Below are 57,671 nucleotides of genomic sequence, written 5' to 3'. Positions count from 1 at the left end.
AGGAACACAGCAGGATGAGACCGGATAAAGCAGTAAGGGTGCGGTAGGTCATGGATTCAAACATGTAGCGGAGAAAGGGTACTGCTATATAGATGGAGATGGTCATGTAGACCAGCCACAAAAACGGGCAGTCTTCCTGGATGGAACCGGTCAGGATCCGGTAAAAGGCATCTTTGACGGTGGCTGCGCACACCGGATGCAGTCTTCCGTTCTGCCATATATAAAAGAAAAAGTAAATGACAGATGTGAGCACGACTTTGGAGAAGCGCCTTTGGTAGAAGGCTCCGATCCCTTCTTTGGTTCCGCGGCCAAACAGCAGGGCACCGGTCAGCATGAGAAAGCAGGTGTTGCCCAGATAGAAGCAGGTACGAAGGACGGCTGCAGTCTTCAAAAGAAGCGGTGGAACTTCCTGGATCAAGGCGGTAGTTTCTTCATTGACCTCCATGGAAAGCACCGGCAGGGCAATGTCGATGCAGTGGATCATGAGAACGGAGAAAACCGCAAACAGGCGGATATAGTCGAAGCGGATGTCGTAGGCCGGGGTGGCGGCGGTAAAGCCGATGGCTGTGCTGACGGATGTTTTTCTGTCTCTCAGATGAAGAAACAGGGAAGAAAGCGCAAGAACCCAAAACGGGAGAACGTGGTTTGGACGGAGAATGCCGTAGGCTTTTTTGTCGCACCAGATCAGAAATACCAGGGCACAGACGGAGAGGATGCCCCAGAAGAGGCATCGGGTGAATTTGGTCTGGAGGCGGAATGTTTTTTGGTCAGTCATAGAAACTCCTTATCAGGCAGATGGGTTACGGAATCGTGTTACTATGCGATACAGCAAAGCCCGGGACAGCCGCGAAGCGGCCGTTCCGGGCTTTTTTAATGCTTATGAATGAATTACGAATGTGCAGCAGTCCAATTACTGATTTTGGAACTTTGCGAGGATGCGAGCAGTTTCTGCATTGATCATATCCTGGGTGACATTCGGATCGGACGGATCCCAAGTCTGCTCGAATGGAATCTCGTATGCGATCGTCGGGCGCTCAAACGGTCCAACAACGGAAGAGTTGTAAACCTGAACGGTGGTTCCCAGTGCACAGTGATCGTAAACCCACTTTGCATCGCCGCTGATCAGGCGGATACAGCCTGCGGAACGGGCGATTCCCATGTTGTTGTAGGTGCTTGCCCATACGGTCATCGGGTTTGCAGCATCGTAGATGATGGAGTGGATCAGGATCGGGAGTCCGGCACCAAGACGGGTTGCATACTGGGTGTAGACATCGTGGATCATGAGTCTCCAGCGGTATTTTTCCGGAGTTTTAAAAGTTCCAACCGGAGTATCATCACCTACGGAGGTCAGGAAAGATTTTACCGGGATGATATAACCATTTCCGCCATCCTGTGCGTAGATGGTCATGCAGTTTAATTCTTTGTTGATCTTGATCAGGTACGGACCGTTGCTGCCAAGGAGGGATTCGACATCACTCCACATCTTGCCGTCTTCCCCGAAGTAATACTTCAGACCGTCGATGTACTGCCAGCCGGTTACCGGAACGGAGTCCTTGAAGTAGTAGCGGTCATTGCCAAGCCAGCCCCAGCCGGTGTAATTGTCGCCGTTGCCATGGATGTAGCGCATCTGACCGTCTACATACTGGATGCCGTCTGCGTGGGCGGATACCAGGTGATTGGAGGTATTTAAGCCACTGTCGGTGTTCTTTGCGAAGTAAGCCAGACGGAAGCCGGTTAAATGGAGTCCGGTGTTCATGGTACCAACGGTTTCTCCGTTTTTGCCCCAGCCGGTCTCAGTGCCGTCGCTCAAGGTTGCGCAGTAATAAATGTCGTACTGGTCGTTGACCGGACCTGCGAAGCGGTACTGGATCGCTTCAACCGGATACCAGGCATTGCCGTCAAAGGAGGTCTGCTGACCGCCGACTGCCCATCCGGTCCATCCGGTGGTGGAGTTGTAGGTGCGGTAGCGGACATCGCCGAAAATGTTCTCCAGATAAGTACAGATGGCGGTGAAACCTGCGCTCTCGGTGGAAATCTGCTGGTCATTTAAGAAAGCGCCGGACCAGTTTTTGCTGTCGTTGTATAAGATTGCGGTGGTCAGACGCGGCTGGCGCAGCGGAACAGACAGCGGACTGGTATGATTTGCAGCTGCTTCTGCTTCTGCAGCAGCCTGCTCGGATTCCAGCTGGTTTGCCTGATCCTGGGTCAGGGCGTTGGTCTGGCCGCTTGTGGCATCCTGGGAATTGTCGGCAGCTGCACTGGTTTCCGGTGCGGAGGTCTGTGCATTCTCAGTCTGGGAAGGTGCCTCAGAACTGCCGGAAACCTGAGTCTGGGAAGCACCAGATCCCGGAGCTTCGGTGGAAAAAGTATGACCGCCGGATGTGTTTTCCGGGGAAGCTGCGGTGCTCCCCGGACCGGACACTTCGGTCTTTTTGGTAGTGTCAATCACGCCGCTTGTCGCTGCTGTGGCATCTGTTTCCGCAAAAGCGCTGGTAACAGATCCGGCCATCATCATGCCGGCCACAAGCAGGGCAAGTCCTGCTTTTGTATGTTTACGCATGGAAAAAAACCTCCTGAAAATAATAAATATTACCATTCATTGTTAATCTATCATAAAAGAGGTAAAAAGACCATATCTGATTTACAATTTATCGGCGATCATGTAAAATAAAAGAGATTGGCAATAAAATCGTAACAAAATTGTCATAGAAATGGAAAAACGTGGAAGTCCAGAGAGAAAAATTGGAAAAACAAGAGGAAAGAAAAGCAATGGAACAGAGAGCAGAAATGAGCAGCAGGGATATTATGCAGGAGCAGGATCCTGAAAAGACAGAGGAACGGGATGCTGGAAAGATGGAAAGAGGTCACGATATCATGGTCAGCATCTGCTGCATCACATACAATCAGGCCGCTTATATCCGTGACGCGCTGGAGGGCTTTGTAAACCAGGAAGCCAATTTCTCTTATGAAGTCCTGATCCACGACGATGCCTCGACCGATGGCACTGCCCAGATCATCCGGGAGTATGCGGACCGGTATCCCAATTTGATCTTTCCTATTTTGCAGACGGAAAATCAGTATTCCCAAGGACTGACCAATGTCAGCGGCACTTTTAATTTCCCGCGGGCCAGGGGCAGATACATTGCCATGTGCGAGGGCGATGATTACTGGACCGACACAAAAAAACTGCAGAAACAGGTGGCTTATCTGGAGGCAAATCCGGGCTGTTCGCTCTGCTTTCACAGTGCAAAGGTAGAAGTACAGGGAAAGGCATTGACAGAGCATGCCATGCGGCCTTACAAAGGCAGCCGCATGATCTCGCCGGAGGAGATCATCGACAAGACATCCGGCTATCCGACCGCTTCGTTGATGTTTTACCGGGAGATGATCGACGCACTGCCGGACTTTTACAATCATGCGCCGATTGCGGATATCCCGCTGCAGCTTCTTGCGGCAAACCGTGGCTGGGCGTGGTATATGGATGAGCCCATGTGCGTTTACCGTCTGGGCGGTGCCGCTTCCTGGACCACGCTCATGAAGCAGGGCAACTACGAGAAAAAGCAGCAGGATTACGCAGCTGCCATGACAGAGATGTACCGTGGCTTTGATGCATTCAGCGGCGGTCGTTTTCACAATACGGTGGAGCATGCCATAAAACGGCTCATTTTCCTGACGCAGGTAAATACAAAACATTTTGATGCTATATTAAATAAGGAAAACCGGGAGTTTTACCGGGAATTAAATGCAAGGACACGGTTCTTTATCCGGTTTGAAACTTTGGCACCAAAGCTGTATGCGTGGCTGCAGAGGCAGTTCCACAGAAAGAGATAGTTATGAACGAAACAGGAATGAAAAATAAGGTGGCAAGCGGACTGTTCTGGAAGCTTCTGGAAAATGGAGGTGCCCAGGGCATTCAGTTTGTGATCGCGATCCTTTTAGCGCGGCTTCTGACTCCGGCGGAGTACGGAGTTGTGGGGATCATCATGATCTTTATCACCATTGCAAATGTATTTGTCCAGAGCGGCTTTTCTACGGCTCTGGTGCAGAAAAAGCAGGCTGATGAGGTGGATTTCTCATCGGTCTGCTATTTTGAACTTGCGGCATCCGTACTTTTTTATCTGTTGCTGTATCTGGCGGCACCGGCGATTGCGCAGTTTTATGGCATTTCGGTATTAAAGCCTATTGTGCGGGTGCTTGGCATCGTGCTGTTTCCGGGTGCAGTCATCTCGGTGCAGACGGCGTATGTGTCCCGGAACATGGAGTTTCGCGGCTTATTCTTTTCGACACTGGCGGCTTCGGCCCTCTCTGGTGTGATCAGTATCGTGATGGCGCTTCGCGGACTTGGCGTGTGGGCTATGGTGGGACAGCAGATCAGCTATTACATCAGCCTGATGATCGTGCTGTTTCTGACGGTTTCCTGGAAGCCGGGGCTCTTTTTTGCCTTCGACCGGATCCGGACGATGTTTGCGTTTGGCTGGAAGCTTCTCTGTGCTTCCCTTCTGGACACGGTATTTAATAATCTGTATGGACTTTTAATCGGAAAGATATATAATGAAGAGTTGTTGGGCAGCTACAACCGGGGAGAGCAGTTTCCAAAGCTGATCGCCACCAATCTGGGTGCGGCGATCCAGGCGGTACTGCTTCCGGCGTTTTCTGCCAGTCAGGACGATACCGATAAGGTGCGGGAGATGGTGCGCCGGGCGATCCGCTTAAGTTCCTTTGCGGTCATCCCGATGCTGATGGGGCTTTTCGCCGTGGCGGACACGCTGGTTTTAGCACTTCTTGGAGAAAAATGGCTGATCTGCGTGCCATTTCTTCGCATTATGTGTGTCTCCTACTGTTTCTGGCCGATCCATATCACGAATCTGCAGGCCATCAATGCAGTGGGGCGCAGCGATATCTTTTTAAAGCTGGAGCTGGTGAAGAAGGCACTCAGCCTTCTGGCACTGGTGATCGGCATGCAGTTCAATGTGTTTATCATGGTGTGCATCAAAGCCTTTCAGGATTTTGTGTGTACCTTTGTCAATGCGGCACCGAATAAGAAGCTGCTTGGGTACGACATCGCCCATCAGTGGATGGATGTAGCTCCGCCGGCGGCGCTGTCGGTTGTGATGTGCGCGGCAGTTATGGCATTTGGCGCATGGCTTCCGGACATGTCAGTATGGCTGAAGCTGGGACTGCAGATCATTTGCGGTGCGGTTGTTTATATTGTGCTGGCTGCTGCCTTCCGTCTGGAGAGTTTTTGCTTTTTGATGGGAATGGTAAAAGAGAAGCTGCGCAATGTGTAAAGAACGAGAAGGAAAAGCTGCCAGGTACGCACAGCGGGTAAACCGCAGCAGGAAAACGCCGGGCAGTCCGGCACTCGAGGAGAAATAAAGTTATGAAAAAAACAGTGATCATTACGGCAATCGGTTCCTTTTCCGCGCAGGCGGCTATTTCGGCCTGCCATGCGGCGGGAATGCGCGTTGTTGGATGCGATATTTACCCGGCTAAGTGGGTGGTCAATTCGCAGGATGTGGATGTGTTTTATAAAGCGCCTTACGCGACAGACCGCGGAAACTACCGGAATTTTTTAAAGGAGCTTTGTAAAAAGGAGCAGGCAGATGTGCTGATCCCGCTCACGGATGTAGAAATTGATGTGCTCCAGGAGTGGAGAACAGAATTCCCGAAAGATTTTAAAGAATTAGGCGCAGAAGTGTGGATTTCCGATGTTGACGCGATCCGTTTATGCCGGAATAAGGAAAAGATGGAAGCATTTTTACGGGAGCGGAAGCTTTGCCGGACCATTCCAGGTGTGCGTTTGTCGGAAATGGAAGCATTACTGGATCGTGGTGATCTGCCGGCAGAATTTTGGAAGACCGAACATGAGGGACAGCTTTCCGGATTTGCGGCCTTACGTTTCCCGTTGGTTGCGAAGCCGTTTGATGGTCGCAGCAGTCAGGGACTGAAAATCCTGGAATCCGAGTCGGATCTTCGCTTCCTGTTAAACCATTGCAGCGAAGAACGAAAACAGCAGTATCTGGTGCAGCCGAAGATTGGCGGAACTGTCATCACCGTGGATGTGGTGCGGAATCCGGAAACAAACCAGACTTTCTGTCTGCCAAGACGGGAACTTCTGCGTACCTTAAATGGCGCGGGAACTTCTGTCTGTGTATTTCGCAGTGAGCTTTTAGAGCAGCAGTGCCGGGATATTGCCGAAGAGGTTGGAATCCGTGGCTGTGTAAATATGGAATTTATTGAGTCAGACAGGGATGCAGGCGAGTATTATTTTTTGGAATGCAATCCGCGGTTTGCGGGCGGCATCGCATTTTCCGGGGCGGCGGGCTACGATATGGTGAAAAATCATATCCGCTGCTTTACGGGAGAAAAGCTGGAAGAAATGGCTGTGACCGGGGAACAGTATATTGCGAGACGGTACGCAGAATATAACATGGACGGTGCAAACCGGGCGGCTGGAGAAAGCCAGGAAACCAGTGCAGTTCAGGGAAAGGAAGACGAAAACAGATGATAAAACGACACGAAGAGCCGGTTATGGTGACACGTTCCTCACTGCCGCCGCTGGAAGAATATGTGGAGATGTTAAAACCCATCTGGGACAGCGCCTGGCTGACCAACATGGGGGAATACCACGAAACCTTAAAGGAAAAACTGAAAACCTATCTAAAGACACCGAATCTGGAACTGTTTGTGAACGGCCATATGGCGCTGGAACTGACGCTGCAGGCCATGAAGCTGACCGGGGAGGTCATTACCACGCCGTTCAGCTTTGCTTCCACGACCCACGCCATTGTGCGCAATGGTCTGACTCCGGTCTTCTGCGATATCAATGAAGAGGATTATACGATCGATGTGGACAAACTGGAGAGCCTGATCACGGAAAAAACTTCTGCGATTGTTCCGGTTCATGTATACGGAAATCCCTGCGATGTGAAACGCATTCAGGAGATTGCGGACCGCCATGGACTGAAAGTTATTTACGATGCGGCACATACCTTTGGTGCGACGATCGATGGAGTCGGGATCGGTCAGTTTGGCGATGCATCCATGTTCAGCTTCCATGCGACGAAGGTATTCCACAGTATCGAAGGTGGTGCGGTCGCATTTCAGAATCCGGAATTAAAGGATCTGTTATACCAGCTGAAAAACTTCGGAATCACTGGCTATGAGCAGGTAGAATATGTGGGTGCAAACGGGAAGATGAATGAGTTCCAGGCCGCGATGGGTCTTTGCAATCTGCGCCATGTAGATGCGGATATTGAAAAGCGGAAAAAGTTGACGGAGCGTTACCGCGAACGGCTCGGCGGCGTGCAGGGTATCTGCCTGTGCAAAGAAAAAGAAGGGGTGCGCTATAATTACGCTTACATGCCGGTTGTATTTGAAGGCTACGGAGCAGAACGGGACGAGATTTTTGATGCATTGAAGGAGTACAATATCTATGCGCGGAAATATTTTTACCCGTGTATCAATGACTATGCCTGCTACCGGGACCAGTTTTCTTCGGATGATACACCGGTGGCAAAGCGGATCGCGTCGGAGGTTCTGACCCTGCCGTTATACCCGGATCTTTCCCTTGAAACGGTGGATGAGATCTGTGATATCATACTGAAATGTGGAGAAAAGAAACAATGAACAAGGTGCTCATCGTAATTCCTGCCTACAACGAAGAAGCGAATATTGAGATGGTGGTACGGGAACTGGAGGAAGGTTATCCGCAGTTTGACTATCTGGTGGTCAACGATGGCTCCAGGGACCGGACCGCGGCAATCTGTCGGGAACATGGCTTTAACCTGCTGGATCTTCCGGTCAACCTGGGACTGGCGGGCTGTTTTCAGGCAGGCATGAAATACGCCTATTACAAGGGCTACGAATATGCGATCCAGTTTGATGGAGACGGACAGCACCGTCCGGAATTCATCGAATCCATGCAGAAAAAGATGGAAGAAGGATACGAGATCGTCATTGGAAGCCGGTTTGTAAATGGGAAAAAGGACTGGTCCATGCGTATGGTGGGAAGCCGTCTGATCGAGGCGGCCATCCGACTGACCACAGGCGTGACTGTGGCAGACCCGACATCCGGCATGCGGATGTTCAACCGGGAGATGATCCGGGAATTTGCGTTGAATTTAAATTACGGACCGGAGCCGGACACCGTGTCTTACCTGCTCAAGCAAGGAGCAAAGGTGGCTGAAGTGCCGGTGCATATCGCAGAGCGTGCCGGTGGTGAGAGCTACTTAAAGCCGATGGTGGCGGTGCGTTATATGGCGCGGATGCTGCTCTCGATTTTGCTGATCCAGAATTTCCGGAGCAAAAAGCCGGTAAACGGAAAAGGGAGAAAATAATCATGAAACACTGGACGCACCTTCTCATGAAAACAAGGCTGAGCCTGGAAAAAGAAAATATGATCTGGAACATGACCGGAAGCTTCTTCTATGCCTTTGCCAGTATGGTACTTTCTTTTCTGGTGCTGCGCATAGCCGGAGAAGAGCAGGGCGGGATTTTTTCCTTTGGGTTCAGCACGGTCGGGCAGCAGATGTTTCTGCTGGCGTATTTTGGCATCCGGCCGTTTCACATTACGGACGGGGCGAACCAGTACCGGTTTGGGGATTATCTCCATCACCGGTATGGGACTTGTTTTCTGGCGCTGCTTCTGGGTGCCGGATATCTGGCTGTGACCGGGTATTCCTGGCAGAAGGTCCAGATCATTTTTCTGCTGATCGCTTATAAGGTGATCGATGGTTTTGCCGATGTGTACGAATCGGAATTCCAGCGGCAGGGATGTCTGTACCTGACCGGACGTTCCAATACCTTCCGTACCATCCTTTCGGTTGGCGTGTTTCTGGTGACGTTATGTTCCGGTGCGGGACTTTTTGCAGCCTGCGTAGCTGCGGTGCTGGGACAGATCGCTGGCGTTGCTTTGTTTGACATTGTGGTGTTAAAAGAACTGCCCAAGGTGGATTATAACTGGAGCGGAACACAGGCAAGGGCGCTCACGGCATCGGCCATTCTTTTGTTTGTGTCGGTGTTTCTGGATTTTTATATTTTTTCTGCAGCGAAGTATGCCATCGATGCCCATCTGGGCGATGCAGCCAGCGGCTATTTCAATGTGATCTTTATGCCGACCTCGGTTATCAATCTGGCGGCAGGCTTTGTGATCCGTCCATATCTGACCTATTTAACGGACTGCTGGAATGCGCATCGTTTTTCAGATTTTTCAAAAAAGCTGCTTACGATCATGGCAGTGATCGGCGGTCTGACGGTTCTGGCGGTCGGCGGGACCGTGGTGCTTGGAAAACCAGTGCTTGCGCTTCTGGAATGGCTGCTTGGTGCGGCATACAGCGGAAAGCTGACAGCACTCTGGCCCGCATTTGTCATGATTGTGCTGGGCGGCGGTTTTTATGCAGTTTTAAATCTTTATTATTATGCGCTGGTCATTCTGCGGAAGCAGAAGCTGATCTTTGGCATTTATGTGCTGCTCACGGTACTTGCGGCAGTTCTGGCCCCGAAAATGACGGTGGCATTTGGGATTCTGGGCGCGGCAGCAGCCTATCTGGTGCTGATGGTCATCATGGCAGCCGGATTTGTGGGTGGCGCCTGGATCGAAATCAAGAGGGAAATGAAGGAGGAGCGTCATGACGGTTGATGTATTGATCCCGGTGTACAAGCCGGACCGGCGGTTTGCCAGACTGCTTCAGATGCTGAAAAAGCAGACGGTAGTGCCAGACCGGATCATTATCATGAATACAGAAAAAGCGTACTGGAATGCGGACGGATACCGGGATATCCCCGGAATGGAAGTCCATCATCTGACAAAAAAAGAGTTTGACCACGGCGGTACCCGCAATCTGGCGGCATGGTACTCGGAATCGGACATCATGATCTTTATGACCGATGACGCAGTTCCGCAGGATGAATACCTGATCGAGAACCTGTTAAAGGGACTGGACCAGAAGGGACCGGACGGCGAAGCGGTGGCAGTGGCTTACGCAAGACAGCTTCCGGCCAAGGATTGCCGCACGATCGAGCGCTATACCCGTGCATTCAACTATCCGGATACGCCGATGGTAAAGACGAAAAAAGATGTCAGTACCATGGGAATCAAGACCTACTTTGCTTCCAATGTGTGCTGTGCGTACCGCAAGGACATTTTCCGCAAGTTGGAGGGCTTTGTGAACAGCACCATCTTTAATGAGGACATGATCTACGCGGCAGCGGCTATGGATGCCGGTTATGCAGTGGCTTATGTGCCGGAGGCCAAGGTAGTCCACTCGCACAATCTGACGCCGATGCAGCAGTTCCACCGCAATTTCGACCTGGCGGTATCCCAGGCGGAGCACCCGGAGGTGTTCGCAGATCTGAAGTCAGAGGGAGAGGGAATCCGCCTTGTGAAACAGACGGCAAAGTACCTGCTGCTGCACTTTAAGGGCTTTCTGATCCCGGAGCTGGTTGTCAGCAGCGGCTGCAAATATCTCGGCTACAAGCTGGGACGAAACTATGAAAAACTTCCGAAAAAGATGATCCTCTGGTGCAGCATGAGTCCGCTGTACTGGGAAAAGAAATGGAGGAGAAAAGCATGATGACCACAACCCTGCGCATTGCGCTGATCCTGGTGTCTCTTAGCACCTTTTCCATGATCATGCGCAAGATCCGCCAGTCCCGGATGCAGATCGAGAGCGCGATCTTCTGGATTGTGTTAGCCCTGGTGCTGGTGGTGTACAGTGTATTTCCGAAGGTGGCCGATGCCTGCGCCAGCCTGCTTGGAATCTATGCCACAACGAATTTTCTGTTTTTGTTCGCGATCTTTGTGCTGATCTTAAAGGTCTTTTTTATGAGCATCCACATCTCACAGCTGGAGAGTAAGATCAAAGAGCTGGTCCAGGCCATGGCACTTGAGGAGAAAAAGTATGAAGAAGAAAAACACTAGCCTGATTGCCGGCATTTTGTGCCTTGCGGCTGCAGCTGCCTGGCACAGTCTGGATGTTAAGACCGGGATCCAGGCGACCGGCGCCTCCTGGCAGATGGGACAGTATCTGCTGTTGTCGGCGCTGGTGGCAGCGTTTGCTGCCGTGTGTGGATATTTCCTGCTGGAAAAGAACATTCCATGGTCATTTCCGAAGCTGGCGGTGCTCATGGCAGGAGGCCTTGGCGTGTTGTATCTCTTTGTATTGCCGCCGCTTTCGGCGCCGGACGAGATCAGCCATTATGTCAGCGCTTACCGGCTTTCTTCCCAGCTGACCGGGCAGCCACAGCGCGACCGCTACGGCCGGGTGCTTTTACGGGCGCAGGATGCCTGGGTGGAGGATCTGGACGGGGATTTTATCTACGAACCCGATGAAGATGGAAATCTTCAGGTGACGGAGGAGAGCCGCGAGCAGGCGGTGAAGCTGGGCGAAACCCTGGATGAGTCCGCCTACGAATTATTTCATGCATTAGGAATCAATGGACAGTATGCGCCGGAGCGGACTGCTGAAATTCAGGCGCAGGGTGCTTACGTGAGTTCCACCTACCCGCCGGTCACCACTACGCCGCTTGCCTATGTGCCACAGGCAATCGGCATCAGCGCGGCAAGGCTTCTGGGGCTGAATACGGTCTGCCTTTTGTACTTTGGACGGTTGTGCAACCTGCTCTTTTTTATAGGAATGTTATATTTGGCGGTGAAGCGGATCCCGTTTGGGAAAGAAGTGCTTCTGGGCGTGGCACTTCTGCCGATGACGCTGCACCTTGCGGCTTCGTTCTCTTATGATGTCATGATCCTCGGCTGCATGTTCCTTTTAACAGCTGTCTGTCTGGACCTGGCTTTTGAAGCGGAACAGGTCCGCATCCGGGATGTGGTGCTGTTAGCAGTTCTGGCGGCGGTGGCAGGTCCGTGCAAGATGGTCTACGCGCCGATGCTTGGCCTGTGCCTGCTGGTTCCGGTCCGCAAATTTGGCGGTGCAAGAAACTGGTTTGCCAGTGCGTTTGTCGTGGCGGGTGCGTGGGCTGTGTCCATGTATCTGGTTAATAGCCAGGTCATCACCACTTACGCGACGGCGACGGAGGCTGACAGCTATGTGGCTTGGGCAGAAGAAGCCGGTTTCAGCATGAACCTTCTCATCCATAATCCGGTGCTTCTGGTGCGGATGTTTTACCAGACCATGGTGTGGAATGCGAAAGACATGCATATCACCATGATCGGAGGATGGCTTGGAAATCTGGACCAGGTGCTAGATGTGCCGTATCTGGTTGTGTGGATCCTTACGTTATGTCTGATCGGTCTGGCACTGAAGATTCCGGCCGAGCAGATCCGCATGAATCTGCGCCAGCGATTCTGGATTGGATTTCTCGCAGCAGCCTGTGTGGGACTTACTATGCTGTCTATGCTGATCGCGTGGACACCGATCAGCTCCCGGGTGATCCTGGGCGTGCAGGGCCGTTATTTCCTGCCGTTTTTGCCGGTGCTTCTGCTGGCTTTGAAAAATCATACGGTAGTTTTGACAAAGGATAAAAACCGTAGTATATTGTATCTGATGTGCTGTCTGAACGGTTATGCGCTGGTGCGTCTGTTCAGCATTGTGTGCATCCGTTTGTAAAACCTTAGAGAAATGAAAAGTGAGGAACAAGAATAATGGGAAAGATCAAAGTAACATCCTGTGATATCGAGGGACTTTATGTGATCGAGCCGACCGTATTTAAGGATGAGCGCGGCTATTTTGTAGAAACTTACAACCAGAATGACTTCAAGGAAGCCGGACTGAACATGGTATTTGTACAGGACAACCAGTCCATGTCCGTGAAGGGTGTACTGCGCGGCCTGCATTTCCAGAAACAGTATCCGCAGGGCAAGCTGGTGCGTGCCATCCGTGGTGCCGTATTCGATGTAGCAGTAGACCTGCGTGCAAACTCCAAAACCTACGGAAAGTGGTTTGGCGTGGAACTGACTGCCGAGAACAAAAAGCAGTTCTACATCCCGGAGGGCTTTGCACACGGCTTCTTAGTGCTGTCCGATGAGGCAGAGTTCGCCTACAAGTGCACCGATTTCTATCATCCGGGCGATGAGGGCGGTCTGGCTTACAACGATCCGGAGATCGGCATTGACTGGCCGTTCGAGGAAGGTGTGGAACTGATCATCTCTGAGAAAGATAAAAAGTGGAGTGGTCTGAAGGACACCTTCAAATTTAATGAGGAATAAAAATTTATGAATTATGTAATTTCTCTGATGAAAGAAATCGTCAGGAAACGAAAACTCATCTGGGATCTGGCGAAGGCTGATTTCCGAAAGCGCTTTGTCGGTTCGTACTTTGGCATCGTGTGGATGCTGGTGCAGCCGATCGTCACGGTGCTCATCTATTTCTTCATCTTCCAGGTGGGATTTAAGAGTGTGCCGCCGGTTCCGGGAGTGCCGTATGTGCTCTGGCTGATCCCGGGCATTGTGCCGTGGTTTTTCTACAGCGAGGCTTTAAACTGCGTGACAGGGTGTCTGCAGGAATACAGCTATCTGGTGAAGAAGGTTGTGTTCCAGGTTGAGATCCTTCCGATCATCAAGCTGATCTCCTGTATGCTGGTGCATGCCTTTTTCGCAGGGATCATGCTGGTCGTGTTCTTATGCTACGGCAGACTGCCGATGGCAACCTGGATCCAGATCTTGTATTACAGCTTCGCGGCAGCCATGCTGGCCCTGGCATTCGGTTACCTGACCTCTGCGGTCAATGTCTTCTTTAAAGACATGGCGCAGATCGTCAGCATCTGTCTGCAGTTTGGCATGTGGCTGACCCCGATCATGTACCAGGAGACCATGTTTGCGGACAAGGCTCCGTGGTTTGTGACGATCTTAAAGCTGAATCCGTTTTACTATGTGGTTGCCGGATACCGCGACAGCATGCTCACCGGAAACTGGTTCTGGGAACGCCCGAAGCTTGGCATTTATTTCTGGGTGGTAACGCTCGTCATCGGGCTTTTGGGACTCCGGGTGTTTAAACGGTTAAGACCGCATTTTTCTGACGTATTGTAAGGCTTGAAAAGAAAATGGTTTCTTGCGTTTTAAGCTGGCAGTTCCGGCAAAAAGAAAACGTATGACAGATAAGGGGGAATCATATGACCGAGTTAGAATTTCGCAACAAAGTCACATGGTTCTCTTTTGCGCTCAGTCTCTTAGTAATCTGGGTCCACTCCTACAATGCAGAGCTGTTTCTGGGCTATCAGGCAATGACCGGAACGGTTTATGTGCTGGAGCACCGGATCGGAGACTGGTTTGGGCAGATCGCGGTGCCGGGATTTTTTATGATCTCCGGGTACCAGTTTTACCGGGATTTCAGCTGGGACAAACTGAAAGGCAAATGGCAGAGGCGCGTAAAAAGCCTGCTTGTGCCGTATATTGTCTGGAATTTTCTTTACTATATCTGCTATGTGGTTGCCAGCCGCGTCCCGGCGCTGTCTGATGTCGTGGGAAAAGGAGTCGTGGAGCTGTCGCTTCAGGCGGCGGTGGAAGCTGTGGTTTCCCACACCTACAACAATGTGTTCTGGTATCTGTACCAGCTTATATGGCTGGTGGCGCTGGCACCGGTCCTTTATATGCTGCTAAAGCGTGTATGGAGCGGCTGTCTGCTGCTTGCCGCCTGCTGGATTCTGGTACGGTTTAGTCCATCTGGACTTTTGGTAAACCCGGATGCGCTGATCTATTACGGCACGGGTGCCATGCTGTCGCTGCACTGGAAGGCAGTGGCAGAGCAGTGTGAAAGCAGGATGTGCTTTTGGGCCGGAATGTTTAGTATGGCAGCAGCGGCGGCTGTCTATTATGTGGGACTCTGGCAGGCGCATATCCCGTCGTTTGTGTTGTGCCGTGTTCTGGCGGTGGCAGGGTTCTGGCTTGTGATTCCGGGAAAGCATCTCCCGGCGGCGAAGGAGTTTATGAAGCACAATTTTTTCCTGTATGCCGTTCATTTTGCTATTGTGCGGCTGATCAATAAGACAGCAGCCAGGCTTGGAATCATAGGGACAGCAAACTGGTATGGACCGTTCCTTTTGTTTTTGTTCATGCCGGTTCTGGTGCTTGTGATCAGCAGTGTGACCGGGGCATGGATGCGAAGGTACCTGCCGCGTGTATGGAGGTTGCTGACGGGAGACAGATGAATGGGCAGATAAATGGTTATTTTGGGGAATCCGGGGAAGCTGTCTGCGATTGTCTGTCACCATCACAACCCCTGTGAAGTGTGATGGATCTGTGATAAATAAATAGGAGGAGATGCGATGATAAAAAATATTGTATTCGACATGGGGAAAGTTCTGATTTACTACGAATCCATGCGGGCATGCCGCCATTTTATTGAAAATGAGGAAGACCAGAAAGCGGTCTGTACGGCTGTGTTCGATTCCCCGGAATGGATCCTGCTGGATATGGGAGTCATTTCTGAAGAAGAGGGACTCAAAAAAATGTGCGCGAGACTTCCAGAGCGTCTGCATGAAGCGGCGAAGCTGTGTTTTGACAACTGGGAGAAATACTGCATGTGGAAAAATAAAGATATGGAGGCACTGGTGCGGGAACTGAAAGCAAAAGGGTATGGCCTTTATGTCTGCTCCAATGCGTCTGTCCGGCTGCCGTCCTGCTACAAAGAGGTGATCCCGGCTGTCGAATGTTTCGATGGACTGCTCTTTTCTGCCGAGGTGAAATGCTTAAAACCGCAGAAAGAGATGTATGAGCATTTCTTCAACCGCTTCAGATTAAAGCCGGAGGAGTGTTATTTTATCGATGATCTGCCGATGAATATTGAGGGAGCAAAAGCCTGTGGTATGGATGGGCATTGCTTCGCAGATGGCAGCATGGAAAATCTGAGAAAGGATTTAGAGAAAGTATTATGAGTAAAATGAATTTGAATTTTGAAAAAACCAATGAGGAGCTGCTTGCATTCCTCGACAACAGCCCAAGTGCATTCCACGCAACGGCAAATATGTGTGAAATGCTGAAAAACGCTGGATTTACCAGTCTGTATGAAGGAGAAAAATGGAACCTGGAGGCAGGAAATGGTTACTATGTGACCAGAAACGATTCTGCCCTGATCGCATTCAAGATTCCGAAACAGGATTTCGCAGGCTTCCAGATCATGGCAAGCCACAGTGACTCTCCGGTCTTTAAGATCAAAGCCAATGCCGAGATCGTCGTGGAGAACCAGTATGTGAAGCTGAACGTGGAAAAATACGGCGGCATGATCTGCTCCACCTGGCTGGACCGTCCGCTTTCCGTGGCAGGCCGCGTGATCGTGCGTACTGCTGATGGCATTGCAACCAAGTTCGTCAACGTAGACCGTGACCTGATGATCATCCCGAATCTGGCGATTCACATGAACCGTCAGGTGAACGACGGGTATGCGTTCAATGCCCAGAAAGATATGCTTCCGCTGTTCTGCGAAGTTGCCGAAAAGCAGGTAAAGGGCTGCTTTACCGAGCTGATCGCAAATGAGGCCGGTGTAAAGGCAGAGGACATCCTGGATATGGATATGTTCTTATATAACCGCATGAAAGGTACCCTGCTCGGTGCAGATGGCGAGTTTATCGCAAGCCCGCATTTGGATGATCTGCAGTGTGCATTCGCATCCTTAAAGGGCTTTCTGGCAGCAGAGCCGAAGGACAGCGTAGCTGTTCACTGCGTATACGATAACGAGGAAGTGGGAAGCGGAACCAAACAGGGCGCAGAATCTACGTTCTTAAAGGATGTGTTAAACCGCATCAACACCGGCATGGGCCGCACCCAGGAAGAGTATTTAACCGCACTGGCATCCAGTTTCATGGTATCTGCAGACAATGCGCATGCCATCCATCCGAACCAGCCGGATAAGGCAGATCCGACCAGCCGCCCGTACATGAACCAGGGGATCGTCATCAAATACAGCGCAAACCAGAAGTACTGCACCGACGCAGTTTCTGCTGCTGTATTCAAGACCATCTGCGAGAAGGCAGAGGTTCCGTACCAGGTATTCTTAAACCGTTCCGACATCCTCGGCGGTTCCACTCTGGGCAATATTTCCGGAACCCAGGTTGCATTAAATACCGTAGATATCGGCCTGCCGCAGCTTGCCATGCACTCCAGCTATGAGACTGCTGGAAGCCGCGACACCGCATACCTGATTGAGGCAGCAAAGGTCCTTTATTCTGGAAGCTTTACCGGAAAAGGTGACGGGGCTTACCGTTTAGAATAAAAAAATTCCATGCACAGGAAACAAATTGCCATTTAGGGCAGAGCGCGTTATAATGGGCGCAAAGATTACTGTCTGCGTGGGAAGTGTAACGCGCAAAAATGGAAAATCAAAATCTTTGAGAAAAACAAAGGAGTTTCATATCATGACAAAGATCAGAACAAGATATGCACCGAGCCCGACCGGCCGCATGCATGTAGGTAACTTAAGAACTGCACTGTACGCATACCTCATCGCCAAGCATGAGGGCGGCGATTTCCTCTTACGTATCGAGGATACCGACCAGGAGCGCTTCGTTGAGGGCGCAACCGAGATCATTTACCGCACTCTGGCTGAGACCGGTCTGGTACACGACGAAGGTCCGGACAAAGACGGCGGCTGCGGTCCGTACGTGCAGAGTGAGCGCCAGAAAGCGGGCATCTACTTAGAGTATGCCAAAAAGCTGGTAGAAAAAGGCGAGGCTTATTACTGCTTCTGCACCCAGGAGCGCTTAAACTCCTTAAAGAAGACCGTAAACGGCGAGGAGATCATGACCTATGACAAGCACTGCCTGCACTTAAGCAAGGAAGAGGTAGAGGCAAACCTGGCAGCAGGCATGCCATATGTCATCCGTCAGAATAACCCGACCGAGGGCACCACAACCTTCCATGACGAGATCTACGGAGACATCACCGTAGACAACTCTGAGTTAGACGATATGGTCCTCATCAAATCCGATGGTTACCCGACCTACAACTTCGCAAACGTGGTAGACGACCATTTAATGGGAATCACCCATGTTGTGCGCGGCAACGAGTACCTGTCCTCCTCCCCGAAGTACAACCGTCTGTACGATGCGTTTGGCTGGGAGGTTCCGGTTTATGTACACTGCCCGCTGATCACCGATGAGTTCCATAAAAAGCTTTCCAAGAGAAGCGGTCACTCCTCCTTCGAGGACCTGATCGAGCAGGGCTTCGTATCTGAGGCGGTTGTAAACTACGTGGCACTGCTTGGCTGGTCCCCGACCGACAACCAGGAAATCTTCTCCCTGGAGGAGCTGGTAAAGGCATTTGATTACCACAACATCAGCAAGTCCCCGGCCGTATTCGATATCACAAAATTAAAATGGATGAACGGCGAGTACTTAAAAGCAATGGACGCAGACCGTTTCTACGAGCTGGCAGAGCCGTACTTAAAGGCTGTCATCAAGAAAGATCTCGATTTAAAGAAGATCGCAGGCATGGTAAAGACCCGTATCGAGATCTTCCCGGACATCGAGGCACAGGTAGACTTCTTCCAGGAGCTGCCGGAGTACGATGTGGCAATGTACACCCATAAGAAGATGAAGACCAACTCCGAGAATTCCCTCGAGGTATTAAACGATGTGCTGCCGATCCTTGAAGCACAGGAGGACTTCACCAACGACGCACTTTACGCAGCATTATCTGCTTATGTATCCGAGAAAGGCTACAAGACCGGCTTTGTCATGTGGCCGATTCGTACCGCTGTATCCGGCAAGCAGATGACCCCGGCCGGTGCGACCGAGATCATGGAAGTGCTTGGCAAGGAAGAGTCCCTGGCACGTATCCGCAAGGGCATTGAGATGCTTTCTGCAGTGAACGCATAGGAAGCTGCACATGGAGCCTGTCTGGGATGCTTTTGTGACAGAGAGATTTCAGACGGCCAGACGAAGAAAGGAACCGCATACATGGCGTTTCATGAATCACAGCTGCAGGCCATCCATCACCGGCAGGGCCCGATGATGGTGCTTGCAGGACCGGGATCCGGAAAAACCACGGTCATTACCCACCGGGTGAAATACCTGGTGGAAGAATGCAGGGTGGAGCTGGGCAGCATCCTGGTCATTACCTTTACAAAGGCCGCTGCGCAGGAAATGCGGCAGCGATTTGAGAAGCTGACGGAGGGGCGAAGACTCCCCGTCAGCTTCGGTACGTTTCACGCAGTATTTTTTGCAATCTTAAAGCGTGCGTACCGCTACGATGCCTCCAATATCGCGCGCGATGAACAGCGCACCGCTATCATCCGGGAACTGGTAGACCGCTACCAGATGGATGTGGAGGATGAGGCAGAATTCATCTCCCAGATTCTTTCAGAGATCAGCCTGGTAAAAGGCGAGATGATGAATCTGGACTATTATTATTCCAAAAACTGTTCGGAAGAGATGTTCAAGAAGCTGTACCAGGGCTACGAAAAAGCCATGGTCGAGAAAAGTCTTCTGGACTTTGACGATATGTTGGTGCTCTGCTACGAGCTGTTTACCCAGAGGAAAGACATTCTGGAGGCATGGCAGAGAAAATACCAGTATATCCTGATCGATGAATTTCAGGACATCAACCGGGTACAGTATGAGATCATCCGGATGCTGGCAGCACCGCAGAATAACCTGTTTATCGTAGGCGATGATGACCAGTCTATTTACCGTTTCCGCGGTGCAAAGCCAGAAATCATGCTCGGGTTTGAGAAAGATTATCCCCAGGCAAAACGGGTTCTTTTGGGGATAAACTACCGCTCCACTTCCAATATTGTGGATTACGCCGGTCGTCTGATCCGTCACAATAAAACCCGCTTCGAGAAAGAGATCCGCGCTGCAAGGGGAGCCGGGAAACCGGTCACGACGGTCGGATTCGCGGACGCCCCGACCGAGACCAGGACGATCATAAAAGAAATCCAGGATTATGTGCAGATGGGCTACCGCCTGTCGGATATTGCCGTGCTCTACCGCACCAGCATGGAGCCGAGACTCCTCATGGAACGGTTGATGGAATACAACATTCCGTTCCAGATGCGGGATGCACTGCCAAACATTTATGAGCATTGGATCACCCAGGACCTTCTGACCTACATCCGCATCGCGGCAGACCCGCTGGCGGAAAAACACCAGGCAAAGCGTGCCGATGCCCTGCGCATCATCAACCGGCCGAAGCGCTACATCAGCCGGGAAGCGCTGGATGGGCAGATCGTTTCCTGGAACCAGGTCAAATCCTGGTACCGGTCGAAAGACTGGATGGTGGAGCGCATCGAAGATCTGGAATATGACTTAAAGATACTCAAAAAGCTGGCACCGGTGGCTGCAGTCAATTATATCCGCAAAGCCATTGGCTACGACGAATACTTAAAAGATTATGCAGAGTACCGCCGCATGAAGCCGGAGGAACTCCTGGAACTGGCAGACCAGATCCAGGAAAGCGCATCCGGGTATAAGACCATGGATGCCTGGCTTCTTCATATGGAAGAATACGGCGAACAGCTCAAGCAGCAGGCGCAGAACCGGGAAACACGGGACCAGGACTGTGTGGTCCTTATGACCATGCACAGCGCCAAAGGACTGGAATTCCCAATCGTCTATATCATGGATGCAAACGAGCGGATAACCCCGCACCACAAAGCTGTCCTGGACGCGGATCTCGAAGAAGAACGACGCATGTTTTACGTAGCCATGACCCGTGCCAAAGACCGGCTCCATGTGTATTACACAAAAGAGCGGTATGGAAAGCCGCAGGAGCGGTCGCGGTTTATTGATGAATATTTATATCCGGATAGCGCGCCGCCAGGAGAATTCCGGCCAGGACCGGAAGTGAAAACGAAAGGAATGTTAGAATCCTGTAGGGCAACCAGTCAACAGAAAACGGCTGCAAAAACAGAACGACCGGCAATGCAGCAGAGTGCCGGAACAAAGCCGGTGTGGAATGGAAAGGTGGTCAGGTGATGCAGGACAAAAAGATGGAACAGCAGAAAATGAGTTCACAAAAACAGGAGCAGAAAGAAATGCGGCAGGGTCTTGTGCACATATACTGCGGTGACGGCAAAGGCAAGACCTCTGCAGCCGTGGGTCTGGCTGTTCGTGCGGCAGGCCGCGGCATGAAGGTTCTGGTAGTGCGTTTCTTAAAAACAGAAAACTCCGGGGAAGTGGAAGTGCTTCGGAGTATTCCAGGCATCACTGTCACCCACTGTGACCGTACCTTTGGCTTTGTGTTCCGCATGAACGAGGAACAGAAGGCAGAAGCCGCAGAGTATTACCAGAAACGGTTTGAGACAGCGGAAAAAGAAGCAGAAAGCGGAAACTATGACCTGCTGATCCTGGACGAGATCCTGGCATCCTGCAATTATGGCATGGTGCAGGAACAGTCTGTACTGGAATTTCTGCATACAAAACCAGCGGGGCTTGAGGTTGTCCTGACCGGACGGGACCCATCGGAGAAGTTTGTGGAGCAGGCGGATTATGTATCGGAGATCCACATGGTAAAACATCCTTACCAAAAGGGAATTCCGGCGAGGAAGGGTATTGAATTTTAAAACTGCCAGCCGAAAAAATATAACCGGAATCCGCAAAACATATTGCCTAAAACATTCCGGTCAGCTATAATGAACTGGCAACGTATTGGCAAGAAAAATCAGCGAGGTACATTTTTATGGCAAAGAACCAGAACGAAGAGATGGATTTAGAGCAGGAGGAGATGACTGTAACCCTCACCTTAGATGATGGCAGTGAAGTAGAGTGTGTTGTGCTCACCATCTTTGAGGCAGGCGACCGTGACTATATCGCACTGCTCCCGACCGAGGGCGCAGAGGCAGAAGAGGGCGAGGTATACTTATACCGTTACGAGGAAGACGAGGACGGTAATCCGAGCCTGGACAACATCGAGGATGACGACGAGTATGAAGTTGTAGCAGATGCTTTCGATGAGCTGCTGGATGACCAGGAGTTTGACGAGATCGTAGGCGAGGATGAACTCGACTAAACATAATAATATCGTGAACGTGACAGGGTCATGGAAGCTGCCGCAAGGCAACTTCCATGACCCTGTTATCTTTTGAAAATGCGTATGCACATGTAAAAATTTTCATAAAATGTAAAAAATGTCAGAAGACGGCAAGACGAGTCAGGATGCTGTCTGCATATTTACTTCCTTTCTCCGATTCATTATAATTTGTTTATCATTAAAATGATTTTGCGCGCAAATATAATGAAATGGAGGGTAAAATGAAAACATTTATACAAAAGCTGGGAAAATCTTTGATGGGGCCTTTGTCCATTATTGTAGCAGCTGGTTTATTATTGGGACTCGCTTCCACACTACAGAATCCGAATGTATTCGGAAATGTACTTCAGGATGTGGCATTTGTAAATAACTTTGTCAGCCTTGTAAATGCACTGGCAGGTGCACTGTTTGGTCTTCTTCCAATCCTGTTCTGCATGTCCGTGGCTCAGGGTATGTCAAGAGAAGACCGCGAAGTGGCAACGTTTGCATCGATCATAGGATTTGCGCTGTTCCATACCACGATCCGGTTTTTCTTAAGCCTGAAAGGAATCACGGCCGATACAGTTAGTATTGATTATCTGATGAGACAGGGGTATTCTTTACTTGAAGCGACGCAGCAGAATGCGGCTTATGATACTGTTATGGGTATCTTCACCTATCGCATGAGTATTTTTGGCGGTATCATTGTTGGTCTTTGGACGGCAATGATCCACAACCGTTTCCATGAGACACAGCTTCCGGTAGCATTCAGTTTCTTCAGCGGCAAGCGTTTCGTTCCGATCATGATGGTTGTGACGATCCCGTTCCTGGGACTGCTTATGTTCTTCGTATGGCCGGTATTTAATGTGATCATCAATGGATTTGGCAGTCTTCTTGCTTCTGCGGGAGCATTTGGTACGTTCATTTACGGATTCCTGGAACGTCTTCTGATCCCGACTGGCCTGCATCATATCCTGAATCAGCTGATCCGCTTTACTCCAATTGGAGGAACCGCTGAGATCGATGGCCAGCAGGTATCTGGTGCGCTGAATATCTTTAATACTCTGCTGATGCAGCAGAATCCGGATATGGATGTTATGCGTCAGGCAACACGCTTCCTGACACAGGGAACGCATCCGTTCATGGTATTTGGTCTTCCGGCAGCATGTTATGCCATGTATAAAACTGCATATCCGCAGAATCGTGAGAAAGCAAAAGGTATTTTACTGGCAGCTGGATTGACGAGCTTCTTTACCGGTATTACAGAGCCGATTGAGTTTTCCTTTATTTTCATCTCCCCGCTTTTATGGGTGTTCCATGCGTTTATGGCAGGTATGTCTTTCCTGATCAACACCTTCCTGAGTGTCTGCATCGGAAATGCAGGCGGCGGCTTGGTTGATCTTATGTTATTTGGCGTGCTGCGCGGACCTCAGACCAAATGGATCTTAAATGTAGGAGTAGGTCTGGTTTATGCTGTGATCTATTACAATGTATTTAAGTGGGCTATCGTGAAGTTCAATATTAAGACTCCGGGCCGTGAGGACGAGTCAGATGCGGTTGATTATAATGAAGAAATCACCGAGCTGGGATCAGCAATCATGGAAGCTCTGGGAGGCAAAGAAAATATTGTTGAAATTGATAACTGTATTTCCCGTCTCAGACTGGTGCTGAAAGATTCTGCAAAGGTCAATGAAAAAGCGTTAAAGGCAACCGGATCCCTCGGACTGATTCGTATTAATGAAGAAAATGTTCAGGTCGTATATGGAGCAAAGGTTGAGAAGGCAGCCGCAGAACTGAAACGTGCAGTAAAAAAGGCAGGGAGCAGTGCAGCTGGAAAGCACGCAGATTTTGAGGCTCCGGTAGCAGGAAGCCTGATTCCGATCACGGAAGTGAAGGATACTGCATTTTCCCAGAAGATGGTAGGCGATGGATTTGCCATCATTCCGGAGAGCAATACGGTATATGCACCGTGGAGCGGAACGGTTGCAGCCTGCTTTGAGACAAATCATGCAGTTGGAATCGTAACAGAAAACGGAGATGAAGTACTGATTCATATCGGCATTGATACGGTGAAGCTGAAAGGGGAAGGTTTCCGATCCTTTGTAAAGCAGGGACAGAAGGTAAAACAGGGAGAAAAACTGATCGAATTTGACCGGGAACTGATCCATTCACGAGGATTGGATCCGGTAGTGATTCTGATCTTCCCGAATAAGACTGTGAATGTAAATGCGGCGCATCAGAAGCTGAAAGAGCATCAGGAAATCAATGTAAAAATTTATTAAACGTTATACAGGGAGAAAAAATGAGAACAAATAAGGCGAGAATTCAGCATGATCTGGAGATATTGGCAACGTATACTTCTACACCGGGTCATGGTGTGACACGGTCTTCTTATTCGAAAGAAGATAAGATGGCCAAGGAATATCTCAAAGAAGAAATGCAGAAACTGGGGATTCAGATTTATGAGGACGGATTTGGCACACTGTTCGGAAGAAAAGAGGGAAAATTGAAGGATGCACCGGTTGTAATGTTCGGTTCCCATTATGATTCCGTGGTAAACGGAGGTGCCTTTGATGGTGCGGCAGGCAGTGTAGCTGCGCTGGAAGTTATGCGTGTTCTCCATGAGTGCGGTTTTGAGAATGACTATCCATTGGAGCTGATCTTAATGAATGCAGAGGAAGGGGCCACATTTGGTCCCTGCACCGGAGTTTCCAATTCGCGCGCGATGGTTGGTACTATGACTATGGAAGAGTTGGAGACCGTGAAGAACCGCTTTGGACAGACAAAGCTGGAAGCAATGAAGGAGTATGGCCTGATTCCGAATCTGGAATCAGCCAGACGTGCTCCGGGCTCGATCAAAAATTTTGTGGAAATGCATGTGGAGCAGGGACCGGTTCTGGATCGCGAAAATATTGAAATTGGTCTGATCAAATATCTGGCAGGAATCGGACGTTACACGATTCGTTTCCATGGGCAGACTGCAGATTCTACTGCGCCGATGGCTGAACGAAAAGACGCATTGGTTGCCGCAGCCTGCTTTATCACGATGTTTGATGAGCAGATCAGGGCTTTGGGACCGGATGTAACCGGCATGGTAGGCAAACTGGATATTACACCAAATTCCAACCAGTTTGTACCGGAACTGGTGGAAGGAAAGATCGAGATCCGGACATTTTCCAAAGAGTGTATCGAAAAGACGGATTTCCGGAAGATGATCCAGGATATTTTAGACCATGTTGCGCAAAAATATGGGATTTCCTGTGACTTGGAGGAAATACGCCGGATCAATTATCCAAACCCGACAGGCCCTAGTGTGATGTGCTGGGAGAATGTCAGGAAAATGGAAGCCATCTGTGATGAACTTGGCTACAGCCACTGCATTATCAACAACGGAACCGGACATGATTCCATGATCATGACCGATTTTACAGATACCAATATGATCTATGTTCCAAGCCGCAATGGAGGTGTTTCACACTGTCCGGAGGAGTGGACGGAATATGAAGATGTGAAGAAGGGTGCAGATGTTCTGCTGCATTTGATTATGGAACTGAGCAGAGAGGAAGAAAAATGAGAGGATCTGGAGAAATTTGCTATGGAACGGTGATGCCTCCAAAGCCGGATTGTACCGGAGTGCCGGTCCTGCTCAGTGATGCTGTCATGGAGAAACGGTGCAGAGCTGTGCTGGAACGAATGGAACAAGAAAATCTGGATTCTCTGGTTGTTTACGGGGATCTGGAGCATGGGCAAAATTTTGCCTATCTTACGGGATTTCTGCCAAGATTTGAGGAGGCACTGCTGGTTCTGAATAAAGGCGGGCATCATGCGATGATGATGGGAAACGAAAATCTGAATAAGGTATCCTGTGCTCGGATCAAAGCCCAGGCAATCCATGTCCCATTCTTTTCCCTGCCGAATCAGCCGATGGGCGGAGAGTGCAGTCTTACGGAATGTTTTCGGGAAGCCGGGCTGAAAGAAGAAAGCCGGATTGGAATTGTAGGCTGGAAATATTTTACCAGCCGGATTCTGGATAACAGACAGCTGTTTGATGTACCGTCTTATATTGTGGAAGCGGTTCGTGATGCCGCCGGGCCGGACGGAATCGTCGTGAATGCAGCAGATATTTTTATCGGAAAGAAAGGCGTGCGCTGTATCAATACGGCCAATGAACTGGCGCATTATGAATTTGGTGCAGCGCTGGCTTCGGACTGCATATTAAAGGCTATGGACCATCTGGACATTGGTGTGAAAGAAACAGAGCTTGGAGCAGATCTGCAGGCGTTGGGGCAGAAAAACAGCGTAGTGACGATTGCGGCGGCTGGAAAACGTTTTGAAAAAGCAAACCTGTACCCAATGGATAAGGATGTGAAGCTTGGAGATCCGGTCAGTCTGACGGTCGGATATCGCGGCGGGCTTTCCTCACGCTGTGGATATGCAGTTCACAGTGAGAACGAACTTCCGGAAGCGAATCGGAATTATCTGGATCGGGTCGTAAAACCGTATTATCATGCAATTGTGTCCTGGCTGGGAGAAATTCACTGCGGAATGAGCGGTGGAGAACTATATGATCGGATCGAACAGATATTGCCAAAAGAGGAGTATCGGTGGTCTCTTTGTCCGGGACACCTGACGGCAGATGAAGAATGGATGTCTTCTCCGGTCTATGAGGCAAGTGAGGAAATCCTGAAAAGTGGAATGATGCTGCAAACCGATATTATTCCATCGGTTCCCGGCTATGCGGGAACCAGTGTGGAAAGTACCATTGCACTGGCAGATGAAACGCTGCGCATGGAAATCCAAAAGGAAGAGCCACAGCTCTGGGAACGGATTGTGAAACGCAGAAGTTATCTGGAAAAGGTGCTTGGGATCCGAATGCATCCGGATGTACTGCCTATGTGTTCCACGGTTGCGTATCTGCGACCGTTCCTGCTGGAAAAAGGAAAAGCTATGTATGTGAAGCATCGTCAGGCTGATTCAGATAATTGATATACTGGTCATACAGCAGGTGGAGAACAAGGTGCAGGGTCAGGTAGGAAGAACGGTTGATGTTCATTTCTTTGTTCACGGCTGTACCCTGATAATAAAGGTTGTAAGCTGAAATCTCGGCCAGTTCATTGTTGGACATGGTTGTAACAGAAACCAGGGGAATCTTCATGAGACTGAGATTCAGGAGCGTTTCCCGGTATTTTTCGACATTGCCAGACCAGGACGCGACAAATAAAAGATCATTCGGACGCATGTATTTCTTCACGATCTTTAACTCAGTGTGAGTTGGGATAATCACAATATTTTTATTCACATTTAAGAAACAACGGGCCAGTTCCTGGAGCATCAGGCGCTGGCCTTGTCCTGTTCCATAAGCATAAATCCGGTCAGACTGATCGATGAGCCGGCAGATGTCCAGAACCTGACTGTTCTGGAGAAAAAGTTTGGTGGTTTGTGCAATATCCTGATTCAGAATTTCAATCAGGTTCAGAACTTCTGCGTTTTCTGCAGAATCGGAACGCAGAAAATATTTGAACTCACTGTAACCACTGAAATTCAATTTCTGGGCTGTGCGGAGGATCGTTGCCGTGGAAACGTTACAAAGTTTGGCAAGATCAGCAATGTTCATTTTCTTGCAGGACTCTAGATTAGCCTGCACGAATTGCAGGATGTGCTGGTCTACCGTATTCAGTTTTTCATAGTTTTCATTGATGACACGATCGAGCTGAATTCCCATAATATCCTCCAGACTTTGTAATATGAAAGATTATAACACAGGATATCGCAAATTGAAAGAAAATCGTCAGATAATTGCCCGGCAAATTCGTTGACAAATGCCATTGGAAAAAGGTATCATAAACTATAGCAGTAAGAGTGTTCTGACGGAAAAAGGAGAATGATCGTTATGAAGAAAAATATGTTTAAGGTTATGGCGCTGAGCCTGGCTATGGCTGCATTATCCAGCACGGCAGCATTTGCAGCAGGCTGGGGCAAGGTTGGCAGTGAGTGGTATTATTACCAGGAGGACGGAACCGTTGCAAGAAATACCTGGATCAATACACTGGTCAGCAACGATGAGTCCGGAGAATTGAGCTACCAGGTTGGCAGCAAGGATTTCGTGACCGAGGAGGGCAAGAGCATTGCCGCTTCCTACTGGGTACAGGGCAATGGTGTTATGGCAACCGGATGCTGGGTAGCGGACGGCGACACCTGGTACCGGGTAGATAACAAGGGCATGATCATGAAAGACCAGGTTTACACCGAGAACAAGGATATGTATTACCTCGATGCCGATGGAAAAATGCTGACCAATGGCTGGTATCAGAACGAGGAAGGCAAGTGGTACTACATGGGTGAGGATGGCAAGGCAGTCAAGAATGGCTGGAAGACCATCGACGATGCAGAGTATTACTTCTTAAAGAGCGGTACCATGGCAACGGACGTGAACATTCCGGGCGGCGGACACGTTGGTGCGGATGGCAAGCGCGACCGCTAAGGAAAGGATGGATGCAGGACGATGACAACGTTTATGAAAAAAGCAGCAGTGCTTTGCATGGCAGCAGTGCTGGCATTGTCTTCTGCATTCTGCAGCTTTGCGGAGAACGGCTGGAAACGCAGCGGAAGTGTATGGAATTATTATTATTCCAACGGGAAGATGGCAAAAAACACCTGGATCAAGAATGGCGATGTGCTCTTCTGGATCGAGGAAGATGGCACCATGGCTACCTCCAAGTGGCATGAACAGGATCATATCTGGTACTATCTGGATGCCAGCGGTGCCGCCGTAACCGGCTGGAAAGAGATTGATGACAAGTGGTATTACTTCCGGGAAGACCATGCCATGGCAACGGATGAGACCATTGGAAGCTATTATGTTGGCAAGGACGGAGCCTGGGACAGCCGCAAATGACCGAATGAGGGACAGATGGCAATGACTGCGGGGATGCAAAATCCACAAAACATGTTTTGCCATGTTCTGCAGACGGAACTATCTGAAAAATACTGGAATCGCCGGAGGGGATATGCCTTCCGGCGATATTTTTTACCTTTTTGATAACTGTAAGTTATGAAGACAATTCCTATCTCGTATGGATTTTTCTGTATAAATTCCAGTGTATCAGTTGAAAAATGACAATAAATGCGTTAATATGGGAAGAAATACGTTCCTTTTTGTTCTATAGGATCATTGCCTGAGAAATGAAAAGCTTTGAACAGGAACGAAAATACCACCGATTAAGAAAAAGGGAATGGATCAGAAAGAGGTAAGACACCATGAATTGTAATATCGTAACGATCCCTGGAGATGGAATCGGACCGGAGATTGTACGCGAAGCGTGCAAGGTCCTTGATAAAGTTGGCGAGGTATACGGACATACTTTCCAGTACACAAAAATCCTGATGGGCGGCTGCTCCATCGACGAATACGGAGTTCCGTTAACCGATGAGGCACTGGAGGCCGCAAAGAAGAGCGATGCAGTTTTACTTGGCGCTGTGGGCGGCAATGTAGGAAATTCAAAATGGTACGACGTGGCACCGAACTTAAGACCTGAGGCGGGGCTGCTTGCGATCCGCAAAGGCCTTAAGTTATTTGCGAATCTGCGTCCGGCTTACCTTTACAATGAGCTGGCAGATGCATGCCCGTTAAAGAAAGAGAACATCGGCGACGGTTTTGACATGATCATCGTCCGTGAACTGACCGGTGGTCTGTATTTCGGTGAGCGTCATACTGAGGAAGTAAACGGTGTGATGCAGGCAACCGATACCCTGACCTACAACGAAAACGAGATCCGCCGGATTGCCATCAAGGCATTTGACATCGCCATGAAGAGAAGAAAACACGTCATCAGCGTGGATAAGGCAAACGTGCTGGATTCTTCCAGACTCTGGAGAAAGGTAGTCGAGGAAGTTGCCAAGGATTACCCGGAAGTAAAGCTGGAGCATATGCTGGTCGATAACTGTGCTATGCAGCTTGTTATGAACCCGGCTCAGTTCGATGTGGTCCTGACGGAGAATATGTTTGGCGACATCCTTTCGGATGAGGCCAGCATGATCACAGGTTCCATCGGTATGCTGTCTTCTGCAAGCTTAAATGAGACCAAGTTCGGTATGTATGAGCCGAGCCACGGTTCCGCACCGGATATCGCAGGCAAAGACCTGGCAAACCCGATCGCAACCATTCTTTCCGCAGCGATGATGCTTCGTTATTCTTTCGATATGGATAAAGAAGCCGATGCGATCGAGGCAGCTGTGCAGCAGGTACTGACCGACGGTTACCGCACCGGCGACATTTACAGCGAGGGCTGCAAAAAAGTCGGAACCATCGAGATGGGCGACCTGATCGCGGCACGCATCCACTAACCAGTCCGAGAAACGTTACGGTTCACGCATGTTTGTCCGGCATCCGGACAGGAAAACAGAATTTTGTATAGAATTGCTACAATAGAAAACTGAAATGAATAGAAATCACATACCGGTATCTGCGCCTGCAGATGCCGGCACGCACATGAGGAGGAGTCAGAATATGAGAAGTGATAATGCAAAAGCAGGAATGCAGCAGGCCCCGGCACGCTCCCTGTTCCGCGCACTGGGATTAACCGATGAAGAGATGGAGCGCCCGTTAATCGGTATTGTAAGCTCTTACAATGAGATCGTGCCGGGTCATATGCACCTGGACAAGATCGTGGAAGCCGTAAAACAGGGTGTAGCCATGGCAGGCGGTACCCCGATCGTATTCCCGGCCATTGCAGTCTGCGATGGTATTGCCATGGGACATGTCGGAATGAAATATTCCCTGGTAACCCGTGACCTGATCGCTGATTCCACCGAGTGTATGGCATTGGCACATCAGTTTGATGCACTGGTCATGGTACCGAACTGCGATAAGAACGTACCGGGACTTTTGATGGCAGCAGCTCGCTTAAACATCCCTACCGTGTTCGTCAGTGGCGGTCCGATGTTAGCCGGTCACGTAAAAGGCGAGAAACGCAGCCTCTCCAGCATGTTCGAGGCAGTCGGATCCTACGCAGCAGGTCTTATGACTGAGGACGATGTCAAAGAATTCGAGTGTAAGGTTTGCCCGACCTGTGGTTCCTGTTCCGGTATGTACACGGCAAACAGCATGAACTGCCTGACTGAGGTTCTTGGTATGGGCTTAAAGGGCAACGGCACCATTCCGGCTGTTTATTCCGAGCGTCTGGTCCTTGCAAAGCATGCAGGTATGGCTGTTATGGATATGTTAAAGAAGAATATCCGCCCGAGAGACATCATGACCGAGGCAGCTTTCCGCAATGCCCTGACCATGGATATGGCTCTGGGCTGCAGCACCAACAGCATGCTGCATCTGCCGGCGATTGCGCATGAGGCAGGCGTTGAATTAAACGTAGACATCGCAAATGAGATCAGCGCAAAGACCCCGAACCTGTGCCACCTGGCACCGGCCGGACATACCTATATGGAAGACTTAAATGAGGCAGGCGGCATCTACGCCGTTATGAACGAGATCAGCAAGTTAGGACTCTTAAATCTGGACTGTATGACGGTAACCGGTAAGACGGTTGGCGAGAACATCAAAGACTGCGTCAACAAGAATCCGGAGATCATCCGTCCGGTAGACAACCCATATTCCAAGACCGGCGGTATCGCAGTGCTTCGCGGTAACCTGGCACCGGATTCCTGCGTGGTAAAACGTTCCGCAGTTGCACCGGAGATGCTGGTCCATGAGGGTCCTGCACGTGTATTTGACTGTGAGGACGATGCGATCGCAGCGATCAAAGGCGGCAAGATCGTGGCAGGCGATGTTGTTGTCATCCGTTATGAGGGACCGAAGGGCGGTCCGGGTATGAGAGAGATGTTAAACCCGACCTCCGCTATCGTTGGTATGGGCCTTGGCTCTACCGTAGCCCTGATCACGGACGGACGTTTCAGCGGTGCTTCCCGCGGCGCTTCTATCGGCCATGTAAGCCCGGAGGCAGCAGCAGGCGGCCCGATCGGTCTGGTAGAAGAGGGCGATATCATTTCCATCGATATCAATGCAAACACCATCAACATGAAGGTTTCCGATGAAGAACTGGCAAGACGCCGTGCAAACTGGACTCCGAAGAGCAAAGAGGTGACCGGTTACTTAAAGCGTTATGCAGCACTGGTAACCAGCGCAGACAAGGGCGCTATCTTAAAAGGAAACTAATTCATGTAACCCGTACCAGAGACAGATAAGGAGTGTTTTCACATGGCGGAGACCAGAGTACTTAATGGATCAGAAATCCTGATCGAATGTTTAAAAGAACAGGGTGTAAAGACCGTGTTCGGTTATCCGGGAGGGGCCATTTTAAATATCTACGATGCGCTTTACAAGCATCAGGATGAGATCACCCACATCCTGACCTCCCACGAGCAGGGCGCATCCCATGCAGCAGACGGTTACGCGAGAGCCACCGGAAAAGTCGGCGTATGTCTGGCTACTTCCGGTCCAGGCGCGACCAACCTGGTAACCGGTATCGCGACCGCATTCATGGATTCCATCCCGATAGTTGCGATCACCTGTAACGTTGGCGTGAGCCTGCTTGGCCGCGACAGCTTCCAGGAGATCGACATCACCGGTGTGACCATGCCGATCACCAAATATAATTTCATTGTAAAAGATATCACGAAGCTGGCAGACACGGTCCGCCGTGCGTTTACCATTGCACAGAGCGGAAGACCAGGTCCGGTCCTCATCGATATCACAAAAGATGTGACTGCGGCAGAGTATGAGTATACGCCGCAGGAACCGGCACCGATCGAGCGTCAGACCGATACCATCCGTGAGGAAGACATCGAGACGGCGCTGGAGATGATCCGCAACAGCAAGAAGCCGTTTATCTTTGTAGGCGGCGGCGCCGTGCTTTCCGGTGCATCGGATGAGTTAAAGGTGCTGGCTCACAAGATCCAGGCACCGGTTGCTGATTCCCTGATGGGCAAGGGCGCATTTGACGGAACCGATGAGCTTTACACCGGCATGGTAGGTATGCATGGAACCAAGACTTCCAACTTCGGCATCAGCGAGTGCGATCTGCTGATCGTGGCAGGTGCCCGTTTCAGTGACCGTGTGACCGGAAATGCATCCAAGTTCGCGAAGAACGCGAAGATTCTCCAGATCGATATCGACCCGGCTGAGATCAACAAGAACATCCATACCAATGCCAGCATCATCGGCGATTTAAAGGTTGTCCTGCGTAAGCTGAATGCCCGTCTGGATCCGATGAACCATGAGGAGTGGATCCAGCACGTAGAGCGGATGAAAGACATGTATCCGCTGCGTTACGATAAGAACCAGCTTACCGGTCCGTTCATCATGGAGACCATTGATGAGCTGACCAAAGGCGATGCTATCATCTGTACCGAGGTTGGCCAGCACCAGATGTGGGCTGCCCAGTACTACAAATACAGAAAGCCGAGAACCTTTCTCACATCCGGCGGTCTTGGCACCATGGGCTACGGCCTTGGCGCTTCCATCGGAGCGAAGATGGCGTGCGGCGACATGGGACATCCGGATACCCCGGTGTTCAACATTGCCGGAGACGGCTGCTTCCGCATGAACATGAATGAGATCGCAACAGCGACCCGCTACAACATCCCGGTTATCCAGGTTGTGGTAAACAACCATGTACTTGGAATGGTGCGTCAGTGGCAGAACCTGTTCTACGGAAAGCGCTATTCACATACCGTATTAAATGACGCAGTAGATTTTGTGAAGCTGGCTGAAGCCATGGGAGCAAAAGCATACCGTGTGACCAGACAGGAAGACTTAAAACCGGTTCTGGAAGAAGCCATCGCATTCAATGCACCGGTTCTGATCGAGTGCCAGATCAACTGCGATGACAAGGTTTACCCGATGGTATCCCCGGGAGCCCCGATCCAGGATGCGTTCGATGATACCGACCTGAAAATCAAATAAAGGTCGTTATTATATAATTATGAAAAATCGAATTTATGAAGAAGGAGGAAGAAACAATGGGAAGAGTCTACAATTTCTCAGCAGGACCGGCCGTATTACCGGAGGAAGTTCTGAAGGAAGCCGCAGAAGAAATGCTTGATTACAGAGGCACCGGAATGTCAGTGATGGAGATGAGCCATCGATCTAAAGCCTTTGAGACCATCATCGAAGAAGCGGAACAGGACCTTCGGGATCTGATGAACATTCCGGATAACTACAAAGTACTGTTCTTGCAGGGAGGCGCCCATCTGCAGTTCTCCGCCATTCCGCAGAACCTGATGAAAAACGGCGTAGCCGATTATATCATCACCGGTCAGTGGGCGAAGAAGGCATTCAAGGAAGCGCAGAAATACGGAAAGGCAGTGGCTGTTGCATCAAGTGAAGACAAGACCTTCAGCTACATTCCGGACTGCTCTGACCTGCCGATCGACGACGATGCGGACTATGTTTACATTTGTGAGAACAACACGATCTATGGCACCAAATACAAAACCCTGCCGAACACAAAGGGAAAAACGCTGGTGGCTGATATCTCTTCCTGCTTCCTCTCTGAGCCGGTAGATGTGACAAAGTATGGCTTGCTTTACGGCGGTGCTCAGAAAAATGTCGGTCCGGCCGGCGTTGTGATCGTGATCATCCGCGAGGATCTGATCACGGAGGATGTCCTTGCCGGAACCCCGACCATCTGCCAGTACAAGGTGCAGGCAGACGCAAAATCCCTTTACAATACCCCGCCATGCTACGGCATCTACATCTGCGGAAAGGTATTTAAGTGGTTAAAGAAGCGCGGCGGCCTGGAAGCCATGAAAGAGTATAACGAGAAAAAGGCAAAGATCCTTTACGATTTCCTGGATCAGAGCAAGCTGTTCCATGGAACCGTTGCAAAAGAGGACCGTTCCTTAATGAACGTTCCGTTCGTGACCGGCGACAAGGACCTGGATGCAGAATTTGTAAAAGAAGCAACCGCAGCAGGGTTTGTAAACTTAAAGGGACACAGAACCGTAGGAGGCATGCGTGCCAGCATCTACAATGCCATGCCGATGGAAGGCGTGGAGAAGCTGGTAGAGTTCATGAAACAGTTTGAGGAGGCGCATCAGGCATGAGAAAGATCCATTGCATCAACGCCATTTCCAAATATGGCACAGACCAGTTCACTGAGGACTATCAGCTGACCAACGAGGTAAATGAGGCAGAGGGCATTCTGGTCCGTAGCGCATCCCTTCATGAAATGCAGTTTTCCAATTCCCTGCTTGCCATTGCACGTGCAGGCGCAGGCGTAAACAACATTCCGTTAGAGGCCTGTGCACAGGAGGGCATCGTGGTCTTTAATACCCCGGGTGCCAATGCAAACGGGGTAAAAGAACTGGTGCTGGCAGGACTGTTTTTAGCATCCCGTGATATCGTCGGCGGCATTGAGTGGTGCAAGGCCAACAAAGAAGATGCAAACATTGCCAAGTCTGCCGAGAAAGCAAAGAAGGCTTTTGCAGGCTGCGAGATCAAGGGCAAAAAGCTGGGTGTGGTCGGTCTTGGCGCGATTGGTGCCGAGGTTGCGAACACGGCGATCGCCCTGGGCATGGAAGTTTACGGCTATGATCCGTACATTTCCGTCAATGCGGCATGGCGGCTGTCCCGCGATGTAAAACACACCACCAGTCTCGATACCATCTGCCAGGAGTGTGATTACATCACCCTGCATGTTCCGGCTGTGGACTCCACAAAGGGCATGATCAATAAGGCAGCGTTTGAGCAGATGAAAGACGGCGTTGTGATCTTAAACTTCGCCCGTGACATTCTGGTAAACGAGGATGACATGGCTGAAGGCTTAAAGTCCGGCAAAGTGAAAAAATACGTGACCGATTTTGCCAATCCGAAGTCTGTGAACCTGGAGAACACCATTGTAATCCCGCATCTTGGCGCTTCCACTGAGGAGTCTGAGGATAACTGTGCGAAGATGGCAGTTCAGGAAATCATGGATTATCTGGAAAACGGCAACATCCGCAATTCTGTGAACTATCCGGCGTGTGACATGGGCGTGAAGAAAACTGCCTGCCGTCTGGCTGTGCTGCATTTAAACATTCCGAACATGATCGGTCAGATCACCGGAGTGCTGGCTGCCGGAAAGATCAATATTTCCGACATGACCAACAAGAGCCGTGATAAATTTGCTTACACGCTGATGGATCTGGAACATGTACCGGATGACATCATGGTCCAGAAGCTCAATGCCATTGAGGGTGTATGCAGAGTCAGACTGATCTGATGAAGAAAACACTAAAATTTCATAGAGACTGCCGGGACAGGGAGGACAGCGCATTTGCGATGTTTGCCTGTTTCCCGTCAGAAAATTAGCGAAGAAGGCTGGGGATATCAAGAAGTCCCCAGCCTTGCTGGTTTCTGGGAAGTCCCAGGTCGACTGCCCGGTCCCTGAGGAAAAGTTTTACGTCCCGGTTGGACATCTCCGGATGCTGCTCCAGGAGAAGGGCAATGGCACCGGAAACAAAAGGTGTAGCCATGCTGGTACCGCTTTTTATGGCATAACCGCCGCCGGGACTGCAGCTGGTGATGGCGGCACCCGGGGCGACAATATCCGGTTTGCAGATGCAGGCGCGGGTAGGTCCTCTCCCGGAATAGTCAGACATGCGGTTTCCCATAACGTTGACTTCCTGGTGATCGTCAGAACAGCCAACCGTGATGACCTTGCGGCTGATGCCGGGCGTAGTGATGGTGCCGCTTTTTGGTCCCATATTGCCGGCGGCGACCACCACGACAAAACCGGAGTCCCAGAGTTCCTCCACGCCGCGGACCAGGGCAGAGTTTTCGCTCATGCTCCTGCCGGAAAAGGAACCGACCGAAACGTTGACGATCCGGATGTTGTAGCGCTCCCGCTGCTGCATTACGGTATGAAGTCCGGCAAGCACGTCGGAAACATAGCCGCCGCCCCGTTTGTCCAGTACTTTCACCGGAATCAGGTGGCAGCCCGGGGCGATTCCGCAAAAACGCCCGGCGCTTTCTTTTCCGTTCCCGCCGATGATGCCGCAGACATGGGTGCCGTGCCCGTTATCGTCGTAAGGGAGTTTTCGCCGGCGTACGATATCGAAAAAGGCAGCAATGCGTGACTTAAGATCCTCGTGCGGGAAGCATCCGGTGTCCAGCACAGCCACGCCGATGCCGCGCCCGGTAAGGCCGTCCGGGATGTGTGCAGAGGAAAAAGGAGAGGCTGTACGCATGGAAAACCTCAGTGCTCTTTTACTGTTAGGATATTCCGGTGATAAGGCAGTGGTGCGGCTGTCGATTTAAGAATATCTTCATAATCTATTTAAACATTATACAAACATTTTCGTAAGGCATATGTTATACTAAAATCAGAAAAAAGATAAACATCTGAACTCCTTAAAACTTTTTTGAAACGGATATGTAAGAAAAACCTGTGCAACCATCACGGCACAGGCTTTTTTCTTCTTCTATCCGTTTCTTTTTATTTGACAAGGTTTTTCGGGCATGCTATAGTGAAAGTGCAGTCCAAATGGGTAGTATTGCCCGTATTTCTAAAACATGTAACTGCTTTGCATTCTGTATGTCTGCAGTTACCAGGATTCCATGATCCGGCTTTTGTCAGCAGTCCGGAAAAATCAGAATTTTTAGATTCCCAGATTTCAAAATTCCCCAATTCCTATCCCTGAACGGTTCCCACAATTGCCGATGCTTCGCATTCCAAATCGGCAAAATCTGCTGCCAGAACTGTATCATACGGGATTTTCAGTTCAGAAAATCCCTGCCTGTGAATAGTAACCTAAATTCCCACATGAAAAGACAACAACTGGTTGACATTTGAGCCGGTTTATACTATGATTATAACATTGAAGAGAACATCTGTTCGCAACGGCAAAAAGCTTTGTGGATGCAGTGGTTCTATAGTTGGAGGATTATAACATGAATAAAGACGATAAATTAAAGGCACTGGATGCTGCCATTACCCAGATCGAGAAGTCTTACGGAAAAGGTTCTATCATGAAGCTGGGTGATTCCGGCGCCAACATGAACATTGAGACTGTCCCAACCGGTTCCATCAGTCTGGACATCGCACTGGGACTTGGCGGTGTACCGAAGGGGCGTGTCATCGAGATTTACGGACCAGAGTCCAGTGGTAAAACGACCGTAGCACTTCACATGGTGGCAGAAGTGCAGAAACGCGGCGGCATTGCCGGTTTCATCGATGCGGAGCATGCATTAGACCCGGTCTATGCAAAGAACATCGGCGTCGATATTGACAACCTTTACATTTCCCAGCCGGACAACGGCGAGCAGGCACTGGAGATCACCGAGACCATGGTGCGTTCCGGTGCAGTGGACATTGTCATTGTGGACTCTGTTGCAGCCCTGGTGCCGAAGGCCGAGATCGACGGCGAGATGGGTGATTCCCATGTGGGTCTGCAGGCACGTCTTATGTCCCAGGCCCTCAGAAAGCTGACTGGTATCATCAGCAAATCCAACTGCTGCGTTATTTTCATTAACCAGCTGCGTGAGAAGGTTGGTGTTATGTTCGGAAACCCGGAGACCACCACAGGCGGCCGTGCCCTGAAGTTCTATTCCTCTGTCCGCATGGATGTGCGCCGCGTAGAGTCCATCAAACAGGGCGGCGAGGTGATCGGCAACCATGTCCGTGTGAAGGTGGTTAAGAACAAGATCGCTCCGCCATTTAAAGAGGCAGAGTTTGATATCATGTTTGGTCAGGGCATCTCCAAGGAAGGCGACATTCTGGATCTTGCCGCGAAGGACGACATCATTGAAAAGAGCGGCGCATGGTATGCATATGACGGTGCCAAGATCGGTCAGGGACGTGAGAATGCCAAGACGTATCTGCGCAATCATCCGGCAGTCTGTGCTGAAGTAGAGAGCAAGGTCCGTGAGAAACACGGTCTTCCGGCAGATGAGACCGTAACTGCACTGGCTGCAAATGCAGCTGCAGAAGAAGCACAGGACGCACAGAATGCAGAAAACGATGGTGCTGGTCTGACCGACGCGGAGTAATTCCATGAAAGTCTGGAATTTACAGAATGGAATTGTGCAGGTGCAGGACCTGCATCCGGAAGAACTGCAGTATGGAAAAAAGGAGAAACCGGAGAAGAAAAGCAGAAACACAAACGGTTCCGGGAAAACAGTCCGGGAGTGCGCACTCGCACTTCTGGAATTTCGTGACCGCACAGAGCGGGAACTGCGCCAGAAGTTAAAAGAACGGGAATACAACCCGGAAGAAATCGAGGAGACGGTACTCTTTTTAAAAGAGTACCGTTATTTGGACGATGAGGCCTATGCCGGGCGTTACATCCGCTCCTGCGCATCCAGGAAAAGCCGCCGCCAGATCCGAGCTGATTTGGAGCGTAAGGGCGTATCCCGGGACATCATTGACCTTACCCTCCAGGAGGAAGAAGTAGACGAGGAAAGTCAGATCAGAAAGCTTCTTTTAAAGAAAGGTTATGAGCCGGGAAAGCGCATGGAGTTGGCGGATTACCGGAGACTTATGGGAGCTTTGGGACGCCGTGGATTCAGCAGCGAAGCCATCCGCAGGGTCACGGACCGTATGTCTGAAGAAGCAGAATAAGGAACAGGAACGACGCGAAGAACTTCCACAGAGTTATTGACATAATGCACAAAACAGTTTAAAATTGAAGTGTTGTATTGGTGTACAATGAAAACTAAATAAGGAGGTGCTCCTGTGTCAACAATAATAGCAGTTGTAATTACACTGTGTGTTGTGGCGCCTATTAGCTGGGCAGTTGCGACCGCGCACCGGAAAAGTGCTTACGAAAGCAAAATCGGAACCGCGGAAGAAAAAGCCAGGGAAATAATAGATGAAGCGTTAAAGACGGCAGAGACAAAGAAGCGAGAAGCTCTCCTGGAAGCGAAGGAAGAGTCCTTAAAGACTAAGAATGAGCTGGATAAAGAAACAAAGGAAAGAAGAGCTGAACTTCAGCGCTATGAACGACGTGTGCTGAGCAAAGAAGAGAACTTAGACAAAAAAGCAGAGAACATGGAACGGCGGGAAGCCGGACTTGCATCCCGTGAGGAAGCCTTAAACAAGCGTAACAGCGAAGTTGAGGCTCTGTACGAAAAAGGGATACAGGAACTGGAGCGAATTTCCGGTTTAACCTCCGAACAGGCAAAAGAGTATCTGCTCAGATCCGTTGAGGCAGAGGTCAAGCATGACACTGCCAAGATGATCAAAGATCTGGAGAACAAGGCAAAAGAAGAGGCTGACAAAAAGGCAAAGGAGTACGTGGTTACTGCAATTCAGAGATGTGCTGCAGACCATGTAGCGGAAACTACCGTGTCGGTAGTACAGCTTCCGAACGACGAAATGAAAGGCCGCATCATTGGCCGTGAGGGTCGCAATATCCGTACCCTTGAGACCATGACTGGTGTGGAACTTATCATCGACGATACCCCTGAGGCAGTCGTATTATCCGGATTTGATCCGGTACGGCGTGAAGTGGCAAGAATTGCCCTGGAACGTCTGATCGTGGATGGACGTATCCATCCGGCAAGAATCGAAGAGATGGTAGAAAAAGCGCAGCGTGAAGTAGAAGCGAACATGCGCGAGGATGGTGAGGCGGCAGCCCTTGAGGTTGGCATTCATGGAATCCATCCGGAACTGATCAAACTGCTTGGTAAGATGAAATTCAGAACCAGCTACGGTCAGAATGCATTGAAGCATTCCATCGAAGTTGCACAGCTGGCAGGTCTGCTTGCCGCAGAGGTTGGAGCAGATGTGCGTCTGGCAAAACGGGCTGGTTTATTACATGACATTGGAAAATCCATCGACCATGAGATGGAAGGCTCCCATGTACAGCTTGGTGCAGATCTTTGCAGAAAGTACAAAGAGTCTGCTACTGTCATCAATGCAGTAGAGTCCCATCATGGCGATGTTGAACCACAGGGTCTGATCCCTTGTCTGGTACAGGCTGCAGATACGATTTCCGCAGCAAGACCTGGCGCAAGAAGAGAGACTGTGGAGACATATACCAACAGATTAAAACAGCTTGAAGAAATTACCAACTCCTTCAAGGGAGTAGAAAAATCATTTGCAATCCAGGCTGGTCGTGAAGTTCGTATCATGGTTATCCCGGAGCAGGTAAGTGACGATGACATGGTTCTGATGGCACGTGAGATTTCCAAGCGCATCGAGGATGAGCTGGAATATCCGGGTCAGATCAAGGTTAATGTGATCCGCGAATCACGTGTAACAGATTACGCGAAGTAACAACAAACCAGCAACAAACCAGCAATGGGCAGCAACACAAAGCTTTAGCAGAAAAGTAAGACCGGTATTGGAAAATGCCGGTCTTTTTTCTTACATTTTTATGAGAAAACTTACGAATCTGCCAGACAGCTTGACATTAGAAATAAGATGTAATAGAGTGAAACTGTAATAATCCATTTGTGTCTGGAAGAAAACAGTGACTCACAAATACGATAGAAAACGCTGCAAAACAGTAAGGAAGCAGAGATGACGGACAGCAGGAAACAAGAGGTAACTGTGAGTCTGCCAAAACAGTTGCAAACAAAGATAGAAAGAGAGTGGGGAATATGATGAGTAAAAAGAAATGGCTCGGAATGCTTACGATGGCGGCATTGTTTGCCGGTCTGATGGCTATGCCGGTTATGGCAGCCAGCAGAAAAAAAATTAAATCCGTAAGTTTGAAGGTGGAAGCATCCATTACACCGGAGACCCGGATCGGCTCGGAAGACATCGATGTTGATGTAAAAGACAGCAGTAAGTATTCCTATGATACGTACGAAGTCAATAACACCGGTTTTGAGTGGGTAGCAACCGATGTTCCGGAAATTACGATTTATTTGCGTGCAGAAGATGGATATTATTTTTCCGTTACCAAACTGAGTGATATCAAACTGGATGGCGCAACTCTGGTAAAAGCATCGAAAGCAGATTCATCGGAAACATTAAAGGTGGTTGTAAAGTTGCCTTCCCTGTCTGAGTATGTGGCAGATTTTTCAGAGGAAGAGACAGTAAATCTGACAAACAATGGTTTTGCAACCTGGAACCCGATTTCCGGTGCAGGCAGCTATGAAATTATGGTCTACCGCGATGGCAACGCAGTTGGCGTAACCGCGCGTACCAGCACAGAGCCGAACTACAATTTAAAGAACGAGATAACCAGACCGGCCAGCTACCAGGTAAAGGTTCGTCCGGTCAATGGAGAGAATGCTTCCAACAAAGGTAAGTGGGTAGAATCCAACGTGGTTTCCTACAATGCGGACCAGGTTAAGGCAATCCGCGCAGGTGAGGCTGGCGGTCTCCCAGTTTCCGGTGAGTGGAAGAGTGACAACAATGGCTGGTGGTATCAGCACAGCGATGGCACCTACAGCAAGAATGCCTGGGAAGAGATTGACGGCAAGTGGTATGTATTTGATGAGAATGGATACATGAGAACCGGCTGGATCGACTGGAACGGTGAAAAATACTATTGTGACAATTCCGGTGCAATGCTGAAAAACACTACAACTCCGGATGGATATATTCTGGATTACGATGGACGGATCAAGAATCATTAAAAAATACGATAACAAAAACAGCCCAGACGTTAAGTCTACGGGCTGTTTTTGTTTGCCATTTTTTTACAGAACCCATTCCTCTAGAAAATGCGCTGCTCCATCTTCTTCATTATTTCCGGCTACAAATTTTGCTGCCTGTTTTACATCATCTTCCGCATTTTCCATTGCGGCTGAAATGCCTGCAGCCTGAAGCATGGAGATATCGTTTTCGTTATCCCCAATAGCCAGAACATTTTCCAATTGTATCCCCAGTTTTTTACAAAGTATATACAGTGCATTTCCTTTGGAAGCATTGGTGGAGTTTAGTTCTATAATGCCATCGCCGGTTCGCAGAAATATAATGCCTGGTATGGGGCTTCCTTTTTCCAGAAGTTTCTGTGCCAGTTCATCTGTTAAGATATAAGCCCCCATTTTCATCACGTTTACCCCGCTGGTCCTTAAAAACTCTCCCAGATTTTTCACAGTTCCTTCGCTGAATCTGATGTAAGGATATTTCTCCGAAAGCCCTGTTTTCTCCCAGCCTTCTGCCCGGAAAGTACCTTTGTCTGTATGGACATATACAGCCGCGGGAAATTGCTCCAGATAAGCAAGGGCTTGCAATGCTTTTTCTGTGGGAATACCTGTCTTGCTGATACTTTTTTCTTTTTGTACATCCATAAGCAAGGCACCATTGGAGCAGATGGCATATTTGATTCCTTTCACATTATTTAAGACAGCAGCTTTCATTCCATTTAAAGGTCTGCCAGATGCCGGCACCAGGAGTATGCCTTTTTCAACAATCTTTCTCAAAACATTTATTGTATAGTCTGATATGCTTTTGTCATTATGAAGAAGAGTTCCGTCCATGTCTACGGCCACCAGATAAATGGTTGGTTTCTTGTTGTGCATATTGATTTCCTCCGTTTGAATTTTTCTGTATGATTCATTAAGTATAGCATACTTAGCCTATATAACAGTGTCAATTCTAGTGTCGAAGCCATTCTCACCCATCAAACAATTCATCATTTTCCTCATCGATACTGACGAATCCCTTGTGAAACTGGCGAAATCGTTCAAAACATCTTCCTTTCAAAGCTATTTTTTGTATAATTGTATTTGCAGTCAGGTAGATATTAAAAACGCGTGAAAAGAATTCAAGTTAAATCAAGAAACAGGAGAATCATGTACATGCTCAGCACAAAAGAAGAACTTTATCTTTACCTGGAAAAAATAAGCAGGGGTTATGCTCTGAAGGATCTGAAATATTTTACGGCAAATCATATCAGCGAATCATTGAACATTTCCCGTAATCTGGCCAGTCAGTATCTGAACGAGTTAGTAAAAGAAGAGCGGGCCATTAAGGTCAACTCCCGCCCTGTTTATTTCTTTCATAAGAAAAATGTTGAACGCGAGGCCCAGGTCTCTCTGGAAACCTGCGTATTCTCCGGTATGGACGATTTTCAGCGGAAATGCCGAAGCGATGAAAAGAAAAGAGATTTTCAGAAAGCCATCGGTTATTACCTGAGTTTAAGTTCCTGCATCGAGCAGTGTAAAGCAGCTGTTAAATACCCGCCAAATGGTCTTCCGGCCTTGTTTAACGGAGCCGGCGGAACAGGAAAGGCTTTTCTTTCCAGTCTGATGTATGAATATGCTGTAAATGAACGGGTAATCGGAACTGCAGGCGCAGCTTCTCTCCCGCCTTACATCACAGTAGACTGCTCCGAATATGCCCAGAATGAAGAAAAATTTGCTCTTTCCCTTTGCGGCAGCGAAGATGGAAAAGGCTGGCTTGCAAAGGCAAACGGCGGCATCCTTTTCTTTGATGAAATTGACAGACTTCCATTTTCAGGACAGGAACTGATCTATTCCTACTTAATTTCGGGACAATATAAAGGATATCATGATGACGAACATGTTTTTGAGTCCAATGCAAGACTGGCATTTTCCACCACAAAAGCACCGGCGGAAGCACTTTATAAGCCACTTGCAAGGATGATTCCCATTGTGATCCCGGTCCCAACATTGCATGAACGCACAGCCGATGAAAAAGAGGAAATGTTAGTCTCCTTCTTAAAAGCAGAAGGGCGGCGCATGGGCGTAGATGTAAGCATCAGCCAGAACGCCTTCCACTGTATGCTGGAATTTTCCTACGAAAACAACATCGACGAATTAAAAACCTGCGTTACCAGCAGCTGTGCCGGAGCTTATCTGGAAAAAACCAGCGAAGGTATCGCTATCCACAGTTATCACCTTCCGGAATATATGCTCTCCTCCTTAAAACTGGAGGTTGAAGACAAAGACAAACGGATGATCCACTTAAACAGTTACAGCCGTGACACCTCTTTGGGGCAGACGGTACAGTATTTCCAGATCATGTTAGATGTCTTTGAAGATTACCGTCAGGATATGCTCAGTTTTGACGACCTGATGATGGAATTCCGGAAACAATTAAATGATTATTACGACTATCTGATCTACGGACAGAAGCTTGTAAACATCAAGATCTCCACTTACGAACAGCTGATCAATCAGATTTTTGAAAATGTAGGTGAAATGTATGGCATCAGCCTTTCCAAAAAATACAGCCACTTACTTGCCCGCCGCTTATATATACAGCTTCAGGGCGACCATCTGATCGACAACTGGATGAAACAAAACCATGACGAGATTGAAGAAATGTTTCAGGCTGTAAGCGCTGTTCTTGAAAAAGAATCAGTCATCTGTTCCAGGATCGTAAACCTGATCAAACTGAATCTGGACATTGAAGCAGACAGTTTAAACCAGCTGTTTTTGCTTTTAGATATAAAAAACCAGAACCAGAAGATCCAGGGACTTTCCGCAGCTGGTATTATCTTAAGCCACGGCTATGCAACAGCTTCCAGTATTGCAGATGCCGCTAACCAGATCATCGGGCGAAAGGTATTCGATGCCATTGATATGCCTCTTGACATGCAGATGAGTGACATCACCGGGCTGCTAGAAAAACACATTGAACGATTTATCACCTGTCAGGACGTAGTACTTCTGGTGGATATGGGTTCTTTAGAGCAGATCCACAGCCAGATGGGCGGCCTGCGAAATTTAAACATCGGCATCATCAACAATATTTCCACTGCCTTAGCTGTTGACATCGGCCTTGGCATCTGTGGGAACCAGAAGCTGGAAGACATCCTGAAACGGGCCAGCGAAAGCAATGTCTGCACCTACCGTATCATTCACAATGTACAGAAGGAAGACGCCGTGATCTTCAGCGGAGAAAACGGCATTGACACAACGGAAAAGCTAAAAGAGCTGATCTTAAAAGCTTCCGCCACTTCCATTCCTGTAAAATTTGTGGCTTATGATTATTACCGGCTGATGAAAAACGGCAGCCATGATGAGATTTTCCAGCAATACCATGTAAAATGCATCATCGGGCTTTTTAATCCGGAAATCGAAGGAATTCCTTTTATTTCTTTAGAGGATATTATTTCCATGAATTCCGCAGAAAAACTGACAAACATTTTTTCAGAGTACCTGGATGAAGAACAAATGGAAGTATTTAACCAGAACCTGGTAAAGAATTTCTCTCTGCAGAATGTAGTTGAATCCATTACCATTTTAAATCCTGACAAGCTTTTAGATGAAGTGGAACAGGCAGTGGGACGGCTTCAGAAGATCACAGGAAGAAAGATCGCAGGACGTATCATGATCGGGCTTTATGTCCACCTTTGCTGTCTGGTGGAACGACTGGTCACAAAAACGACCATTGATAATTACCAGGATCTGGAAGAATTTGAACAAAAACACGCCGAATTTATCAGGCAGGTAAGGGACAGCTTTCAGGATATCTCCCGGCATTACCGGGTGGCTCTGCCTGTAAGTGAGATTGCTTACATTTATGATTACATGCATTTGAATTCAAAAAATAAGCTTTCCGGGCAGGCAGAAAGCCCGGCCGTCCGTGAGGACGAATAGGAGGTAAATATGGGTATTGTACTTGCAAGAATTGATAACCGTCTTCTTCATGGTATCGTGGCTACACAGTGGGCCGGACGTTCCGGTGCACAGCGTATCATGATCATTGATGACACGGTTGCCAATAATGAACTGACCAAAGCCAGCATGAAGCTTGCCAGACCTACCGGAATGGCTATTTCCATCATTACCGAGGAAACAGCTTTAAATAACTTCAAAGCCGGAAAATACAATGACCACACTGTATTTGTACTGGTTAAAAGGCCGGGAACATTGGTAAAGCTGTCTGAAATCGGTGTAAAGATCCCGGAACTGGTCATTGGCGGAACTGTAAAACCTGAGGAAGGCGAAGAAGCTGTGAAGTTTTCCAAGAGAGCTTACGCAAAGCCGGATGACCTTGAGGCTTATAAGAAATTAAAGGCTGCGGGGACCAAACTCTATGCACAGTATGTACCTGCAGACGCAGAAATTTCTGTTGATGAATTTCTGAAATAACAAAGGGGGAAAATGTTATGCAATTGAGCATTTTACAAATTGTACTGCTTGTTCTGGTGGCTGCTGAGATCAACGTTGACCGCCGTGGATTATCACTGACCCATGCGAGACCTGTTATTGTAGGTTTTCTGTGCGGACTGATCTTAGGCGACATGAAAAGCGGTCTCTACATCGGTGGTACATTCACATTAATGGCTTTAGGTGTTGCTGCTGTTGGAGGTTCATCTATACCTGATTATGGTGTTGCAACTATTATTGCATGCGCATTTGCAAAGACAACCGGACAGGGGCCGGAAGTTGGTATGACGATCGGTCTTCCTGTTGGTATGCTGGGTGTACAGATGGATGTTTTATTCAAAATCTGCAACTCCTTCATTGCTCAGAAATCTCAGAAATATGCAAATGAAAAACAGTTCGGTAAAATGTATGCCATCCTTTACCTTTGCCCTGTTATGGTAGCTATATTTACCTCTCTTCCAACTGCTATAGCTTTAACAGCGGGAGCTCCTTTGGTTCAGGCTATCCTGGATGTGCTTCCTGCCTGGGTAACAGGTGGTCTGTCTGTGGCCGGAAAGCTGCTTCCAGGTCTTGGTATTGCCATGCTGCTCCATTTCATGCCGGCAAAGAAGTACTTCAACTACATTCTGATCGGTTTTGTGCTCAGCGCATACATGGGTGTACCGATCCTTGGTATCGCATTCCTTGGCGTAGCTTTAGCTTATAAGTTTTATATGGATGAAGAGGCAAGGGAAAATGTAGGATTTGCAGGAGGTCTTGAAGATGAATAATGAGAATGAAGTAATGGAAAAAGCTCCCGTTTTAACGAGAAAAGACTGTGTGAAAGGTGCCATCCGCTGGTCCTTAATAGCAACTACAACCTTTAACTACGATACGCAGCTTGCTCCGGCCGTTGTTTTCGGTATCGGACCTCTGCTGCGTAAAATCTACAAAGACGATGATGAATACGTTGAAGCATTAAACAACCATTACAAATACTTCAACACTATGCCATGGCTGGCAAATATCGTTCTTGGTGCTACTCTGGCGTTGGAAGACAAAGAGGGAATCTCTTCCCTGGATGCTGTACAGAATATCAAGGTCAGCTTAATGGGACCTTTAGCCGGTATCGGTGATACCTTATTCTGGACGCTGCTTCCTACTATCATGGGTTCCATTGCAGGATATATGGCTTTGGAAGGCAACCCCATCGGTGTTATCCTGTGGCTCATCATAAACCTTATCTTCATCGGCATCCGTACTCAGTTGATGTGGATCGGATACCGCGAAGGTACCAAACTGATCACAAAAGTAGGTGGAAAACTGGCTCGAATCACAGATGCTGCTTCTGTTCTGGGTCTTACAGTTGTAGGTGCGCTGTCCGCAACGGTTGTAACTGCAAAAACACCTCTGGCATTCCAGATGGGCGAAGTCAATTTAGCGGTTGCGGATCTGTTAGACAAGATCATGCCTTCCATGATCTCTGTAGCTACTGTCCTGGTACTGTATAAGCTTCTTGGAAAGAAGGGAATGAAGATCACTACTCTGATCCTGATCGTCATCATCTTCTCCATGCTCTGCTCTGCGCTGGGAATTCTGGCTTAATCATAACTTAAAAACATGCAACTGACGGTTCTGCCTCTCTTATTTGGCAGACAGAGCCGTCTTTCATTCAACTAAGGGGAGAATTATATGGTTGAAGTAAGTACAGCAAAACGTAATATTACACCTCTGTTTCCTATGTACATGCGCGGTTATTATATGAGAACGGGAAAATCTATTGGTGTTTTGGATGAACTTTACTGCAGGACCTTGGTCCTGCGCATTAACGGGGAGATTTTTATATGGTCCACCTGGGATCTGTGCCGGTTAGAAGAACCGATTTCAGATTATGCCCGTACGGTCCTTGCCGGAAAATACTCTGTTCCAAAGGAAAATATCATTATCGGAGTTATTCATACGCATTCCGGTCCTGATATTAGTTTTGAAGATGAAGGAGAAGACAGAAATCATCGCAAGGCCGTTTACAGAGAATATGTAATGAAACAGCTTTTTGACGCCGTAGATGAATGCTTTGAGCGTGGTTTCTTAGAGGTAACACCTTATATGGTAAAGGGAACGATAGAAGGTGTATACGGAAATCGAAACTATCGGGACAAACCAAGTGATAAAGATATCAACATAATCCTGTTCCGCAATGAAAATCATGTAGTAGCAGGTATGTTCCAGTTTACCTGTCATCCAACGGTCCTTGGCATCCACAATATGAAGATCAGTTCTGATCTTTTGGGAAATATTGGAAAAGCACTGGATGAAAAATACAATAGTATTTTCATTACCATGCAGGGCGCCTGCGGTGATATGGGCAATCGCCAGTACCGTCAGGGAAATAATGAAAAAGAGCTGTGGCGTGTCCGCGATGAAATCATGGAGCAGATTGATATTTTTGCGGAAACAGAAACTCCTATGGAGTTAAAGGTTGACGCCGTAAAGACTGCCGAATATACCGTTCACCAAGCCTATGACATCGATGCCATGAAGGTTCAATTGGCGGAAGATGAAAAGAAACTGGCTGCTGCTGTCACAGAGGATGATAAGAAACTTCTCTGGTCCGGTGTGCGACATTTGAAAAGAAAGATTGCAGCAGGCGGTGTTAATGCAACACTTCGCTCCGTTATCTTCCATCTGGGTGATCTGGAGATCATCACGATCCCGGGAGAGTTGTTCTCTACCTTCGGAATGGAGATCAAAAAGCATTTTCATGCTCCTATGCGTATTGTTTGGGGTTATGCAAATTACAGTGCAGGTTATATTGTAGAGAAAGATGAATATGGAAAAGGCTATGAAAGCAGGTCGACTCCATTTCCGCAAGGAGAAGCAGAACTTTACGTAGATCATCTGATCAAATCTCTGTAGAATCTGATCCCTGTCACGCTATCGCAATTACAACTATGAAACTATAAGGAGAAGCGTTATGAGAAGATATATTATCGCCTCCCATCATTTACTGGCCCACGGCCTGAAAGACACATTAAATTTTCTTACTTCCATGGACGGCATCATTGATATCAGTGCCTATATGGATAACACCGATCTTCCTACCCAGATCAAAGAATTATTTGATTCCTTTGACCCGGAGGATGAAGTGGTTATGATGACAGACATGTTAGGAGGCAGCGTAAATCAGCAGTTCTGTCCATATGTAAACGAACATCGACACCTGATTTGCGGTATCAATCTTCCATGTGCCTTAAGCCTGGTATTACAGCCTCAGGATATGCCTCTTACTGCAGAGACTGTCCGGACTATAGTAGAAGAATCAAGAAGTCATCTGATCTATGTAAATGAGTATCATGATGGGACAAATGAGGATGATGAGTAGGAAATATGTAAAGTGAGAAGGTAAACACGACGGCCTCCCGCATTGTGCGGGAGGCCATTTTTGTTAGAGCGCTATAATATCCCGGTCTTCCGGTACATAGAGATTCCCATGATAGTAAGCCTTTCCTTCGGCCATGTAAAGCTCTTTCCGCTTTCCAACGGATTTGTCTTCGGTATGCCAGAGCACCAGATTCGGAATATGCAGGCTTTCAGCCAGCTCGGCGGCATCCTTAACAGTGCTGTGATGCTTTTCGTAAGGCTTGAAACGGTCACGCTCTTCGTAGAGACAGAATGCCTCGTGAAGCAGCCAGTCGCTGCCTTTCACGTAAGGCTCGCAGTCCGGATTGTAAGGCTCATCACCGGCACAGGTCAGCTTTTTGCCGTTTTTCAGAATGGTGGTGAAGCCAAACTGCCGTGCCTTTGTGGAGTGGATATCGAAAAAGGTGACATCGTAATCCAGGATATGCAGGGTTTCACCGTCATGGACCGGGATCAGATGAATGCGGTCACCGATGAGACGGTAGAATTTGTCCTGCAGGGTCAGCTTACAGAAGGTGTCAATGGTGGATACCAGGCCATCGTGGCAGTAAATCTGGAAATCTCCGTCATATTTGCCGTTTTTCATGCGGGTAGCAATGAAACGGACCAGCCAGATCACACCGAGGATGTGGTCGGTATGCTCATGGGTCACGAACAGATGATGGATCTGCGGATATTCGATCTTCATATCCTCCAGAATCCGCAGAATGCCGTTGCCGCCGCCGGCATCGACCATGAAATACTGGTCACCGTCACGCAGGGCAAAACAGGTATTGTAATAATGAGTGGCATTGGCGTTGCCGGTGCCGAATACGTAAAGCTCTTCCATAGCAGGTACACTCCTTGTTTGTGGTAAATGGTTACTGTACACGGACAGGTATTTTCTGAACTGAAAATGCCGTATAATACAGTAACAAAGGGATTTTAAACAGCAACAATATCTTTGCAATTTGTCGTATTTATGGTACTATACTTCTAGAAAAAAAGCAACCTGAGAGGAGGCATACCGAGTTGAACAGAGAAGAATTTCTGCGGGGACTGGAGAATGCGCTTTCCGGCAATGTTCCGCCGTCTGTGGTGAGGGACAATCTCCGTTATTACGATGATTATATTCGTTCTGAGCGTCAGAAGGGACGTTCGGAATCTGACATTATGGATGAACTGGGAGATCCGCGTCTGATTGCCCGTACCATTCTGGATACAACGCCGGGAGCGGCAGAGGGTGAGTATGAGGAGTATCATCCGTTCGGCAGTTTTGCCGGAAACAGCGGCAGAACCAGTCAGCAGGAGGAGCCGCAGCAGGCCCAGTATGGGAATTACGGCGGAACCGGAAATATCCACTACTACAACCTGAACAAGTGGTACTGGAAGCTTCTGGCTGTTGTGGTCGTGATCTTGTTTTTTACACTGATGCTGACCATTATAGGCGGAATTCTGACACTGGTTATTCCGCTGCTGCCGGTGATCGGCATTGTGATCCTGGTCATGTGGCTGGTTCGCGGTCCGCGAGGCTGAGATATCTGAATAAAAATGCAGTCTGCACTCTGCTAAGGAATTGCAGGGTCACGCATTTCAAGAACCCGGGAATATTCTTTTGTTTCCGGGTCTTTTTTTGTCTCGGAGCGGTTCAGCTGCAGGAACCGGACAAGCTGGTAACAGTCGATCCAGATCTCGTTATTTCCATCCTTCTGGGATTCATCAAAGATGAGCTGAAGCCCAAAATGCAGATGCGGCTCATCGATATTATTCGTGTTTTCCGTTCGGCTGTAGCCGGTGCGGCCCAGATAACCGATCACATCCCCGGCCTGGACGATGCTGCCCTCCTTTAAGGCTTTGTGATAGGGATAGTTTTTTCGCAGATGTGCATAGTAATAGTAGCGTTTTTTGTCAAAGCTGCGGATCCCAAGCCGCCAGCCGCCGTACTGGTTCCAGCCGATAGCCTCCACATAGCCGGATTCCACGGCAATGACAGGGGTTCCTACCTGGCCCATCATATCATGTCCGAGATGCCGGCGCTTGAAGCCATAGCTGCGGGAAACACCAAAATCGTCATAATCCTGATAGGGAAAATGCTTGGCAATGGGAGAGAAGGCTTTTAATCCGTATTTGGTAACCCAGGACACGCTGCCGTCTTCTGCCGGCTCCTGAATTTCATAAGTGCCGACCATGCCGCCAAGAACTGCAGTGTAGGCCTCCAGATAATAGGCATAGTATTTCATATTTTCTGTCAGGGACTGCATGGATTCGCCACCTTTTATACGTTCTGCCAGTGCATCCATGTCGGTAGTGCGGAACCGGGAAAAATCACCTCCGCAGCGGGCGGCAAGGTAAGCGAGAAGCTCGATCCAGCTTAGGTGGCAGTCAGATGTAAAGCTGTCTACATCCAGACGGAGAGCCTGACGCAGCGCTTCATCCGGAACAGAAAAATCGACCCACTTAATATACTTTTTTTCTTTTGTTTGAGCGGAGTCTGACGGAGTGGCATTTGGGGTATTGGAAAAGATGGCTCCGGAAGATGTCTTTCGGGAGAAAACAGAAAGGCACAGGGCCGTCAGGATCAGGATTTCTGCGGTAACTACAAAACGGAGAAAGCGTGAAAGGGCATATTGAAACAGGAGAGAAGATTTCATGGGTCTGCTCCCTCGGCTTTTTACCATTTTATGGGTTGAATTATACAGATAGCACAGAAAACGAAAGGAAATTATTAAGAAAAAGTAAATTCTGCCCAGATTGCTTGACTGGAAAGTGTCATACGTGTATAATCAGTTTGTAACATAGTTAACAATTACGTAATATTTAGAAATAAATAGTTCACGATTGGAGAGCGGTTCATGAAGAAAACGGTATTATACATAGCAGCAGTGCTGGCAGTATCAGGCGGTTTGATGTGGCAGAAACCTATGGTTGCACACGCAGAGCCGGAGGTCATCCAGGAAGCTCCGGTTTCTACGGTACTTGAAGTGGCAACGGAAGAAGATTCCGACGAAGACAATGGACCGGCTCCGGAGATCCAGGCAGCAAAGAAGCTGGAAGAAGAGCTTGCCGCAGCAGAAGAAGCTGCAGCCCAGGAAGCAGCCCAGACAGCCAGTGCCCGTCAGAATCTTGTGGATTACGCACTCCAGTTTGTAGGCGGTTCCTACCGCGCAGGCGGCAATGATCCTCACACCGGTGTGGACTGTTCCGGTTTTGTGCGTTATGTCATGCAGCATGGTGCAGGAATCAGCATGAACCGTTCCTCCAGTTCTCAGGCAACTCAGGGACAGGCAATCAGTTCCAGCCAGATGCAGCCGGGCGATCTGTTATTCTATTCCGGTGGTTCCGGAATCAATCATGTAGCTATGTATATTGGAGATGGAAAGATTGTCCATGCCTCCACCTATGCAACCGGCATTAAGATTTCCAAGTGGAATTACCGCAATCCGGTCAAGATCGTAAGCATGTTCTAAAGGATAGAGCCGGAAACAATCGGACATTGCTTTTTCCATTGTTTTCCATTATAATGAGGTTGAAGAATGCTGTTCCCCTTAAATCAGCTTCTTCAACCTTATTAATTATTTATACTCCCTAAGAAAAGTCAGACAGCTCCCCTGTCTGGCTTTTCGCGTTGTGTGCAATCCGGTCAGATCCAGACCTGTGTATTTGACTTGAAAATTTGGTAAAACAGTTTTGTTGTGCTAAAAATTGGGAAAAAACGACAGTTGCGTTATGGTATATTCTGCGTTCGAATTCGCATACTAATCCCGTAACAAATTCACAGAGCCAAACAGGAGGGATGCATGATGAAAAATCATTACAGCGATATGGACAACAGCAGAGACTGCCACACTTCCAATTCCATGGATTCTGAGCGTAACAGCAGCCGGAATTCGAACCAGAATAAGACTCAGAACAGCAGCCGGAATTCGAACCAGAACAGTACCCAGAACAGCAGTCGCAATTCCAGCCAGAATGATACCCAGAACAGCAGCCGGAATACCAGCCGGAATACTACGCAGAACAGCAGCCGCAATTCCAGTCAGAACACCACACAGAACAGCAGCAGAAACAACATGGATCATTCCACAAGAAACTAAAAAACAAAAAATACGATCGAACAACGACTCAGCAAAAAAGGCCGCCTTCTTCGCGAAGACGGTCTTCTTCGCTTTATAGGAAATATGCATAAAAATTTGATAAAAACTTGTCAAGTATGCCGAAAGTGAGAACGTCAATGGAAAAAATGGGGATAGTGGATTGACGTTAAAAATATAACGTGTTATATTTTATAAAAACATAACGCGTTATATTTTTGAGCAGGAATAAAGTTATTGATTTCTGTTTATGGAGTTTACCAAAGCTGACAAGGAGAAGAATATGGAAAGAAAAAAGAATAAGGCAGTCTCGTTTTTTGCTATCTGTATGGCGATTCTGGTTGCATGCTCGTTCTTGATTTGGGGATTTCAGAGCAGTTGGGGGAATGTGAGGATTAAACGGTTGAATCTCACAAGTCAGGATGGAACTACAGTGAGTTCTCTTATTTACATACCGAAAAACGCAACCAATGACACACCGGCTCCATTGGCTGTCATTTACCATGGACGTTCCAATCACGCGCATTCCAATGATACCTGGAGTATGGAATTGGCGCGTCGTGGTTATGTCGTTTTATCACCGGATCTGCAGGGCGGTGGTGAGTCAGACCCGTCTGTGGATCGCAGTATTCAGGCAATTAGTGTTGCAGAATATGCCAACAGTCTTCCTTATGTAGAGAAGAATGCCATTAACCTGATCGGTTATTCGGCAGGAACCCATACCGTGCTTCAGACCTATCATGCAATGCCTGAGCGGGTCAAGAGTATCTGTGAAGTGTTTGGACCGTTTATGATGCAGATGGCGGGCGGTATTGATGATGTTGACACCAATTTCTGTCTGATTAAATCCGATGCAGACCAGTACGATTATTTCTTCATTGGTGATCCGCAGGCCTGTACAGAGTATGTGACAAAAGCGGCTGGTCTTCCAGAGGTTGTTTCTGGAGAAGATTATGACCGGAATGGAAAACTGTTTCGCTATTCTGAGATTAGTGGAACGTTACATCAGACAGGAAATATCAGTGGTGAGACGATTGAGGCAATCCTGTCCTTTGAGTCGGCAGTCAATGAAGAGCCGATCAGCCGTCCTTCAACTGATACGGCGTGGTTTCCACAGCAGATCTTTTCTGGAATTGCCTGTGTAACCATGATGTTTTTACTTGCGGCGCTGGTAAATCTGTTGATGCAGAATCCATTTTTTGCGTCTGCAGCAAACCCGGTACCGGTAAAAGCACCGAGAAGCGGAGCCAAAGCCTGGATTTTAGATATTTTGTTTACAGTAATCATCCCAATGATCATATTTGTGCCGGTATCTGCGTATGTCATGGTTTGGACCGGAGCCGGAACGGTCTGGTCTAAGTTCCTGACATCCGCAAACTTAAATGGCATCATGGGATGGCTTCTGGTACTGGCGGCAATCGGCATTGTGAGAATGCTTTTGACTGCTTCCAAACGGAAAAAAGAGGGAAAGCCGATGCACCTGTCTGAGTTTGCTCTGGGCGGTGCAGACGAAAGAAAAATTGACTGGATCAAACCGGCAAAAGGTTTTCTTATGGGACTGATCTGCGTAACCTTTGTGTTTGTATGGCTGGGACTGTTGGAGGGATTTCTCGGCATTAACTATCAGGTATGGAACCTTTCTACCTATTTAAAAATCTGTCCGATGAGAATTCTTTGTGCAATTCCATATGTGCTGATCATTTTCTTTGTTATGTTTACCGGAAATATGAGTCAGCGGGTGCTGCCGTCTACTGGAAATGCAAAGAAAGATATGTGGATTGCGGTTGCCGTGAATACCGTGCTGACTGCACTGGCATTGTTCCTGCTTCTTCTGATCCAGTACGGTGGAAGCATGCTTCTTGGAACCGGTCAGACTCTGATCCCGCAGATTGATGTATACGGAACTGGAAGAAATACCAGCTGTGGAGCGCTCGATTTTGCGTTTGGCTACTGTTATATGATGGGAGGAACCACTGGTGTTGTAACCTATCTGTATCGTAAATTTGGCAATATCTGGGTTGGTGTGATCCCGGCTGCCATGTTCGCTGGCATGGTAACTTTATCCGGCTTTACGCTGATTGGCTGATTTTTCTGTATTTCTTTCCTTTTCAAATCTAGGAAAATGGACTATAATAATCTGGTTACGATCTTATTTCGTTTTCATCAGGAGATATGTAAATGAGCAGGGACAGGCAGCAGGAAAAAGCCAGACGATCCAGGGAAAGACTTTTAGAAGCAGCAGGAAAATTATTGTCTGAAAAAAATATAGCCGATGTCGGCGTTCGGGAAATCGCATCGGAAGCTGGCTGTACAACCGGAACGTTTTATCATTATTTTACGGGAAAAGATGATATCATACACCATTTGTACGAGGGACATGATGTAGAAATGGGAGATATTCTGCGTCAGATGGCACAGACTCCCGGGATGTACTGTAGGAAAATCCAGACATTTTTTGCGCAGAATCTGTCTGGTGCAGTCTTAATGGATGGATGGGAATTTACCTGTCACCGGGTTTTCCAGGTGCGAAGACACAGCGGGGATGAAAATCAGCTCTATATGGGCATGCAGGAACTGATCCAGAAGGCAATCGAGGCTGGAGAACTGCAAAACAAAGTTCCTGCAAAAGAAATCAATGAATATCTGTTTGTGGTGTTCCGCGGAATTCTGTATGAATGGTGTATTTGTTCTCCAGAAAATTTGTTTCCGCTTTCAGAGCGCCTGGAGAAGATGATCGGATATGCGTTGCGGTCCTTTCAAAATGAATAAGAACAGGAATAAGAAGGAAGTCTCGAAAGGGACTTCCTTTTGCGCTGCATGTTATCTTCGCCTGCATAGAGCACATGCAGATTGTCCAAAACTGCATTGCCTGCATAAAATACAGTAAGAAGCAGGGACAGGCGGGATTCTATGTGGTATCTGATCAGTGGAAAAGAGCTGGATGAATACCTGGATCAGGGAATGGAATTGTTTCTGGTAGATATGCGGAGACCGGATGCGTATCACAGAGGACATATCCGGGGAGCGGTAAACATTCCGGCAGAAGAATTGAAACAGCGTGTCGGTGAGCTGCCGGTGAACCGCCTGATCGTTTTGTACTGTTATCATGGACCAAACAGCATGCGGGCGGCAAGGTGGCTGGCTTCGCTGGGATACGAGGCAGCCGATGTGTATGGTGGGATCCAGGCTTACCGCGGGAAATACCTGGAGTAGGCATAGTAAGATTTTGCGTTGCCGGGCAAACCTGCGTAACACAGGAATAAGAAACGGCTGACTTGAAATTTTAAATTCCAGTGCAGTGGTAAATTCCACCGGACATTAAAATTCC

At 48.7% G+C, this 57,671-nt stretch carries 51 protein-coding genes (1 of these 51 running past the window's edge); 44 read left to right on the top strand and 7 right to left on the bottom strand.

Annotated elements, in window-relative coordinates; all coding sequences use genetic code 11:
• Both DXB18_RS13540 and DXB18_RS13535 read right to left on the bottom strand, forming a co-directional pair.
• Positions 1 to 775: the 5' portion of an acyltransferase gene (locus DXB18_RS13540; RefSeq protein WP_118708360.1), read on the bottom strand. 551 nt of this gene lie to the left of the window's left edge; the window shows 775 of its 1,326 coding nt (coding positions 1-775); the start codon lies at positions 773 to 775; its stop codon lies off the left edge, out of view.
• Positions 776 to 910: 135 nt separating this feature from the next.
• Positions 911 to 2,560 carry a L,D-transpeptidase gene (locus DXB18_RS13535; protein WP_118708358.1) on the bottom strand — a complete coding sequence of 550 codons (1,650 nt, stop codon included), beginning with the start codon at positions 2,558 to 2,560 and terminating at the stop codon, positions 911 to 913.
• Positions 2,561 to 2,769: 209 nt separating this feature from the next.
• Between DXB18_RS13535 and DXB18_RS13530 the strand changes: the two genes are divergently transcribed.
• From DXB18_RS13530 to DXB18_RS13430, 21 genes are all read left to right on the top strand, one after another.
• The gene (locus DXB18_RS13530) at positions 2,770 to 3,831 is read left to right on the top strand and encodes a glycosyltransferase (RefSeq protein ID WP_347560897.1); all 1,062 of its coding nucleotides are present in this window, start codon (positions 2,770 to 2,772) and stop codon (positions 3,829 to 3,831) included.
• Between the two features lie 2 nt (positions 3,832 to 3,833).
• Positions 3,834 to 5,288, top strand: coding sequence for a lipopolysaccharide biosynthesis protein (locus DXB18_RS13525; protein ID WP_118708356.1), 1,455 nt, complete (start codon positions 3,834 to 3,836; stop codon positions 5,286 to 5,288).
• A 92-nt stretch (positions 5,289 to 5,380) separates the two neighbouring features.
• Positions 5,381 to 6,508 carry an ATP-grasp domain-containing protein gene (locus DXB18_RS13520; RefSeq protein ID WP_118708354.1) on the top strand — a complete coding sequence of 376 codons (1,128 nt, stop codon included), beginning with the start codon at positions 5,381 to 5,383 and terminating at the stop codon, positions 6,506 to 6,508.
• The gene (locus DXB18_RS13515) at positions 6,505 to 7,629 is read left to right on the top strand and encodes a DegT/DnrJ/EryC1/StrS family aminotransferase (protein WP_118708352.1); all 1,125 of its coding nucleotides are present in this window, start codon (positions 6,505 to 6,507) and stop codon (positions 7,627 to 7,629) included. The genes DXB18_RS13520 and DXB18_RS13515 overlap by 4 nt, the downstream gene beginning before the upstream one ends.
• On the top strand, positions 7,626 to 8,339 hold the full coding sequence (locus tag DXB18_RS13510) for a glycosyltransferase family 2 protein (RefSeq protein ID WP_118541379.1): 714 nt from the start codon (positions 7,626 to 7,628) through the stop codon (positions 8,337 to 8,339). The genes DXB18_RS13515 and DXB18_RS13510 overlap by 4 nt, the downstream gene beginning before the upstream one ends.
• Positions 8,340 to 8,341: 2 nt before the next feature.
• Positions 8,342 to 9,640 (top strand): lipopolysaccharide biosynthesis protein, encoded by a 1,299-nt coding sequence (locus tag DXB18_RS13505; protein WP_118708350.1) that lies wholly within the window; start codon positions 8,342 to 8,344, stop codon positions 9,638 to 9,640.
• A complete protein-coding gene (locus tag DXB18_RS13500) occupies positions 9,630 to 10,574 on the top strand; it encodes a glycosyltransferase family 2 protein (protein WP_118708348.1) in 945 nt (314 codons plus the stop codon). Before DXB18_RS13505 ends, DXB18_RS13500 begins: the two co-directional genes overlap by 11 nt.
• On the top strand, positions 10,571 to 10,921 hold the full coding sequence (locus DXB18_RS13495) for a DUF2304 domain-containing protein (protein WP_118708346.1): 351 nt from the start codon (positions 10,571 to 10,573) through the stop codon (positions 10,919 to 10,921). Before DXB18_RS13500 ends, DXB18_RS13495 begins: the two co-directional genes overlap by 4 nt.
• Positions 10,902 to 12,566, top strand: a complete 1,665-nt coding sequence (locus DXB18_RS13490; RefSeq protein WP_243103483.1) for a DUF2142 domain-containing protein — start codon at positions 10,902 to 10,904, stop codon at positions 12,564 to 12,566. Before DXB18_RS13495 ends, DXB18_RS13490 begins: the two co-directional genes overlap by 20 nt.
• 35 nt (positions 12,567 to 12,601) lie before the next feature.
• Entirely contained in the window at positions 12,602 to 13,165 is a 564-nt protein-coding gene (gene rfbC / locus DXB18_RS13485; protein WP_118541387.1) for a dTDP-4-dehydrorhamnose 3,5-epimerase, read from the top strand.
• A gap of 6 nt (positions 13,166 to 13,171) precedes the next feature.
• Complete coding sequence (locus DXB18_RS13480) at positions 13,172 to 13,984, top strand: ABC transporter permease (protein WP_118541389.1); 813 nt, start codon at positions 13,172 to 13,174, stop codon at positions 13,982 to 13,984.
• Positions 13,985 to 14,067: 83 nt separating this feature from the next.
• Positions 14,068 to 15,102 (top strand): acyltransferase, encoded by a 1,035-nt coding sequence (locus DXB18_RS13475; protein WP_118708344.1) that lies wholly within the window; start codon positions 14,068 to 14,070, stop codon positions 15,100 to 15,102.
• A 117-nt stretch (positions 15,103 to 15,219) separates the two neighbouring features.
• On the top strand, positions 15,220 to 15,828 hold the full coding sequence (locus DXB18_RS13470) for an HAD family phosphatase (protein WP_118541393.1): 609 nt from the start codon (positions 15,220 to 15,222) through the stop codon (positions 15,826 to 15,828).
• On the top strand, positions 15,825 to 17,162 hold the full coding sequence (locus DXB18_RS13465) for a M18 family aminopeptidase (RefSeq protein WP_118708342.1): 1,338 nt from the start codon (positions 15,825 to 15,827) through the stop codon (positions 17,160 to 17,162). Before DXB18_RS13470 ends, DXB18_RS13465 begins: the two co-directional genes overlap by 4 nt.
• Positions 17,163 to 17,304: 142 nt before the next feature.
• The gene (gene gltX / locus DXB18_RS13460; RefSeq protein WP_118708374.1) at positions 17,305 to 18,765 is read left to right on the top strand and encodes a glutamate--tRNA ligase; all 1,461 of its coding nucleotides are present in this window, start codon (positions 17,305 to 17,307) and stop codon (positions 18,763 to 18,765) included.
• An 81-nt stretch (positions 18,766 to 18,846) separates the two neighbouring features.
• Complete coding sequence (locus DXB18_RS13455; protein ID WP_118708340.1) at positions 18,847 to 20,865, top strand: ATP-dependent helicase; 2,019 nt, start codon at positions 18,847 to 18,849, stop codon at positions 20,863 to 20,865.
• Between the two features lie 14 nt (positions 20,866 to 20,879).
• A complete protein-coding gene (locus DXB18_RS13450) occupies positions 20,880 to 21,452 on the top strand; it encodes a cob(I)yrinic acid a,c-diamide adenosyltransferase (protein ID WP_347560896.1) in 573 nt (190 codons plus the stop codon).
• 116 nt (positions 21,453 to 21,568) lie between these two features.
• Positions 21,569 to 21,898 carry a DUF1292 domain-containing protein gene (locus DXB18_RS13445; RefSeq protein WP_118541399.1) on the top strand — a complete coding sequence of 110 codons (330 nt, stop codon included), beginning with the start codon at positions 21,569 to 21,571 and terminating at the stop codon, positions 21,896 to 21,898.
• 242 nt (positions 21,899 to 22,140) lie between these two features.
• Positions 22,141 to 24,180, top strand: coding sequence for a glucose PTS transporter subunit IIA (locus tag DXB18_RS13440; RefSeq protein WP_118708338.1), 2,040 nt, complete (start codon positions 22,141 to 22,143; stop codon positions 24,178 to 24,180).
• Between the two features lie 20 nt (positions 24,181 to 24,200).
• Positions 24,201 to 25,472, top strand: coding sequence for a M20 family metallo-hydrolase (locus DXB18_RS13435; RefSeq protein WP_118708336.1), 1,272 nt, complete (start codon positions 24,201 to 24,203; stop codon positions 25,470 to 25,472).
• Positions 25,469 to 26,884 (top strand): M24 family metallopeptidase, encoded by a 1,416-nt coding sequence (locus DXB18_RS13430; RefSeq protein ID WP_118708334.1) that lies wholly within the window; start codon positions 25,469 to 25,471, stop codon positions 26,882 to 26,884. Before DXB18_RS13435 ends, DXB18_RS13430 begins: the two co-directional genes overlap by 4 nt.
• Here the strand turns inward: DXB18_RS13430 and DXB18_RS13425 are convergent.
• Positions 26,844 to 27,620, bottom strand: a complete 777-nt coding sequence (locus DXB18_RS13425; protein WP_118541405.1) for a MurR/RpiR family transcriptional regulator — start codon at positions 27,618 to 27,620, stop codon at positions 26,844 to 26,846. The two genes, DXB18_RS13430 and DXB18_RS13425, sit on opposite strands and share 41 nt — an antisense overlap.
• A 168-nt stretch (positions 27,621 to 27,788) precedes the next feature.
• Here DXB18_RS13425 and DXB18_RS13420 point away from each other — a divergent pair, with 168 nt between their 5' ends.
• The 7 genes from DXB18_RS13420 to DXB18_RS13390 all read left to right on the top strand — a co-directional run bounded on the left by DXB18_RS13420 (position 27,789) and on the right by DXB18_RS13390 (position 36,114).
• On the top strand, positions 27,789 to 28,379 hold the full coding sequence (locus DXB18_RS13420; RefSeq protein WP_182430580.1) for a hypothetical protein: 591 nt from the start codon (positions 27,789 to 27,791) through the stop codon (positions 28,377 to 28,379).
• Between the two features lie 33 nt (positions 28,380 to 28,412).
• On the top strand, positions 28,413 to 28,793 hold the full coding sequence (locus tag DXB18_RS13415; protein ID WP_182430579.1) for a hypothetical protein: 381 nt from the start codon (positions 28,413 to 28,415) through the stop codon (positions 28,791 to 28,793).
• Positions 28,794 to 29,155: 362 nt separating this feature from the next.
• The gene (gene leuB / locus DXB18_RS13410) at positions 29,156 to 30,241 is read left to right on the top strand and encodes a 3-isopropylmalate dehydrogenase (protein ID WP_118708330.1); all 1,086 of its coding nucleotides are present in this window, start codon (positions 29,156 to 29,158) and stop codon (positions 30,239 to 30,241) included.
• 163 nt (positions 30,242 to 30,404) lie between these two features.
• Positions 30,405 to 32,066, top strand: a complete 1,662-nt coding sequence (gene ilvD / locus DXB18_RS13405) for a dihydroxy-acid dehydratase (RefSeq protein WP_118708328.1) — start codon at positions 30,405 to 30,407, stop codon at positions 32,064 to 32,066.
• 42 nt (positions 32,067 to 32,108) lie between these two features.
• Positions 32,109 to 33,815 carry a biosynthetic-type acetolactate synthase large subunit gene (gene ilvB, locus DXB18_RS13400; RefSeq protein WP_118708326.1) on the top strand — a complete coding sequence of 569 codons (1,707 nt, stop codon included), beginning with the start codon at positions 32,109 to 32,111 and terminating at the stop codon, positions 33,813 to 33,815.
• Between the two features lie 56 nt (positions 33,816 to 33,871).
• Positions 33,872 to 34,957, top strand: coding sequence for a 3-phosphoserine/phosphohydroxythreonine transaminase (gene serC / locus DXB18_RS13395; RefSeq protein WP_118708324.1), 1,086 nt, complete (start codon positions 33,872 to 33,874; stop codon positions 34,955 to 34,957).
• Positions 34,954 to 36,114 carry a phosphoglycerate dehydrogenase gene (locus tag DXB18_RS13390; protein ID WP_118708322.1) on the top strand — a complete coding sequence of 387 codons (1,161 nt, stop codon included), beginning with the start codon at positions 34,954 to 34,956 and terminating at the stop codon, positions 36,112 to 36,114. Before serC ends, DXB18_RS13390 begins: the two co-directional genes overlap by 4 nt.
• Before the next feature lie 85 nt (positions 36,115 to 36,199).
• On the opposite strand, the gene DXB18_RS13385 is transcribed toward DXB18_RS13390, so the two are convergent.
• Positions 36,200 to 37,081, bottom strand: coding sequence for a S8 family peptidase (locus DXB18_RS13385; RefSeq protein WP_118708320.1), 882 nt, complete (start codon positions 37,079 to 37,081; stop codon positions 36,200 to 36,202).
• Positions 37,082 to 37,784: 703 nt separating this feature from the next.
• Here DXB18_RS13385 and recA point away from each other — a divergent pair.
• From recA to DXB18_RS13365, 4 genes are all read left to right on the top strand, one after another.
• Positions 37,785 to 38,882: a recombinase RecA gene (recA, locus tag DXB18_RS13380; protein ID WP_118541423.1), complete on the top strand. Its 1,098-nt coding sequence runs from the start codon at positions 37,785 to 37,787 to the stop codon at positions 38,880 to 38,882.
• Between the two features lie 4 nt (positions 38,883 to 38,886).
• Complete coding sequence (locus DXB18_RS13375) at positions 38,887 to 39,453, top strand: regulatory protein RecX (RefSeq protein WP_118708318.1); 567 nt, start codon at positions 38,887 to 38,889, stop codon at positions 39,451 to 39,453.
• Between the two features lie 114 nt (positions 39,454 to 39,567).
• A complete protein-coding gene (gene rny, locus DXB18_RS13370) occupies positions 39,568 to 41,112 on the top strand; it encodes a ribonuclease Y (RefSeq protein ID WP_118541427.1) in 1,545 nt (514 codons plus the stop codon).
• Positions 41,113 to 41,438: 326 nt separating this feature from the next.
• Positions 41,439 to 42,425 carry a hypothetical protein gene (locus DXB18_RS13365; RefSeq protein WP_118708316.1) on the top strand — a complete coding sequence of 329 codons (987 nt, stop codon included), beginning with the start codon at positions 41,439 to 41,441 and terminating at the stop codon, positions 42,423 to 42,425.
• 63 nt (positions 42,426 to 42,488) lie between these two features.
• Here the strand turns inward: DXB18_RS13365 and DXB18_RS13360 are convergent, their stop codons facing one another.
• On the bottom strand, positions 42,489 to 43,313 hold the full coding sequence (locus tag DXB18_RS13360) for a Cof-type HAD-IIB family hydrolase (RefSeq protein ID WP_118708314.1): 825 nt from the start codon (positions 43,311 to 43,313) through the stop codon (positions 42,489 to 42,491).
• A 279-nt stretch (positions 43,314 to 43,592) separates the two neighbouring features.
• Here DXB18_RS13360 and DXB18_RS13355 point away from each other — a divergent pair, with 279 nt between their 5' ends.
• The 6 genes from DXB18_RS13355 to DXB18_RS13330 all read left to right on the top strand — a co-directional run bounded on the left by DXB18_RS13355 (position 43,593) and on the right by DXB18_RS13330 (position 50,235).
• A complete protein-coding gene (locus tag DXB18_RS13355) occupies positions 43,593 to 46,361 on the top strand; it encodes a PRD domain-containing protein (protein ID WP_182430578.1) in 2,769 nt (922 codons plus the stop codon).
• 9 nt (positions 46,362 to 46,370) lie between these two features.
• The gene (locus DXB18_RS13350; protein WP_118541435.1) at positions 46,371 to 46,856 is read left to right on the top strand and encodes a PTS sugar transporter subunit IIB; all 486 of its coding nucleotides are present in this window, start codon (positions 46,371 to 46,373) and stop codon (positions 46,854 to 46,856) included.
• 17 nt (positions 46,857 to 46,873) lie between these two features.
• A complete protein-coding gene (locus tag DXB18_RS13345) occupies positions 46,874 to 47,644 on the top strand; it encodes a PTS sugar transporter subunit IIC (protein ID WP_118708310.1) in 771 nt (256 codons plus the stop codon).
• A complete protein-coding gene (locus DXB18_RS13340; protein ID WP_243035209.1) occupies positions 47,637 to 48,458 on the top strand; it encodes a PTS system mannose/fructose/sorbose family transporter subunit IID in 822 nt (273 codons plus the stop codon). The genes DXB18_RS13345 and DXB18_RS13340 overlap by 8 nt, the downstream gene beginning before the upstream one ends.
• 156 nt (positions 48,459 to 48,614) lie before the next feature.
• Positions 48,615 to 49,769, top strand: a complete 1,155-nt coding sequence (locus DXB18_RS13335; RefSeq protein WP_207665789.1) for a hypothetical protein — start codon at positions 48,615 to 48,617, stop codon at positions 49,767 to 49,769.
• A gap of 58 nt (positions 49,770 to 49,827) precedes the next feature.
• Entirely contained in the window at positions 49,828 to 50,235 is a 408-nt protein-coding gene (locus DXB18_RS13330; RefSeq protein ID WP_118541441.1) for a PTS sorbitol transporter subunit IIB, read from the top strand.
• Positions 50,236 to 50,298: 63 nt separating this feature from the next.
• Here DXB18_RS13330 and DXB18_RS13325 read toward each other — a convergent pair whose 3' ends face one another.
• A complete protein-coding gene (locus DXB18_RS13325) occupies positions 50,299 to 51,102 on the bottom strand; it encodes an MBL fold metallo-hydrolase (RefSeq protein WP_118708308.1) in 804 nt (267 codons plus the stop codon).
• A 182-nt stretch (positions 51,103 to 51,284) separates the two neighbouring features.
• On the opposite strand from DXB18_RS13325, the gene DXB18_RS13320 reads away from it, so the two are divergent.
• A complete protein-coding gene (locus DXB18_RS13320) occupies positions 51,285 to 51,788 on the top strand; it encodes a DUF1700 domain-containing protein (RefSeq protein WP_182430577.1) in 504 nt (167 codons plus the stop codon).
• A gap of 32 nt (positions 51,789 to 51,820) precedes the next feature.
• Here DXB18_RS13320 and DXB18_RS13315 read toward each other — a convergent pair whose 3' ends face one another.
• Positions 51,821 to 52,903: a M23 family metallopeptidase gene (locus DXB18_RS13315; protein WP_118541447.1), complete on the bottom strand. Its 1,083-nt coding sequence runs from the start codon at positions 52,901 to 52,903 to the stop codon at positions 51,821 to 51,823.
• A gap of 201 nt (positions 52,904 to 53,104) precedes the next feature.
• On the opposite strand from DXB18_RS13315, the gene DXB18_RS13310 reads away from it, so the two are divergent.
• The 5 genes from DXB18_RS13310 (at position 53,105) to DXB18_RS13290 (ending at position 57,556) form a co-directional block, all read left to right on the top strand.
• Complete coding sequence (locus tag DXB18_RS13310) at positions 53,105 to 53,719, top strand: C40 family peptidase (RefSeq protein ID WP_118708304.1); 615 nt, start codon at positions 53,105 to 53,107, stop codon at positions 53,717 to 53,719.
• Positions 53,720 to 54,049: 330 nt separating this feature from the next.
• Positions 54,050 to 54,346 (top strand): hypothetical protein, encoded by a 297-nt coding sequence (locus DXB18_RS13305; RefSeq protein WP_182430576.1) that lies wholly within the window; start codon positions 54,050 to 54,052, stop codon positions 54,344 to 54,346.
• A 430-nt stretch (positions 54,347 to 54,776) separates the two neighbouring features.
• The gene (locus tag DXB18_RS13300) at positions 54,777 to 56,429 is read left to right on the top strand and encodes an alpha/beta fold hydrolase (protein ID WP_147355246.1); all 1,653 of its coding nucleotides are present in this window, start codon (positions 54,777 to 54,779) and stop codon (positions 56,427 to 56,429) included.
• Positions 56,430 to 56,521: 92 nt separating this feature from the next.
• Positions 56,522 to 57,112 (top strand): TetR/AcrR family transcriptional regulator, encoded by a 591-nt coding sequence (locus DXB18_RS13295; protein ID WP_118708300.1) that lies wholly within the window; start codon positions 56,522 to 56,524, stop codon positions 57,110 to 57,112.
• A 141-nt stretch (positions 57,113 to 57,253) separates the two neighbouring features.
• Positions 57,254 to 57,556, top strand: coding sequence for a rhodanese-like domain-containing protein (locus tag DXB18_RS13290; RefSeq protein ID WP_118708298.1), 303 nt, complete (start codon positions 57,254 to 57,256; stop codon positions 57,554 to 57,556).
• Positions 57,557 to 57,671 lie beyond the last annotated feature (115 nt).

Source organism: Clostridium sp. OM02-18AC, from assembly GCF_003481825.1.
In the GTDB taxonomy this organism is placed as follows: domain Bacteria; phylum Bacillota; class Clostridia; order Lachnospirales; family Lachnospiraceae; genus Brotaphodocola.
Note: the sequence above shows the minus strand (reverse complement) of the source record. Positions and strands in the feature narration are given on the sequence as shown.

Coding starts and splice junctions, on each gene's coding strand:
- DXB18_RS13420 (WP_182430580.1), top strand. CDS start 27,789: ATGAAGAAAAATATGTTTAAGGTTATGGCGCTGAGCCTGGCTATGGCT.
- DXB18_RS13295 (WP_118708300.1), top strand. CDS start 56,522: ATGAGCAGGGACAGGCAGCAGGAAAAAGCCAGACGATCCAGGGAAAGA.
- serC (WP_118708324.1), top strand. CDS start 33,872: ATGGGAAGAGTCTACAATTTCTCAGCAGGACCGGCCGTATTACCGGAG.
- DXB18_RS13440 (WP_118708338.1), top strand. CDS start 22,141: ATGAAAACATTTATACAAAAGCTGGGAAAATCTTTGATGGGGCCTTTG.
- DXB18_RS13530 (WP_347560897.1), top strand. CDS start 2,770: ATGGAACAGAGAGCAGAAATGAGCAGCAGGGATATTATGCAGGAGCAG.
- DXB18_RS13480 (WP_118541389.1), top strand. CDS start 13,172: ATGAATTATGTAATTTCTCTGATGAAAGAAATCGTCAGGAAACGAAAA.
- DXB18_RS13435 (WP_118708336.1), top strand. CDS start 24,201: ATGAGAACAAATAAGGCGAGAATTCAGCATGATCTGGAGATATTGGCA.
- DXB18_RS13525 (WP_118708356.1), top strand. CDS start 3,834: ATGAACGAAACAGGAATGAAAAATAAGGTGGCAAGCGGACTGTTCTGG.
- DXB18_RS13340 (WP_243035209.1), top strand. CDS start 47,637: ATGAATAATGAGAATGAAGTAATGGAAAAAGCTCCCGTTTTAACGAGA.
- DXB18_RS13390 (WP_118708322.1), top strand. CDS start 34,954: ATGAGAAAGATCCATTGCATCAACGCCATTTCCAAATATGGCACAGAC.
- DXB18_RS13500 (WP_118708348.1), top strand. CDS start 9,630: ATGACGGTTGATGTATTGATCCCGGTGTACAAGCCGGACCGGCGGTTT.
- DXB18_RS13335 (WP_207665789.1), top strand. CDS start 48,615: ATGAGAACGGGAAAATCTATTGGTGTTTTGGATGAACTTTACTGCAGG.
- DXB18_RS13510 (WP_118541379.1), top strand. CDS start 7,626: ATGAACAAGGTGCTCATCGTAATTCCTGCCTACAACGAAGAAGCGAAT.
- ilvB (WP_118708326.1), top strand. CDS start 32,109: ATGGCGGAGACCAGAGTACTTAATGGATCAGAAATCCTGATCGAATGT.
- DXB18_RS13305 (WP_182430576.1), top strand. CDS start 54,050: ATGATGAAAAATCATTACAGCGATATGGACAACAGCAGAGACTGCCAC.
- DXB18_RS13350 (WP_118541435.1), top strand. CDS start 46,371: ATGGGTATTGTACTTGCAAGAATTGATAACCGTCTTCTTCATGGTATC.
- DXB18_RS13465 (WP_118708342.1), top strand. CDS start 15,825: ATGAGTAAAATGAATTTGAATTTTGAAAAAACCAATGAGGAGCTGCTT.
- DXB18_RS13355 (WP_182430578.1), top strand. CDS start 43,593: ATGCTCAGCACAAAAGAAGAACTTTATCTTTACCTGGAAAAAATAAGC.
- DXB18_RS13345 (WP_118708310.1), top strand. CDS start 46,874: ATGCAATTGAGCATTTTACAAATTGTACTGCTTGTTCTGGTGGCTGCT.
- ilvD (WP_118708328.1), top strand. CDS start 30,405: ATGAGAAGTGATAATGCAAAAGCAGGAATGCAGCAGGCCCCGGCACGC.
- DXB18_RS13430 (WP_118708334.1), top strand. CDS start 25,469: ATGAGAGGATCTGGAGAAATTTGCTATGGAACGGTGATGCCTCCAAAG.
- DXB18_RS13415 (WP_182430579.1), top strand. CDS start 28,413: ATGAAAAAAGCAGCAGTGCTTTGCATGGCAGCAGTGCTGGCATTGTCT.
- gltX (WP_118708374.1), top strand. CDS start 17,305: ATGACAAAGATCAGAACAAGATATGCACCGAGCCCGACCGGCCGCATG.
- DXB18_RS13315 (WP_118541447.1), bottom strand. CDS start 52,903: ATGAAATCTTCTCTCCTGTTTCAATATGCCCTTTCACGCTTTCTCCGT.
- DXB18_RS13360 (WP_118708314.1), bottom strand. CDS start 43,313: ATGCACAACAAGAAACCAACCATTTATCTGGTGGCCGTAGACATGGAC.
- DXB18_RS13495 (WP_118708346.1), top strand. CDS start 10,571: ATGATGACCACAACCCTGCGCATTGCGCTGATCCTGGTGTCTCTTAGC.
- rfbC (WP_118541387.1), top strand. CDS start 12,602: ATGGGAAAGATCAAAGTAACATCCTGTGATATCGAGGGACTTTATGTG.
- DXB18_RS13445 (WP_118541399.1), top strand. CDS start 21,569: ATGGCAAAGAACCAGAACGAAGAGATGGATTTAGAGCAGGAGGAGATG.
- DXB18_RS13535 (WP_118708358.1), bottom strand. CDS start 2,560: ATGCGTAAACATACAAAAGCAGGACTTGCCCTGCTTGTGGCCGGCATG.
- DXB18_RS13330 (WP_118541441.1), top strand. CDS start 49,828: ATGAGAAGATATATTATCGCCTCCCATCATTTACTGGCCCACGGCCTG.
- DXB18_RS13310 (WP_118708304.1), top strand. CDS start 53,105: ATGAAGAAAACGGTATTATACATAGCAGCAGTGCTGGCAGTATCAGGC.
- DXB18_RS13425 (WP_118541405.1), bottom strand. CDS start 27,620: ATGGGAATTCAGCTCGATCGTGTCATCAATGAAAACTATGAAAAACTG.
- DXB18_RS13475 (WP_118708344.1), top strand. CDS start 14,068: ATGACCGAGTTAGAATTTCGCAACAAAGTCACATGGTTCTCTTTTGCG.
- DXB18_RS13520 (WP_118708354.1), top strand. CDS start 5,381: ATGAAAAAAACAGTGATCATTACGGCAATCGGTTCCTTTTCCGCGCAG.
- DXB18_RS13490 (WP_243103483.1), top strand. CDS start 10,902: ATGAAGAAGAAAAACACTAGCCTGATTGCCGGCATTTTGTGCCTTGCG.
- leuB (WP_118708330.1), top strand. CDS start 29,156: ATGAATTGTAATATCGTAACGATCCCTGGAGATGGAATCGGACCGGAG.
- DXB18_RS13375 (WP_118708318.1), top strand. CDS start 38,887: ATGAAAGTCTGGAATTTACAGAATGGAATTGTGCAGGTGCAGGACCTG.
- DXB18_RS13455 (WP_118708340.1), top strand. CDS start 18,847: ATGGCGTTTCATGAATCACAGCTGCAGGCCATCCATCACCGGCAGGGC.
- DXB18_RS13325 (WP_118708308.1), bottom strand. CDS start 51,102: ATGGAAGAGCTTTACGTATTCGGCACCGGCAACGCCAATGCCACTCAT.
- DXB18_RS13450 (WP_347560896.1), top strand. CDS start 20,880: ATGGAACAGCAGAAAATGAGTTCACAAAAACAGGAGCAGAAAGAAATG.
- DXB18_RS13385 (WP_118708320.1), bottom strand. CDS start 37,081: ATGCGTACAGCCTCTCCTTTTTCCTCTGCACACATCCCGGACGGCCTT.
- DXB18_RS13505 (WP_118708350.1), top strand. CDS start 8,342: ATGAAACACTGGACGCACCTTCTCATGAAAACAAGGCTGAGCCTGGAA.
- DXB18_RS13470 (WP_118541393.1), top strand. CDS start 15,220: ATGATAAAAAATATTGTATTCGACATGGGGAAAGTTCTGATTTACTAC.
- DXB18_RS13365 (WP_118708316.1), top strand. CDS start 41,439: ATGATGAGTAAAAAGAAATGGCTCGGAATGCTTACGATGGCGGCATTG.
- DXB18_RS13290 (WP_118708298.1), top strand. CDS start 57,254: ATGTGGTATCTGATCAGTGGAAAAGAGCTGGATGAATACCTGGATCAG.
- DXB18_RS13515 (WP_118708352.1), top strand. CDS start 6,505: ATGATAAAACGACACGAAGAGCCGGTTATGGTGACACGTTCCTCACTG.
- recA (WP_118541423.1), top strand. CDS start 37,785: ATGAATAAAGACGATAAATTAAAGGCACTGGATGCTGCCATTACCCAG.